41 protein-coding genes, 1 tRNA gene and 1 pseudogene are annotated in these 46,816 nt (G+C 61.2%); 32 read left to right on the top strand and 11 right to left on the bottom strand.

Annotation, left to right across the window (positions count from 1 at the left end):
* From GM658_RS26350 to GM658_RS26340, 3 genes are all read right to left on the bottom strand, one after another.
* The coding region (locus tag GM658_RS26350; protein ID WP_155457089.1) for a sensor histidine kinase at window positions 1–2,938 on the bottom strand (2,938 nt) is incomplete at its 3' end.
* An 85-nt stretch (window positions 2,939–3,023) separates the two neighbouring features.
* Window positions 3,024–3,458 (bottom strand): nuclear transport factor 2 family protein, encoded by a 435-nt coding sequence (locus GM658_RS26345; RefSeq protein WP_155457088.1) that lies wholly within the window; start codon window positions 3,456–3,458, stop codon window positions 3,024–3,026.
* 87 nt (window positions 3,459–3,545) lie between these two features.
* Window positions 3,546–4,394 (bottom strand): CAP domain-containing protein, encoded by an 849-nt coding sequence (locus GM658_RS26340; protein ID WP_155457087.1) that lies wholly within the window; start codon window positions 4,392–4,394, stop codon window positions 3,546–3,548.
* A gap of 49 nt (window positions 4,395–4,443) precedes the next feature.
* On the opposite strand from GM658_RS26340, the gene GM658_RS26335 reads away from it, so the two are divergent.
* Window positions 4,444–4,983: a DUF2058 domain-containing protein gene (locus tag GM658_RS26335; RefSeq protein WP_155457086.1), complete on the top strand. Its 540-nt coding sequence runs from the start codon at window positions 4,444–4,446 to the stop codon at window positions 4,981–4,983.
* On the opposite strand, the gene GM658_RS26330 is transcribed toward GM658_RS26335, so the two are convergent.
* The 3 genes from GM658_RS26330 to GM658_RS26320 form a co-directional block, all read right to left on the bottom strand.
* Entirely contained in the window at window positions 4,973–5,953 is a 981-nt protein-coding gene (locus tag GM658_RS26330; RefSeq protein ID WP_170298994.1) for a cyanophycinase, read from the bottom strand. The two genes, GM658_RS26335 and GM658_RS26330, sit on opposite strands and share 11 nt — an antisense overlap.
* Window positions 5,954–6,016: 63 nt before the next feature.
* Window positions 6,017–6,721 carry a glutathione S-transferase N-terminal domain-containing protein gene (locus GM658_RS26325; RefSeq protein ID WP_155457084.1) on the bottom strand — a complete coding sequence of 235 codons (705 nt, stop codon included), beginning with the start codon at window positions 6,719–6,721 and terminating at the stop codon, window positions 6,017–6,019.
* Between the two features lie 72 nt (window positions 6,722–6,793).
* The gene (locus tag GM658_RS26320; protein ID WP_155457083.1) at window positions 6,794–7,258 is read right to left on the bottom strand and encodes a hypothetical protein; all 465 of its coding nucleotides are present in this window, start codon (window positions 7,256–7,258) and stop codon (window positions 6,794–6,796) included.
* Between the two features lie 144 nt (window positions 7,259–7,402).
* Here GM658_RS26320 and GM658_RS26315 point away from each other — a divergent pair, with 144 nt between their 5' ends.
* From GM658_RS26315 to GM658_RS26290, 6 genes are all read left to right on the top strand, one after another.
* Entirely contained in the window at window positions 7,403–8,026 is a 624-nt protein-coding gene (locus GM658_RS26315; RefSeq protein WP_155457082.1) for an RNA polymerase sigma factor, read from the top strand.
* Window positions 8,027–8,050: 24 nt separating this feature from the next.
* Window positions 8,051–8,626: a ferritin-like domain-containing protein gene (locus tag GM658_RS26310; protein ID WP_155457081.1), complete on the top strand. Its 576-nt coding sequence runs from the start codon at window positions 8,051–8,053 to the stop codon at window positions 8,624–8,626.
* On the top strand, window positions 8,623–9,012 hold the full coding sequence (locus GM658_RS26305; RefSeq protein WP_155457080.1) for a c-type cytochrome: 390 nt from the start codon (window positions 8,623–8,625) through the stop codon (window positions 9,010–9,012). Before GM658_RS26310 ends, GM658_RS26305 begins: the two co-directional genes overlap by 4 nt.
* A gap of 129 nt (window positions 9,013–9,141) precedes the next feature.
* A complete protein-coding gene (locus tag GM658_RS26300; protein WP_155457079.1) occupies window positions 9,142–9,996 on the top strand; it encodes a PEP-CTERM sorting domain-containing protein in 855 nt (284 codons plus the stop codon).
* 6 nt (window positions 9,997–10,002) lie between these two features.
* Complete coding sequence (locus GM658_RS26295) at window positions 10,003–11,742, top strand: O-linked N-acetylglucosamine transferase family protein (protein ID WP_155457078.1); 1,740 nt, start codon at window positions 10,003–10,005, stop codon at window positions 11,740–11,742.
* On the top strand, window positions 11,739–12,239 hold the full coding sequence (locus tag GM658_RS26290; protein ID WP_170298993.1) for an aspartyl/asparaginyl beta-hydroxylase domain-containing protein: 501 nt from the start codon (window positions 11,739–11,741) through the stop codon (window positions 12,237–12,239). The genes GM658_RS26295 and GM658_RS26290 overlap by 4 nt, the downstream gene beginning before the upstream one ends.
* Here the strand turns inward: GM658_RS26290 and GM658_RS28950 are convergent.
* On the bottom strand, window positions 12,229–12,879 hold the full coding sequence (locus GM658_RS28950) for a GNAT family N-acetyltransferase (protein WP_170298992.1): 651 nt from the start codon (window positions 12,877–12,879) through the stop codon (window positions 12,229–12,231). The genes GM658_RS26290 and GM658_RS28950 overlap by 11 nt on opposite strands.
* A gap of 1 nt (window position 12,880) precedes the next feature.
* Between GM658_RS28950 and GM658_RS26280 the strand changes: the two genes are divergently transcribed.
* The 22 genes from GM658_RS26280 (at window position 12,881) to GM658_RS26175 (ending at window position 40,351) form a co-directional block, all read left to right on the top strand.
* Window positions 12,881–14,008, top strand: a complete 1,128-nt coding sequence (locus GM658_RS26280; protein WP_170298991.1) for an aminotransferase class III-fold pyridoxal phosphate-dependent enzyme — start codon at window positions 12,881–12,883, stop codon at window positions 14,006–14,008.
* Window positions 14,005–15,204, top strand: coding sequence for a diguanylate cyclase domain-containing protein (locus GM658_RS26275; protein ID WP_211841945.1), 1,200 nt, complete (start codon window positions 14,005–14,007; stop codon window positions 15,202–15,204). Before GM658_RS26280 ends, GM658_RS26275 begins: the two co-directional genes overlap by 4 nt.
* A 348-nt stretch (window positions 15,205–15,552) precedes the next feature.
* Entirely contained in the window at window positions 15,553–16,506 is a 954-nt protein-coding gene (locus GM658_RS26270; RefSeq protein ID WP_371865289.1) for a glycosyltransferase family 2 protein, read from the top strand.
* A gap of 9 nt (window positions 16,507–16,515) precedes the next feature.
* Window positions 16,516–17,523 carry a UDP-glucose 4-epimerase GalE gene (galE, locus tag GM658_RS26265; RefSeq protein WP_155457072.1) on the top strand — a complete coding sequence of 336 codons (1,008 nt, stop codon included), beginning with the start codon at window positions 16,516–16,518 and terminating at the stop codon, window positions 17,521–17,523.
* A gap of 225 nt (window positions 17,524–17,748) precedes the next feature.
* The gene (locus tag GM658_RS26260; RefSeq protein WP_155457071.1) at window positions 17,749–18,687 is read left to right on the top strand and encodes a glycosyltransferase family 2 protein; all 939 of its coding nucleotides are present in this window, start codon (window positions 17,749–17,751) and stop codon (window positions 18,685–18,687) included.
* 4 nt (window positions 18,688–18,691) lie between these two features.
* A complete protein-coding gene (rfbB, locus tag GM658_RS26255) occupies window positions 18,692–19,750 on the top strand; it encodes a dTDP-glucose 4,6-dehydratase (protein WP_155457070.1) in 1,059 nt (352 codons plus the stop codon).
* On the top strand, window positions 19,747–20,625 hold the full coding sequence (gene rfbD / locus GM658_RS26250; RefSeq protein WP_155457069.1) for a dTDP-4-dehydrorhamnose reductase: 879 nt from the start codon (window positions 19,747–19,749) through the stop codon (window positions 20,623–20,625). Before rfbB ends, rfbD begins: the two co-directional genes overlap by 4 nt.
* A gap of 11 nt (window positions 20,626–20,636) precedes the next feature.
* Complete coding sequence (gene rfbA / locus GM658_RS26245; protein ID WP_155457067.1) at window positions 20,637–21,518, top strand: glucose-1-phosphate thymidylyltransferase RfbA; 882 nt, start codon at window positions 20,637–20,639, stop codon at window positions 21,516–21,518.
* Window positions 21,518–22,066: a dTDP-4-dehydrorhamnose 3,5-epimerase gene (gene rfbC, locus GM658_RS26240; RefSeq protein ID WP_155457065.1), complete on the top strand. Its 549-nt coding sequence runs from the start codon at window positions 21,518–21,520 to the stop codon at window positions 22,064–22,066. Before rfbA ends, rfbC begins: the two co-directional genes overlap by 1 nt.
* The gene (locus tag GM658_RS26235) at window positions 22,066–22,884 is read left to right on the top strand and encodes an ABC transporter permease (RefSeq protein ID WP_155457063.1); all 819 of its coding nucleotides are present in this window, start codon (window positions 22,066–22,068) and stop codon (window positions 22,882–22,884) included. Before rfbC ends, GM658_RS26235 begins: the two co-directional genes overlap by 1 nt.
* Window positions 22,874–24,262 (top strand): ABC transporter ATP-binding protein, encoded by a 1,389-nt coding sequence (locus tag GM658_RS26230; RefSeq protein WP_155457061.1) that lies wholly within the window; start codon window positions 22,874–22,876, stop codon window positions 24,260–24,262. The genes GM658_RS26235 and GM658_RS26230 overlap by 11 nt, the downstream gene beginning before the upstream one ends.
* Window positions 24,252–29,429 (top strand): glycoside hydrolase family 99-like domain-containing protein, encoded by a 5,178-nt coding sequence (locus tag GM658_RS26225; RefSeq protein WP_155457059.1) that lies wholly within the window; start codon window positions 24,252–24,254, stop codon window positions 29,427–29,429. The genes GM658_RS26230 and GM658_RS26225 overlap by 11 nt, the downstream gene beginning before the upstream one ends.
* Entirely contained in the window at window positions 29,398–30,339 is a 942-nt protein-coding gene (locus GM658_RS26220) for an NAD-dependent epimerase/dehydratase family protein (RefSeq protein ID WP_170298989.1), read from the top strand. Before GM658_RS26225 ends, GM658_RS26220 begins: the two co-directional genes overlap by 32 nt.
* Before the next feature lie 101 nt (window positions 30,340–30,440).
* Window positions 30,441–32,345 (top strand): ArnT family glycosyltransferase, encoded by a 1,905-nt coding sequence (locus tag GM658_RS26215; RefSeq protein ID WP_155457056.1) that lies wholly within the window; start codon window positions 30,441–30,443, stop codon window positions 32,343–32,345.
* 42 nt (window positions 32,346–32,387) lie between these two features.
* Window positions 32,388–33,335 carry an NAD-dependent epimerase/dehydratase family protein gene (locus tag GM658_RS26210; protein ID WP_155457054.1) on the top strand — a complete coding sequence of 316 codons (948 nt, stop codon included), beginning with the start codon at window positions 32,388–32,390 and terminating at the stop codon, window positions 33,333–33,335.
* 54 nt (window positions 33,336–33,389) lie between these two features.
* A complete protein-coding gene (locus GM658_RS26205) occupies window positions 33,390–33,911 on the top strand; it encodes a hypothetical protein (protein ID WP_155457052.1) in 522 nt (173 codons plus the stop codon).
* A gap of 186 nt (window positions 33,912–34,097) precedes the next feature.
* Window positions 34,098–35,531: a UbiA family prenyltransferase gene (locus GM658_RS26200; protein ID WP_155457051.1), complete on the top strand. Its 1,434-nt coding sequence runs from the start codon at window positions 34,098–34,100 to the stop codon at window positions 35,529–35,531.
* Window positions 35,519–36,820, top strand: a complete 1,302-nt coding sequence (locus tag GM658_RS26195; RefSeq protein ID WP_155457049.1) for an FAD-binding oxidoreductase — start codon at window positions 35,519–35,521, stop codon at window positions 36,818–36,820. Before GM658_RS26200 ends, GM658_RS26195 begins: the two co-directional genes overlap by 13 nt.
* The gene (locus tag GM658_RS26190) at window positions 36,821–37,570 is read left to right on the top strand and encodes an SDR family NAD(P)-dependent oxidoreductase (protein WP_170298988.1); all 750 of its coding nucleotides are present in this window, start codon (window positions 36,821–36,823) and stop codon (window positions 37,568–37,570) included.
* Window positions 37,571–37,684: 114 nt separating this feature from the next.
* Window positions 37,685–38,983, top strand: coding sequence for an NAD(P)/FAD-dependent oxidoreductase (locus tag GM658_RS26185; RefSeq protein WP_155457047.1), 1,299 nt, complete (start codon window positions 37,685–37,687; stop codon window positions 38,981–38,983).
* Entirely contained in the window at window positions 38,973–39,362 is a 390-nt protein-coding gene (locus GM658_RS26180) for a GtrA family protein (RefSeq protein WP_155457045.1), read from the top strand. Before GM658_RS26185 ends, GM658_RS26180 begins: the two co-directional genes overlap by 11 nt.
* A gap of 8 nt (window positions 39,363–39,370) precedes the next feature.
* Window positions 39,371–40,351, top strand: a complete 981-nt coding sequence (locus GM658_RS26175) for a lysylphosphatidylglycerol synthase transmembrane domain-containing protein (RefSeq protein WP_211841943.1) — start codon at window positions 39,371–39,373, stop codon at window positions 40,349–40,351.
* Here the strand turns inward: GM658_RS26175 and cysN are convergent.
* Both cysN and cysD read right to left on the bottom strand, forming a co-directional pair.
* Window positions 40,348–42,261: a sulfate adenylyltransferase subunit CysN gene (gene cysN / locus GM658_RS26170; protein ID WP_155457042.1), complete on the bottom strand. Its 1,914-nt coding sequence runs from the start codon at window positions 42,259–42,261 to the stop codon at window positions 40,348–40,350. The genes GM658_RS26175 and cysN overlap by 4 nt on opposite strands.
* Window positions 42,261–43,157, bottom strand: a complete 897-nt coding sequence (gene cysD / locus GM658_RS29135) for a sulfate adenylyltransferase subunit CysD (RefSeq protein ID WP_211841946.1) — start codon at window positions 43,155–43,157, stop codon at window positions 42,261–42,263. Before cysD ends, cysN begins: the two co-directional genes overlap by 1 nt.
* Before the next feature lie 639 nt (window positions 43,158–43,796).
* Here cysD and cysQ point away from each other — a divergent pair.
* Both cysQ and GM658_RS26155 read left to right on the top strand, forming a co-directional pair.
* Window positions 43,797–44,591, top strand: coding sequence for a 3'(2'),5'-bisphosphate nucleotidase CysQ (gene cysQ / locus GM658_RS26160; protein ID WP_155457038.1), 795 nt, complete (start codon window positions 43,797–43,799; stop codon window positions 44,589–44,591).
* Window positions 44,592–44,593: 2 nt separating this feature from the next.
* Complete coding sequence (locus GM658_RS26155; RefSeq protein WP_155457037.1) at window positions 44,594–44,881, top strand: hypothetical protein; 288 nt, start codon at window positions 44,594–44,596, stop codon at window positions 44,879–44,881.
* 65 nt (window positions 44,882–44,946) lie between these two features.
* On the opposite strand, the gene GM658_RS26150 is transcribed toward GM658_RS26155, so the two are convergent.
* Complete coding sequence (locus GM658_RS26150) at window positions 44,947–45,900, bottom strand: phytanoyl-CoA dioxygenase family protein (protein WP_155457035.1); 954 nt, start codon at window positions 45,898–45,900, stop codon at window positions 44,947–44,949.
* Window positions 45,901–46,335: 435 nt separating this feature from the next.
* A tRNA-Phe gene (locus GM658_RS26145) sits at window positions 46,336–46,411 on the bottom strand.
* Between the two features lie 153 nt (window positions 46,412–46,564).
* On the opposite strand from GM658_RS26145, the pseudogene GM658_RS26140 reads away from it, so the two are divergent.
* Window positions 46,565–46,693: pseudogene (locus GM658_RS26140) on the top strand (helix-turn-helix domain-containing protein); the annotation flags it as partial.
* Window positions 46,694–46,816 lie beyond the last annotated feature (123 nt).

The raw sequence follows: 46,816 nt of genomic DNA, 5'->3' as shown, positions 1-46,816 counted from the left end.
GGCGCCGCTCGACGTAGGCCAGTTGCGCCGGCATCTGCAGGCGCACTACGGTGCCGCCGCCGGCTGGAGCGCCGAACGTGCAGGTGGCGCCGATGGCGGCCGCGCGCTCGCGCATGCCGACCAGGCCGAAGTGGCCGGGACGGGCCGGCAGGCCGGCCGCTGCTCCGGCTGCGCAGTCGGCCGGCAGCCCGCGGCCATTGTCGCTCACTTCCAGCTGGAAGGTGCGGGCGTCGTAGTCGAGCAGCAGGCGCACACACGAGGCCTCGGCGTGGCGCGCCGCGTTGAGCAGCGCTTCGCGCGCGATCGACTGCACTTCGCCATGCACGTGGGAGGGCATGGCGCGCGGGCTGTGCTGCAGTTCGAGCTGGAAGCGCCCCGGCAGCAGCACGGTGCCGTACTGGCGCAAGGCCTGCGCCAGTTCTTCCGGCGCCCCCGTGGCGCGCAGGTCCATGATGTAGTTGCGGCCCTCGACCATCAACTGGTCGGCCAGTTCCAGCGTCTGCTCCACCCTGGCCTTTTCCTCGCTGCCGGGCGCCATGCGGGCCGACTGGCGGTCAAAGAACATGATCAGGCCCTGCACGCTTTGCAGCAGGGTGTCGTGCAGGCCGCGCGCGATGCGGGCCCGCTCGGCCAGGCGCTCGTGCAGCAGGTCCTGCATGCGCGCCGTCAGCTGGCGCACCCGCAGCGCGTACAGCGCGGCCAGCGCCAGGCCGCCGGCCGCCGCCAGCAGGGCGATGAACCACGGCGTTTGGGTGAAGGTGGGCGGGATCTCCAGCTGCAGCTCGGCGCCGTCGCCGTTCCATACCCCGTCCTCGTTCGACGCCACCACGCGGAAGCGGTAGCGGCCCGGCTGCAGGTTGGTGTAGAAGGCTTCGCGCCGGCCCTGCACGTCCTGCCAGCCGCCGTCGACCCCTTCCAGCATGTAGCTGAAGCGCACCCGTTCCGGCATCGACAGGCTGAGTGCAGTAAAGGCGATCTCGACGTCCTTGCTGCCTTGCGGCAGGCGCACATGCGGCAGCGGAAGGTAGGATGCGCCGCCCGAACGCAAGGCGCGGATTTGCACCGACGGCGCCAGCAGGTTGCGCGCAATGCGCGCCGGGTCGATGCTGGCGATGTCGCTGGCGGTGGAAAACCACAGCTGGCCGTCGCTGCCCTGCACCAGCGATGGCAGCGGGCGGAATTGTTCGGCGCCGCCCGGCAGGCCATCCTGAGCGTCGAAACGTTCGAAGCGCAGCGGAGCGCCGTCGGCGCCGGTGCCGTCCAGCAGGCGCTGCACTTCCGGGCCGGCGATGCGCGTGATGCCTTCCGTGCCGTGTAGCCACAGTTCGCCTTGCGGCGTGCGTGCCATGCCGGATATCCCGCGCAGCACGGCATTCACGCCGTGGTAGCCGGTGCGGTCGAACCAGCCCAGGCCGAATTCGCCGCCGGCCCATACGCGCGGGCCGTCGACCAGCAGCGACAGCACGTTGCCAAGCCGCATGCCTTCCGTTTCGCCGAATACGCGCGCCTTGCCGTGATCGATGACGGCGACGCGGCTGCCGACGTAGGCGACCCAGATGCGGCCTTGCGCATCGGTGGACACGGCGGGCGCCATCGCCTGCGGCAAGCCGGGCACGCCGCCGTCCTTGGTCCAGCGCCCGCCCTCGGCGCTGAACAGGCCTTCGCGCGAGATGGAGAGCCACATGCGGCCGTCGCGGTCGAGCGTCATGGCTTGCACGTCGTGCTGGGCGTAGCGCGCCGGGTGCGGGTAGCGCGACACCTGCCCGGAAGGCGCGCGCCGCCAGCGTTCATTGCTGTCGCCGAACCACAACGCGCCGTCCGGCGCCCGGTAACCTGCCGACATCTGGTTTGCCTCGCGCCGCAGCGGCTCGCCCTGCGCGCTGTAGCTGAATGCCGCGCCGGCCAGGCTGCTGACGATCACGCGGCCGTCGCTGTCGGCCAGCAGCCCCGGATGGTCCAGCGGCTCGCTGGTGGACAGCAGGCGCAGACGGTTGCGGCGCAGCCGGTCCAGGCCGGCCGTGGTGCCGATCCAGATATTTCCTTCCCGGTCTTCGAACCAGGTTTGCGGCAGCGCGCCGCTGATGCCGTTTTCGCGCGTCAGCTTCTGGCCTGGCCCCGGCTGGACGCGCTCCAGCGCATTGCCGTTCAAGAGCCACATGGTGCCGCTGCGGTCGAAGTGGATGCCGTTGGCCGCCAACTCGGGCCGCGGCACGGCTTGTCCGGGTGGCGGCCCCGCCAGCACGCGGTAGCCGCGCTGGACGCCGTCCGTGGCCCAGATGGTGCCATCCGGGCCTTCCGCCATCGCCATCAGGTCCAGGTGGGGCCAGGCGCGACGGAAGCGCTGATCCGGCGTGTCGCGCCAGTAGATGCCGCCCTGCACCGAGACCCATTGTCGTCCGCTGCGGCTGAACAGGACCTGGCGCGCCGCGCCGGCCGGTAGCCCGCTGTCCGGGGTGATGGGCGTGAAGCGCGCGGCGCCCGGCGCCAGTTGCGCCAAGCCACCGCTGACGCAGGCCCAGATGCTGCCGTCCGGCCCCTCGGTCAGGCTCATGACGCCGGACGGCGGCAGCCCTTCGGCTTGGCCGAACTCGCGCACTTTGCCGCCTACCAGGGCCGTGATGCCGCCATAGCGGTGGCCGACCCACAGGCCGCCGTTGCGCGTGGCAAGCAAGCCCATGGTGCTGGCCGACTGCAGCCGATGTCCGGCCAGCGACTCGACCCGCTCGAAATGGGCGCCGTCAAAGCGCATCAGGCCGCCCGGCGAGGAAATCCATAGCCAGCCGTCCGGCGTCTGGGCGAACTTGACAACGTCGCTTGGCGCGCCTTGCAGGCGGGTCCAGGCGGTGTGGGTGTAATCTGCGAGCAGGCGGGAAGGCGCTGCTTGCGCGGCCACACCTGCTGCAAACAGGAGGGCAGCAATCAGCGTACGGGAAGACATCCCGTCAGTGTAAGTGATTTCCGGTTAAACCATCAGCGCGCCATGCAGAGCCCTTTTTCCGGGCCCGGCATGGACGGATGCTTATTTAGTGGTGCAGCGGTTTGCCGGCGGACTGGCCGGTGCCGGCGGCCTGATGCAGCGCATGTTCCAGCTTGCTGGTATCGAAATACGCGCGCAGCGATCCGACTTTACCGTCGCGCATCTTGAAGACGTGGACGAAGGGGTTGTCGTAGGCGATGCCGGTGCTGCGGGCCACCCAGCTGGAGTCGCCCGTCACCACCAGGGTATCGCCTTCCTGCACCATGGTTTTGGTTTCCAGATGCGTGCACTGCGTGATTTCGGCCAGCTTCATGAAGTATTCGGCAATCTCCTGCTTGCCGCGATAGCTGCCGCCTATGGGCAGGTAGTCCGATTCGGGATTGATCATTTCCGCATCGTCGTTGAAGCGTTCCAGCAGGCTTTTCAAGTCGCCTGCCGCAAACAGCTTATAGCCTTCGCTGATGAATTTCTTGGTGTCCATGGCATCCCCCAATCACCGGCACCTGCGGCGGCATGCCGCAGGGCTGCCGATCAGATAAGCCTAGTACCTGGGGGGCGGAAGTCAAGCTCAGCGCGGGGTGCCGAACACCTGGGTCCAGTAGGCAGTAGGGTGCCTGGCCTGGTGGATGGCGAGGCCCGCGCCCATCTCGGTGAAACGGGGATTCATCAGGTTATGGCAATGGCCGGGACTGTTGATCCAGCCGTTGACCGCTTCCTGGGCGCTGTTCTGTCCGCGCGAAATGTTTTCCGCGACGTTGCGCCAGCTGTAGCCTTGCGCTTCGACGCGCTGCGGCGCTTCCTGGCGGCGCCGGTCGACGTGGGAGAAGTAGGATTGCTGCGCCATGTCTTCGCTGTGCGCCAGCGCAGCGGCGGCCAGGCGCGCGTTCCAGGCCACGGGCGGCGCGGCGGCCATCCAGGTATCGCCGCATTGCCTGCCCACCGCACGGGCGGCATTGGTGGCGTCCAGCACTTCCTGTGCGGCGCTGGCGGCATCCGGCAGCAGCAGCACAGGATTCGGCGCCGGCGCCGCCAGCACGATGGTCCATTCATTGCCGGCCTTGTGCGCGCCGATGTCGCGGTAGCGCGTGCTGCCCAGCGTGGCGCAATAGGTTTCGCGCAGGGCGTCGAAGGCGGCGCGTGCTTCGCCCGGCCCCTCCACGCTCACCGCATCGGCGACTTCGGGATCGTAGCCAGCCTGGTCGAGCGCGGCCAGCAGGATGGTGCCGGGGCGCAGCGCAAGCTGCGACAGCAGGCGGTGCGGCGCCAGCACCGGCACGGCGGGGCGCTGCCGTCCCTGGCATGTGGCAGGCGCGGCGCGCCAGGCGTTGACCATGGCCGCCAGCTGCTCCGCATCGCTGGCGCGGGCGGGAAGGATGTGCGACGCACATGCGATGGCAAGAATGGCAAGCCTTTTCATGGGCCCACTATACGCGCTCTGGTAAACTGCGCGCAACAGAGGAGTGTATATGGTTTCGTTGCAAGAACAATTGATGAAGGCCGGCCTGGTCGACAAGAAGAAGGTCAACAAGGCGCTGCAGGACAAGTCCAAACAGCACAAGGAAGAGCTGCGCACCGGCACCAAGGCGGTTGACCAGTCGCGCGAAGCGGCGCAGGAGCAGCAGCGCAAGAACGCCGAACGCGCGCGCGAGCTGAACGCGCAGCGCGACGCCGCCGCCAGCCAGAAGGCGGTCATGGCCCAGGTGGTGCAGATGGTGCAGCAGCACCGCCAGCCAAAGGGCAATGGCGACGTGGCCTACAACTTTACCCTGGGCAGCAAGATCGACCGCATCTATGTTTCAGACAAAGTGCAGCAGCACCTGGTCAACGGCCGCCTGATGATCGTGGTACTGGACGGCGTGGCCGAACTGGTGCCGAAAGTGGTGGGCGAGAAGATCGCCGAGCGCGCGCCGGAAGTGGTGGTCGCGCTCAAGAAGCCCGCCGTCGAGCAGCCGGCGGAAGACGATCCTTACGCCGACTACAAGATCCCCGACGACTTTACTTGGTAACCAGCACGCCCTGCACGGCGGACACGGTGTAGTTGACCGTCGACCCGCCGTAGCCGGCCCAGTTGCCCAGGTCGAAAGTCCCGCCGCCGGACAGGCGCTGCGCTTGCAGGTTCTGGTAAGTCAGCGGCTGCTTGGGCAGGCACACCTGCGGCACGCCCACCGTTTGCAGGAAGGTCACCGAACCGGCGCCGATGCGCGATCCTTTGCCGTCCTCCACCAGCAGCGCCGTTTCCACGTCAACTCCGATGCCGCGCGCCATGGTTGCCCAGCCATCGTTGACGATGCGCGCCATGAAGGTCACCAGCCTGCCCAGCCGGTCGCGCGTGTCGAAGTGCGCATCGGTGATCACGCTGCCCATGGCCTGCATGGCGAGGTAGTCGCGTTCCAGCGTGATGCGCTTGTCGAAGGGATTGGCCAGCGCTTCACTGGAGGTGATGCTGCCATTCAGCGCGCTAAAGCCGAAGCGGCCCAGGAGCATCATGCCGGCGCTGGTGCCGCCGATCGGTGTCTTGCGGTTGGCCAGCTCCTGGATCGCAGCCTGCACCGGCGTGCCTTCCCAGAAGTTGATGTAGTCGGACTGGTCGCCGCCGGCGATGAACAATTCTTCCGCGTTGCGTATGCGCTCGATCACGAAAGGATCGTTGGCCGCGTCGCGGCTGGGGATCACCAGCGTTTCGACTGATTGCACGCCGCCCATGGCGAAGATATAGGGGTTGTAGGCATCGGTGCCGCGGCTGCGGATCACCACGAAGTTGCCGCCGCCGCCTTTCTGGATCATCCAGCTGAAGGCGGCGTCGACGTCCGGGCCGCCGCCCATGAGCACCATGGCGGACTTGGTGCGCGGCGCCACCACGACATTGGTGGGATCGCCCACCGCGTAATACTGGTAAGGCTTGCCTGCCTGGGCAGGCGCTGCCAGCGCGGCGGCCAGCAGCAGGAAGACAGCGAAGAATCGGTGAAGACGTACCATGGCGATGCTCCCGGGCTGAAGTGGATCCTGCCCGGCCATTGTACGCCCAACAACTAGCAGGATTTAAGCGCGCGCGGGAATTTTCAGGCCGCGCGCCACAGCCGGGCGGTCCAGGAAGGCGGCCAGCACGCGGCGCACGTTGGCGAACTTCTCGAAGCCCACCAGTTCACCGGCGCCATAGTATTCCACCAGATTGCGCACCCAGGGGAAGACCGCGATATCGGCGATGGTCATATTGCCGCCCATGATCCACTTGCGGCCTTCCAGGCGCTGCTCCAGCACCGCCAGCAGGCGCGCCGCTTCGGCGATGTAGCGGTCGCGCGGACGCTTGTCCTCGTATTCCCGGCCGGCAAATTTGTGGAAGAAGCCGACCTGGCCGAACATCGGGCCGATGCCGCCCATCTGGAACATCAGCCACTGGATGGTTTCGTAGCGCGCCGCCGGATCCTGCGGCAGCAGCTTGCCGGTTTTCTCGGCCAGGTAAAGCAGGATCGCACCCGATTCGAACAGCGGCAGCGGTTTTCCGCTCGGGCCGTCCGGGTCGATGATGGCCGGGATCTTGTTGTTCGGGTTCAGCGACAGGAATTCCGGCGACATCTGGTCGTTGGTCTCGAAGTCGACCAGGTGCGGCTCATAAGCGAGGCCGGTTTCTTCCAGCATGATCGATACCTTGACGCCGTTCGGCGTGGGCAGGGAATAAAGCTGCAGTCGTTCAGGGTGTTGGGCCGGCCATTTGGCGTTGATGGGGAAATCGGTGATGCCAGTCATGCGCAAACTCTCTCGGTTGGACAATGAACCGCGATTATGCGGCAATCCGGTTTTTCGCGCAGTGCACCCTGGTCATCCAGCCGCGCGGCGGGCGGCGCGGCAGGCTTCGAGCTGGGCGCGCAGCTCGCCGGCCTCGGCCAGGTAGTTGTCGCGCGCGGTGGCGGCGCCGACCAGCTCCATCTCGGCGGCCAGCTTGGCATCGGACAGCGTGGCAGCGATGGCGACGCTGCGCTCAAGCTGGCTGCGCAAGTCGGCGATCTGTGCGTCCTTGCCTTCGATCGCCAGCTGGTCTTTCGCCTTGCCGACCAGGGCATCGGCGGCGATGTTGCGCGCGTTGCGCAATTCGCCGTTCAGGCGCGTGATCTGGTCTTCGTTCTCTTCCAGCGTGGCCTGGGCGGCCGCGAGCTGGGCGCGCAATGTTTCGATTTCGGCATGCAAGGGCGTGCCGGTTTCGCGCGCCGCTTGCTGCACCCAGTCGCCCAGCGCTGCCGCCACCGCGGCGGGAATTTCAAATCTGGAAATATCTTGCTCTGCCATGTACGGCTCCGTTGAGTGAGGAGGGAAGCCAGTCACGATAGCGCACCGGATTGCCGCGTGGCAATGACCGCCTTGCCAACTCCGCGCATATTTTTTCGGTCTTTTTTCATTTTCCGGGAACGTGGAACAATCTTTGTGCATCCAATGTCAGGAAAACAGCCAAACACGGGGAAAGCAATGAACGACCTAGCCGCATTCGAACAGCTGATGCGCCGCCACAACCGGGCTTTGTACCGTACGGCGCGCAGCATCGTGAAGGACGATGCCGAAGCGGAGGACGTGTTGCAGGAGGCCTACATCCTGGCCTTCCGCGGCATGGAAAACTTCCGCGGCGAATCGAGCCTGTCGACCTGGTTGACCCGGATCGTCATCAACGAAGCCATCGCCCGTTCGCGCAAGAAGATCCGCATGGCCGACATCATCCAGCTTGACGGGGAGGCAGCAATGGACGAACACAATGAACAGCCGGAACAGGCGCTGTTGCGCCGCGAGGCGCGGCGCCTGATCGAGCAGAAGATCGACGGTTTGCCCGATGCCTTCCGCACGGTGTTCGTCCTGCGCGCGCTGGAAGAGATGTCAGTGGAGGAGACTGCCGCCTGCCTCGACATTCCCGAAGCGACCGTGCGCACGCGCTACTTCCGCGCCCGCGGCCTGCTGCGCGAAGCCTTGTCGCGCGAGCTCGATATCGCGCTGGAAGACGCCTTCGCCTTCGATGGCGCGCGCTGCGACCGCATCGTCGCCAACGTGCTGAAACGGCTGCACGACTGACCACCCACCAAAAGGAGAAACACCATGTCCTTCCTGATTTCCCTCGACGACGCGGCACCGGGCACGCGCCGTTCTTTCCTCTCCAAATCGGGCCTGCTGCTGTCCGGCGCCGCCGTGGCGCTGCTGGCGGGCGAAGATGCGCTGGCGGCGAAGACCGGCAAGGACGGCGAAGAAGACGTCCGCATCCTGAATACGGCGCTGGGCGCCGAACTGGAAGCCATCGCCGCCTACCAGCTGGGCGCGGAAAGCGGCCTGCTGAAAAAACCGGTGCTGGACCTGGCCGTGACCTTCCAGGGCCACCACAAGGAGCATGCCGACATCCTGGCCAAGACCATCGCCAAGCTGGGCGGCAAGGCCGTCGGCGCCAAGGAAAAATACGCTTTCCCGACCGAGAAGCTGAAGTCGCAGGCGGACGTGCTGCGCTTCGCAGCCGCGCTGGAGCAGGGCGCCGTCAGCGCCTACCTCGGCGCCGTACCGCTGTTTGGCAACCGCGACCTGGCCAAGGCCGCCGCCAGCATCCTGGGCGACGAGGCCATGCACTGGGCCGTGCTGCGCCAGGCCCTGGGCGAGGCGCCGGTGCCGTCGGCCTTCATGGTATGAAAAGCGCGCCCGTCCTCATGCTGCTGGCGCTGGCGGCAGGCTGCGCGCCAGCGCTGGCCGCGCCGCCCGGCGTGGTGGGCCGGGCGCAGGCCGGGCAGGCCGTGTATGAGCGCTGCCTGGCCTGCCATGCGCTGGAATATGACCGCACCGGGCCGCGCCATTGCGGCCTGTTCGGCCGCCGCGCCGGCAGCGTGCCGGGCTTTGCCTATTCTGCTGCGATGCGACGTTCGCGCATCGTGTGGGACCAAAAAACGCTCGACCTTTTCCTGGCCGACCCCATGAAGACGGTGCCCGGCACCAGCATGGGCTACGCCGGGGTCAAGGACCGCCAAGAGCGGGCCGACCTGATTGCCTTTCTGAAAATGAAGGGCCATCGCTGTCGCTGAAGTGTCGAAATTCTTTACATCTGGCGCGGGCGTAATTCACAGTTTCTTTTAGAATCATATGCTTGCGATCGCTGGAACAAATATTGCTTAAGAGACCCGCATTGTTCTTATAAACAATTTTAATTGATAATGAATAAACTTCTCTCCGCCGCCGTTGCTACCGCCCTGCTGTCGATGGCATCTACGTCCCAAGCCGCCCCGATCACCCTGACCGGCTCGATCGCCGACGGCAGCTGGATGGGGGCCGGCCAGCACGCCGGCATGTTCGACGGCAGTTCCATCCTGCCGCAGCATTTCAAAATCAACAGCGCATCGTTCACCTTCAACTTCTCGGACGACCAGGATTTGCTTAGCCGTGGCCAGGCGCAAACGACGGGCTTCTCCGCCGGCAACTATGTGCTCAGCAACAGCTATTACGATGGGTGGAATTACAGCTATACCTACGTCCGCAATAAGAACTACCAGCAGTCGGTGGCGCAAAGCGGCGAAACCGAAGGTGCGAGCCTGTCGCTGGCGGGCATCGGCGCAGGTAGCGGCGCGACTGCCCTGACCCAGTCCAGTGCGCAGAACACCACTCACGACGGGATGTCTTGGGAAGGCTATAGCAGCCAGCCGGGCTACTACCAATATTACAGCTGTGGCAACCGCTGTTCCGGCAGCTACTGGGTTTCGGGGTCTTATTCGAACTACTATGGCGACCAGTACACCCAGACCACCACCACCACCAAGGACTGGAATGGCAGTTTTTCCATTGCCGGGGAAATTTCCAATCAGGACATGCTGGACCAGCTGCTCTCAAGCCATAAGCTGGACTGGAACTTGCTGGTGAATGGTGACCTGAATTTGAGCAATGCGCGCCTGCAGCTCGATGTTGAAGAACTGGCGCCGCCTGCCAGCGTTCCAGAACCCTCGAGCATGCTGCTGACTGGGCTGGGCCTGCTTGGTCTGGCCGGCATGAAGCGCCGCAGCCGATCGCGGCCCTAAGCCTGGATGCCGGGTCAGCGCATCGAATTCCTCCACCCAGCGCGCCGCATTTCGGGCAAGGAGGAGTTCCACAGATACCTGTTTGAAGCAATGCTGGGGGGGCAATGGCGGCGCCAGGCCGTCGCCTTGCCGCCGGAAGACGAAGCAGCCTTGCTTGAATTGCTGGGCCGCTGGGTACGCGAAGCTGGCGTAAAGGATGAATTGGGAGTGCTGCGCCTGCTTGCCGTGCGCGGCGTGCTGCGCGACCTGGTCGGCGCGGCCGGTGCCCGGGTCAAACCTTTTTTGATGGATGTGCTCGCAATGCGCGAGGAGGATTTGCTTCACCCGCAGCAAATGCCGGGCTGGAAGCAATTGAAGCTGGCGGCCCTGGGAGATGCTTCGCTGCTGTCGGCGGAAGCGCTGGCCGAGTGGAGCGGGCACGATCCGATACATGCGCGGCTGGCCGCCATCGCCTGCCTCGACACCTGTCCGCTTGATGCCGGCGCGGCACGCGCGACGGCTGCCGCGGGCCGCTGGCTGATGTCGGTCGCGCCCGTGAAAATGCCGCTGCGCTATCTCGAGCAATGCCATGTATCTGCTTTCCACGTCAGCTACCTGGCCGACCCCGGGCGCCACGATTTCAAACGAGCCATCGTGCGCCACGCTGGCGCCCAGCTGCCTGCCGTGCCGCCAGCTTCTGCGCGTGCGCCGGTGGCCGGCAAGCCGCGCCTGACGATCGTCGGCGAGCTGCTGTTCCCGGGGCACGCCATGTTCCGCTGCTATGCGGGCCAGCTGGCGGGTTTGAAAGAGCATTTTCACGTGACCCTGCTTACAGACCAGCCGACGCGCTGCGCCGAGCATGCGCGCTTCAGCGACGAGCAACTGTATTTCCCGCCGCAGGAGCGGGACGTGGCGCGGCTGGCGCAGATGGTGGCCTCCACTGCACCTGACCTGCTGTTTTACCCGAGTATCGGCATGTGCTACTGGACTTTTGTCCTGTCCATGCTGCGCCTGGCGCCGCTCCAGCTGATGTCGGTGGGCCATCCTGCGCCTTCGTGCAGCGGGCAGATTGACGGCACCCTGGTTTTCCATGAACTGGCCACGGCGCCGATGCCGGAATACGGCAAGATGGCCTGCTTCGACGCGCAGGCGCTGCCGTCGCCGCCGCCCGGCGGCTGGCATGCACGGCCAAGACCGGCGGGTGAAGTCCGCACTGTCGCCGTCAACGCCGCCCGCATGAAGCTGACGCCCGATTTTCTTGACGTCGTGGCGCAGGTGCTGGCGTCGGCACCGCCTGCCACGCAATTGCACTTTTTCCCGAACGCCAGCGGCGCGGAGCTGCTGGCCCTGCGCCGCGAACTGCAAGGCCGCTTCCCGCAAGCCTGCGTCCATCCGACCATGGGCTACGCCGGCTATATGGACAAGCTGGCGCAAGCCGACGTGATCCTGCAAAGCTTCCCGTTTGGCGGCACCAATACAGCCATGGATGCGCTGGCGCTGGGTATTCCCCTGGTCTGCCTCGAGGGCGGCGACCTGGCGTCGAAAGTCGATCCTTTGCTGCTGGCCCGTGCCGGCTTGGGCGAGCTGTGCGCAAAGGACCGGGATACTTATCTTGCGCTGGCCAGCCAGCTGCTGAACTCCGAAGCCGAGCGCGCGCGCATCGGGACCCTGGCCAGGTCGGGCCTGGCGCAGCTCGCGGGACAGGACGCGCAAGGGCAGACGACGCTGGCCGCGGCCATCCTGCGCGCATGGCAGGAGCAGGCGTGAACCCCGCGCCCTTCCATGATCCGGCGCGATTCCCGTTTGTCGCCGAACTGGAGCGCCACTGGCAGGAGATCTACGCCGAATTCCTCGCCGTGCAGGACGCGCTGGGCGACTATGTCGAGGCGCAGCTGTATGACCACGGCTGGCAGGTATTCGGCCTGTGGAACCTGCCCCATCGCGAACCGCTCACGGAAGGCGTGCTGCGTTGCCCGCGCACTGCCGCCCTGGTCGAACACCTGCTGCCCGGGCATGGCGCGGTGGCGTTTTCGGTGCTGCAGCCGGGGGCCAGGATCAAGCCCCACCAGGGCAAGGCGGGCCCTTACCTGCGCTGCCACCTGGCGCTTGAAGTGCCGCCCGGCGATTGTGCAATCCGCGTCGCGGCTGAAACCAGGGGCTGGCAAGAAGGGCGCGCGCTGGTGCTCGACGATCGCCTCGAACACGAGGCATGGAACCTGGCTGCCGCGCGCCGCGTGGTTCTGCTGCTCGACTTTATTGCGTGAGCCTGATTTGCAGTCCACGCGTGCAGCGGCGATAAAAGGGCGTCGAAACCAGCGCATCGAGCCTGGTGCGGAAGCACTGCTCGCCCGGCTTGTCGGATCGTGCGGCCAGTTGCAGGCCGGCGCCGCCGTTCAGGCGCAAGGCATGGCCGTGCCGAGGATTGACGTAGCTGACCAGGGTATCGGCGCCGAACAACTGGGCAGCCAGCGCAATCAGGGCGCAGCCAAGCCGCGGCGGCAGCATGCTGCGCTGCCAGTGGCCGGCGACGATGACGCCGATTTCCAGCGTCCCCGCTGCGGCGGTCGGTTTGAGGATGCCGAAGCCGGCAACCCGGCCTGCTGCCCGGCCCAGCATGAGCAGCGGTGTCGCTCCGCTGGTGTGCAGCAGCGTGGCGTTGACCCAGTCGAGGTGGCGCGCCCGGTCGATGGCCTGGGCGCCCGGCATGAAGGGCAGCACGCTCGGATCGTTGCGGATCTCGAGCAGCGCATCGGCATCGGCGGCATCGAATTGCGTAAAGCAGACATCGCCGGCGGCAAAGCTGATACGGCCGCCGGCGCGGTGCCATGATTCCAGGCCGACTGGAAAATCTATAGCGAAGTTGGGACTGAGTATGAGTGGAACTGCGGCAACTGCATCAAGCAATTTGGACTCCTTCAGCATCGTCGATGCGCAGGGCGACGTGCTGCATACCGCCGATGGCCGAACCCTGATTGATTTGTTTACCGCGCATGGCACTGTGTGGCTGGGGCATCGCCATCCGGACGTGCGCGACGCGCTCCAGCGACAGCTCGACAAGGTATGGATCACCGGCGGCTACGCTACGCCCATGGTACAGGAAATGCGCGCGGCCATGAATGGCTTCCTGCCGGAAGGCTACCTCCTGGCCAGCCTGGCCTCGACCGGCATGGAAGCGAACGAACAGGCCTTGCGCATCGCGCGCACCCTGACGGCGCGGAACGGGGCCGTGGGGTTTGCCGGGGCCATGCACGGCAAATCCTTTTTCACCGCTGCCCTGGGCTGGGATAATGGCGATGGCCTGGCCATTCCGCAGGTGCACCGGGTACCCTGCGGCCGCGGCGTCGATGAGGCGCAGACGCTTGCCGAGGCTGGGGTGCGCCTGCGCCGCGGCGGGATCGCGGCAATTTTCGTGGAACCGGTCCATGCCACTTCCTTTGGCTGGGAGGGCGGGCCCGTCTTTTACCAGGCGCTAAGTGCTTTGGCCGCACAGCATGGAGCGTTGCTGGTGTACGACGAAGTGTTAACTGGTTTCCACCGGACCGGCCCCAGTTTCTGTTTCCTGCAGCACGGCGTGCGGCCGGACATTATTGTGTTCGGCAAGGCTTGCGGCAACGGTTTTCCGGTGGCCGGCGTGGCGGTACGGGACGGTATCGCGATTGCGCCGCGCATGCTGTTGGGCAGCACCTTCTCCAACAATGCCTTGGCAGCGGCAGCGGTCAAGGCGACCTTGTCCTGCCTGAGGGCGCTTGAGCCGGAGGCCCGGGTGCGGGCGATCGAAAGCACGGTGCAGCAGCAGCTGTTGCCGGCGCTGGCCGAAGGCCCCATTGTCCTGAGCGGCAAGGGCGCAATGTGGATTCTGACTTTCCCGACAGCTGAACAGGCGGCGGCCTGCGCCAGGGCTGTACTGGGGGCGGGGGTGTGTATTGGCTTTCATAACCGCCAGCTGCGGCTGCTGCCGCCTGTCACAATCGCGCCGGCGAACCTGCGGCTGGCATGCCAAAAGATAGCCGAGTGCTGTATGCTCGTCTCATGACTAGCGCACTGGAACGCCTGCCCGAGCTTTTGCTGGATGCCGTCTTCATGGTGGAAGAGGGCGGGCGTATTGCTTTTGTCAATCCTGCCTGCCGGGCAATTTTCGGCTATGCGCCGGAAGAAATGATCGGCCGCGTCATCCTCGACTTCATCCACCCGGACGACAAGGAGCGCACCATTGCCGAAATGGGCCATGTGCTGAATGGCCGCCCCGGCCTGGGCTTCGAGAACCGCTACCTGCGCAAGGATGGCAGCGTGGCCCACATCATGTGGACCGCGCGCTGGTCGCCGCAGGATCGCCTGCGCATCGGGGTGGCGCGCGATGTCAGTGAGCGCAAAATGGCGGAGCTGCGCCAGGCCGGCATGCTGTCCCTGGCGACGGCAGCCCACCGCGCCGAGGCGCTGCCGGAACTGTTTCGCGCCTTCGACGAGATCCTGCGCGACCTGCTGCCCTTGCGCGGCATGGTGGTTGTGCTGCAGCCGGGCGAGCGCGTTGCCTATGCCAGCGCGCACGAGGACGCAGCGCCGCACGAGGCGGCCGGCTGGCGCCACGTTACCCTGCCGGCCTCCGGCATCGCCTTCGGCGAGATGCGGCTGGACCTGCAGCGCCCGGGCGCCCTGTCGGCGCAGGAAATCGACTTGCTGGAATTTGCCGCCGGCCAGGCCGGCGCCGTGATCGAAAGGCTGGCGCTGCACGCTGACCTGTCGCACGCGGCGCGCTACGACGAGCTGACCGGCCTGCCCAACCGCCGTCTGTTCCAGGACCGCATCCTGTCGGCCATCGCGCGCTGCCGGCGCGGCCAGTCGCGTGGTGCCTTGCTGTTCATCGACCTGGACGATTTCAAGCAGGTCAACGATGAGCACGGCCATCTGGTGGGCGACCAACTGCTGCATGCGATAGCGCGCCGCATCACCTCCTGCGTGCGCGAGGCTGACACCGTGGCGCGCATCGGCGGCGACGAGTTCGTGGCCCTGCTGGAGAACGTGGCCGACCTGGCCCAGGCCGAGGCGGTGGCTGGCAAGATCCGGCAGGTGATCGCCACCCCGCTGGCGCTGTCCGGCCGCACCTTGCAGCCGCACGCCAGCATCGGCATCGCTCTGTATCCCGAACACGGCGAAGTGATCGACCAGCTGATGCGGCATGCCGACCAGGCCATGTACGCCGCCAAGGCCCTGCGGAAAGCCACGGCGGCCTGATACCGCATCCCTGACTCGACACCATGCACAATGCCGCGCCGGAAGGCACGGAAAGCCCGACTTCAGCGGCATGCGCACCGCCATGCAGGAAATGCCGCCGCAACTCATCGGCACGCTGCGCCCTGCGCGCTGCAGACGCTGAAGTGCTTGATTGCCGCTAGGCAAAAAAACGACCCTGGTTCCCAGGCTGGGTTATCATTGCTGACTTATGTGGCGGCGCAGCAAGTTTGTCATGTGACAATATGTCATTAATGTTCATTTGAATATGCTGCGGCGCGAATATTTTGTAGTAGATTGATAATTTGCAGGCTTGATATACTGCGCCGATTTAACTGTTTGGGAGGGTTGGTGGACCAACTAAATGCAAAAAATGTTGGTGGACCAGCCAAGGTCGCGATTCTGCTTGGAACCTACAACGGGCAGCAGTACCTCGCTGAACAACTTGACTCGTTCGCGATTCAGACGCACGACAACTGGGCGGTCTGGGCTTCGGACGACGGCTCAAGTGACGCCACCAGGACGATTCTTGAAGGCTACCAGTCCAAATGGCCCGCCGGGCGTCTGTCGCTCCTTTCCGGCCCAAAAGCGGGCTTTGAAGCCAATTTCCTGGCGCTGATTTGCAATAAAAATATCGAGGCTGATTATTATGCCTACTCGGACCAGGACGATATTTGGGAAGCGGAGAAACTGGAACGTGCGGTGCACTGGCTAAAAAGCGTTCCGTCCGATATGCCGGCATTATATTGCGGACGCACCAGGCTGGTGGATGGCGATAATAAGGAAATCGGTTTATCCCCATTATTCAGCAGGCCCCCATGTTTTGCCAACGCCTTAATCCAGAGCATTGCGGGCGGTAATACCATGGTGTTCAATCAAGCCGCGCGGGCTTTAATGCAGGTGGCAGGTCAGCAATGTTCGATTATTACCCACGACTGGTGGACATATATGGTGGTAACCGGTTGTGGCGGAAAGGTCTTTTATGACGAGGTACCGACCCTTCGCTATCGGCAGCATGGAGCGAATGTCATCGGTATGAATGATGGGTGGCGGGCGCGGTTCAAGCGCCTGGGAATGCAATGGCAGGGCCGCTTCCGGATTTGGAACAACGTCCATATCGAGGCTTTGGGCCGATTGGATAGCAGGCTGACAGCGGAAAACCGCGAAATACTCAGGCAGTTTGTCGCGGCGCGTAAGATGTCCTTACTGCCGCGCTTGTTCAATTTGAATCGCAGCGGCGTGCATCGCCAGACCCGGCTCGGCAATATCGGCCTGCTGGCGGCTGCCATCTTTAATAAAGTCTGAGCACATTACATGAAGATCCTGGTTACTGGCGGAGCAGGCTATATTGGTTCCCACACCTGTGTGGAACTGATTGAGGCCGGGCACGAGATCGTGGTGTTCGATAATTTCAGTAACAGCCACCCGGAAGCATTGGCGCGAATCGAGCGCATCACCGGCCGTCGGCCCACGCTGGTGGAGGGCGATATCCGTGACCAGGCTGCCGTTGCAGCGGCCTTGCGTCGCTACCAGTGCGAGGCGGTGGTGCACTTTGCCGGCCTGAAAGCAGTTGGCGAGTCGGTTGAACAGCCTCTGGCCTACTATGACTGCAATGTGATTGGCACCCATCGTTTGCTGATGGCGATGCGTGACTGCGGCGTGCGCACCCTCGTTTTCAGTTCTTCGGCGACCGTATATGGCGAACCGCAGCGCCTGCCCCTGACCGAGGATCATCCGCTTTCGGCAACCAATCCATATGGCCGCAGCAAGCTTTTCATTGAAGACATGCTGCGCGACGTTTATCGCGCCGACCCAAGCTGGCGCATTGCGATCCTGCGCTATTTCAACCCTGTAGGCGCGCATGAAAGCGGCCTGATCGGCGAAAATCCGCAGGGCGTGCCGAACAACCTGATGCCTTTTGTGGCGCAGGTGGCGGTTGGCAGGCGTGAATTCCTGAACGTTTGGGGCAACGATTACCCGACCAGCGACGGAACGGGCGTGCGCGACTATATACATGTGGTGGACCTGGCAGCGGGGCACCTGAAGGCCTTGCAGCGGCTCGACGCGCCGCAATGCACTGCAATCAATCTCGGCACCGGCAACGGTTACAGCGTTCTGGAGGTGGTCAAGGCTTTCGAAAGCGCCAGCGGGCAGGCAATTCCGTATCGCATCTCCCCAAGGCGCCCCGGCGATGTGGCGGTTTGCTATGCCAACCCGGACAGGGCCGAGCGCGACCTGGGCTGGAAGGCGGAGCGGGGCCTGGAGGTCATGTGCCGCGATCATTGGAATTGGCAGAAGCAAAATCCGAAGGGGTACGACTGAGATGGCCAGGTGGTTTACTTGAGGCGGGCGAAAGCCTAAATTGCAATGTGCATGCCAGTTTGGACTGGTTTGCCGGCACTTGTGTCAAGATGTTAGAATATTGGCCAAATTTTCAATGGCTTGCAGAATGTTCGTGCTGGGTTTTGGTGGTCGGTAGGTCCCATTCCAGCGAAAGAAATAAGTTTGGTGGGCTAATGTGCCTCCAAGCGAAGAGGTCTCTTTATTATGGATGTTAACGACGCTCTGCCAAAAGTGGCAATTTTGCTTTGTACGTATCATGGACAACATTATTTGTCAGAGCAACTGGACTCCATTGAAGGGCAAACGCACAGAAATTGGGAAGTGTGGGTATCCGATGATGGCTCGCACGACAATACGCACACGATCCTGGAGCGTTACCAGGAGAAGTGGGGGAATGGGCGTATTTCCATTAATTATGGCCCTGCGGAAGGATTCGTTTCGAATTTCCTTTCCTTGGCGTGCAGGAACGATATTCAGGCTGAATTTTATGCATTTTCGGATCAGGATGACATTTGGGAGGCTGATAAATTGCAGCGGGCGGTAGCATGGCTGCGCAGTGTTCCCGAGGGTGTTCCGGCGCTGTATTGTTCGCGCACCCGCCTGGTCGATGCAGGGAACCGCGACATGGGCCTGTCGCCTCTGTTTTCCAAGCCGCCCAGCTTTGCCAATGCTTTGATCCAGAGTATTGCCGGCGCCAACACCATGGTGTTCAACGACGCTGCGCGCCGCCTGCTGTGTAAGGCAGGGGAAAATGTGGAAGTGGTCTCGCATGACAGCTGGGCCTATATGGTGGTGACAGGCTGCGGAGGCGTGGTGAATTACGATGCCTATCCCTCGCTGCGTTATCGCCAGCATGACAATAATGCTGTCGGTACGAATTCGACCTGGGCCGCACGTCTGGTGCGCATTCGTATGTTGTGGCGGGGGCACTTGCGCACCTGGAATGACCGTCATTTGGTAGCATTGCAACATTTGCATCCCCACCTCACGCCGGAAAGCCGCCACACGCTGGATTTATTGGCCCAGGCCAGAAAGCGGTCGTTGGTGCCACGGCTGATTGGTTTGAAGAAATCCGGTATTTACCGCCAAACACTATTGGGCAATCTCGGCCTACTAGCGGCGGCAATTTTTAAGAAGATCTGACAATATGACTATTTTGGTAACCGGCGGCGCCGGCTTCATCGGTAGCAACTTCGTCCTCGACTGGCTGGCGCAATCTGACGAGAAAGTCGTTAATATCGACGCCCTGACCTACGCGGGCAACCTGGACAACCTGCGCAGCCTGGAAGGCAATGCGAACCATGTATTCGTACGCGCCGACATCGGCGACAAGCAGCGTGTTGCGGCCCTGCTGGCTGAACACCAGCCGCGTGCGATCCTGAATTTTGCTGCGGAAAGCCACGTTGACCGTTCGATTCTCGGCCCTGGCGAATTCATCCAGACTAACATCGTCGGCACCTTCAACCTGCTGGAAGCTGCGCGCGCCTACTGGGGCGCCCTGGAAGGCGAGGCCAAAGCCGCCTTCCGTTTCCTGCACGTGTCGACTGACGAAGTGTACGGGTCTCTGGAGCCGGATGCGCCGGCCTTCACCGAGCAGCACCGTTATGAACCGAACAGCCCTTACTCTGCCAGCAAGGCGGCCAGCGACCACCTGGTGCGCGCCTACCACCATACCTATGGCATGCCGGTGCTGACCACCAATTGCTCGAACAATTACGGTCCTTACCATTTCCCGGAAAAGCTGATTCCCCTGGTGATCCACAACGCGCTGTCGGGCAAGGCCTTGCCAATCTATGGCGACGGCCAGCAGATCCGCGACTGGCTGTACGTCAAGGACCATTGCAGCGCCATCCGCCGCGTGCTGGAAGCGGGCGTGCTGGGCGAAACTTATAATGTCGGCGGCTGGAACGAGAAGGCCAACCTCGATGTCGTGCACACCCTGTGCGCCATCCTCGACGAACTGCAGCCCCGCAGCGACGCGCAGTCGTACAAGACCCAGATCACCTTCGTCAAGGACCGTCCGGGCCACGACAAGCGCTACGCCATCGACGCGAGCAAGCTGGAACGTGAACTGGGCTGGAAGCCGGCCGAGACCTTCGAGACCGGCATCCGCAAGACCGTGCAGTGGTATCTGGCCAATGCGGACTGGGTGCAGAATGTCACCAGCGGCAATTATCGCAACTGGGTCGAGAAGCAATACGCATGAAGATCCTCCTGATCGGCAAGAATGGCCAGGTTGGCCAGGAGTTGCAGCGTACCCTGCTGCCCTTGGGAGAGCTGGTGGCGCTGGGCCGCGATGGGCTGGACCTGGGCGACCTGGCTGCGGTGAAGCAGGTGCTTGCGCAGCAAGGCGCCGACGTCATCGTCAATGCCTCGGCCTATACGGCGGTTGACCGCGCCGAGGCCGACGAGACCGGCGCGCTGGCGGTCAACGCCGCCGCCGTGGCCGCCATGGCCGAGTACGCCAGCGCCCATGGCGCCTTGCTGGTTCATTACTCGACCGATTACGTCTTTGACGGCGACAAGGATTCGCCGTATGTGGAAGACGACGCTACCGCGCCGCAAAGCGCCTATGGGCGCAGCAAGCGCGCCGGCGAAGAAGCCATCCTGGCCAGCGGCTGCCGGGCCCTGGTGTTCCGTACCAGCTGGGTGTTCTCTGCCCACGGCGGTAATTTCATCAAGACCATGCTGCGCCTGGCTGGTGAGCGCGACAGCCTGAACGTGGTTGCCGACCAGATTGGCGCGCCGACCTCGGCCGAGCTGATCGCCGATGTCACGGCGCTGGCGCTGGCGGCTTACCGCCGCGGTGCCTTGGCCGGCGGTATCTACCACCTGACTGCGTCGGGCGCCACCAGCTGGCACGGCCTGGCCAGCTATGCGATCGAACGCGCCAGGGCGCGCGGCGCGGCCATCAAGGTTGATCCGGCGCAGATCAAGCCGATCCCGACCGAAGCATACCCGCTGCCGGCCAAGCGGCCAAAGAATTCCCGGCTTGACACCAGCAAGCTGAGCGGCGCCCTCGACCTGCAGCTTCCAGACTGGAAGATCCACGTCGATCGCCTCATTGAACAACTTTCCTGAACGGACAAAGAATGAAACGCAAAGGCATCATCCTCGCCGGCGGCTCCGGCACACGCCTCCATCCTGCCACCCTGGCGATCAGCAAGCAGTTGCTGCCGGTGTTCGACAAGCCGATGATCTATTACCCGCTCAGCACCCTGATGCTGGCCGGTATCCGCGACATCCTGATCATCTCCACGCCGCAGGATACGCCACGCTTCCAGCAATTGCTGGGCAACGGCGAGCAATGGGGCCTTAAGTTGGAATACGCCGTGCAGGAATCGCCCGATGGCCTGGCCCAGGCTTTCATCATTGGCGAACGTTTCCTGGATGGCGCGCCGTCGGCACTGGTGTTGGGCGATAACATTTTCTACGGCCACGAATTTCAGGACTTGCTGGGCAATGCCATGGGCCGCACCGAGGGTGCCAGCGTGTTCGCCTACCACGTGCATGATCCTGAGCGTTACGGCGTGGCGGAATTCGACGAGCAGCGCCGCGTGCTGTCGCTGGAAGAAAAACCGTCCAAGCCGAAGTCGAATTATGCAGTGACCGGCTTGTACTTCTACGACAACCAGGTTGCGGAACTGGCCAAAAGCCTGAAGCCATCGCCGCGCGGTGAACTGGAAATCACCGACCTGAACCGCTTGTACCTTGAGCAGGGCAAGCTCAATGTCGAGATCATGGGGCGCGGCTATGCCTGGCTCGACACTGGTACCCATGAATCGCTGCTCGAAGCGGGCCAGTTCATCGCCACCCTGGAAAACCGCCAGGGCCTGAAGGTCGCCTGCCCAGAGGAGATTGCCTTCCGTCAGGAATGGATCGGCGTTGAACAGCTCGAAAAGCTTGCCCGTCCGCTGGCCAAGAATGGCTATGGCCAGTACTTGCTGCGCATCCTGGAAGAGAGGGTGTACTGATGAACGCGACCCGTTTGCGCATTCCTGATGTCGTTCTGTTCGAACCGAAAGTATTCGGCGACGAGCGCGGTTTTTTCCTGGAGAGCTTCAACCAGGCCCGCTTTGATGAAGCCGTTGGCCGCAGTGTTACCTTCGTCCAGGATAACCACTCGCGCTCGCTGAAAGGTGTGCTGCGCGGCCTGCACTACCAGATCCAGCAACCACAAGGCAAGCTGGTGCGTGTGGTGTCCGGCACCGTGTTCGACGTGGCAGTCGACTTGCGTAAGAGCTCGCCAACATTCGGCCAATGGGTCGGTGAAATCCTGAGCGCCGACAATAAGCGCCAGTTGTGGGTGCCGGAAGGCTTCGGCCATGGCTTTGTCGTACTCAGCGACAGCGCCGAATTCCTGTACAAAACGACCGACTATTACGCGCCGCAGTATGAGCGCAGCATTGCATGGAACGACCCCGAGTTGGCCATCGACTGGCAGCTCGACGGCGCCGCTCCAGTCTTGTCGGTCAAGGATGCGCAGGGCAAGGCCTTGCGCGAGGCCGAGGTATTCGACTGATGCAAGTGTTCTCAATCTCACCGCGCGTCATGCTGGGGAGCCTGTGGCAGCACCGTGCCCTGACGCGCGCCTTGGTCCAGCGCGAAGTGGTGGGGCGCTACCGCGGCTCCATTATGGGGCTGGTCTGGTCCTTCCTCAACCCGGTGCTGATGCTGTTGATCTACACCTTTGTGTTCAGCGTGGTGTTCAAGGCGCGCTGGAGTGCCGGCAGCGATTCCAAGACCGAGTTCGCGCTGGTGCTATTTTCCGGCTTGCTCGTGTTCAATTTCTTTGCCGAATGTTTTAACCGGGCGCCGGCCTTGGTCCTGCAGAACGTCAACTACGTCAAGAAGGTGGTGTTTCCCCTGGAAATACTACCTTGGGTGTCGCTCGGTGCGGCCCTGTTCCACGCGCTGATCAGCACCCTGGTCTGGTTGCTGGCGTACTGCCTGCTGAACGGCGTGCCGCACCCGACGGTGCTGCTGTTTCCGCTGGTGTTGCTACCGCTGATGCTGTTTACGCTGGGCGTCAGCTGGGCCCTGGCTTCGCTGGGTGTGTACCTGCGCGACGTGGCGCAGTTCATTGGCGTGCTGACCACGATACTGATGTTCCTTTCACCGATTTTTTACTCCGGCAGTACGCTGCCGGAGGAGTACCGGGGGCTATTGATGTTCAACCCGCTCACGCCGGCCGTCGAGCAGGCGCGTGAAGTGCTGTACTGGGGGCGCGTACCGGACCTGGTTGAGTGGGGCTATTATCTGCTGGGTTCGGCAGTGATGGCCTGGCTCGGTTTTGCCTGGTTCCAGAAGACCCGTAAAGGATTTGCCGATGTCCTCTGAAATCGCAATCCGTGTCCAGAACCTGAGCAAGTGCTTCCAGGTATATGCCCAGCCGCATGACCGGCTCAAGCAATCAATCCTGCCGCGCCTGCAGCGCGCGGTAGGAGCCAGTCCGAAGAAATACCATCGCGACTTCTGGGCTTTGAAGGATATCTCCTTTGACGTCAAAAAGGGCGAAACGGTCGGTATCATCGGGCGCAACGGCAGCGGCAAGTCGACTCTGCTGCAGCTCATCTGCGGCACCCTGAACCCGACTGGCGGCAGCATGGAAACCCATGGCCGCATCGCGGCCCTGCTGGAGCTGGGCTCCGGCTTCAATCCGGAATTTACCGGCCGCGAGAACGTCTACCTGAATGCAGCCGTGCTCGGCCTGAGTCGCCAGGAGACGGACGCGCGCTTTGCCGACATCGCGGCCTTTGCCGATATCGGTGACTTTATCGAGCAGCCGGTGAAGACCTATTCCAGCGGCATGATGGTGCGGCTGGCATTTGCCGTGGCCATCAATGTTGACCCGGAAATCCTGATCGTCGACGAAGCCTTGTCGGTTGGCGACGAGCTCTTCCAGCGCAAGTGCTTCTCGCGCATCGAAGCGATCCGCGCAAATGGCGCCACGATCCTGTTCGTTTCGCATTCGGGCTCCCAGATCGTCGAACTGTGCGACCGCGCCGTTTTGCTCGACAGTGGCGAGAAAATCGCCGAGGGCATGCCGAAGCAGATCGTCGGCCAATATCAGAAACTGCTGTATGCGCCGGCCGACAAGCGCAGCGCCCTGCGTGAACAGATTCGCTTAGGGGGGCTGCGGAGCAACGTGGGCGAGGCGGACGGCAGCACGTCCGTCGCGCCGGAAGACGTGGCGCAGGAAGATACCAGACTGAGCGAGTCTTATGACCCGAGCCTGGTGCCGAGCAGCACCATCGAGTATGAATCTCATGGTGCTTACATTGAAAATGCGCACATCGTCGACCAGCGTGGGCGGCAGGTCAATTCTCTGATCGCCGGCAAGCGTTATCGCTATCGGTATGAGGTGCGTTTCGACCGTAGCGCCAATAATGTGCGCTTCGGCATGCTGATCAAGACGGTGTCGGGGCTTGAACTGGGCGGCGCGCAGTCGGCCATTGCGCTCAAGGACTGCCTGGCCACAGTGGCCGCCGGGACCGTTTATCGTGTCGAGTTTGCCTTTGTCGCGGCCTTGAACACGGGTACCTATTTCCTGAACGCAGGAGTAATGGGCAGCACTCATGGGGATGATGGATACCTGCACCGGCTGATCGACGTGGCGATGTTCCGCGTGATGCCTGACAGTTCGAGATTGTTAACTGGAATTATGGACTTTTCCTGCGTGCCGGGGATTGAAGAGGTGGTTGTAAATGAAGCATAGTCAAAATCGTTTAGTGGTGGTGCTGGGCATGCATCGCAGTGGCACCAGCGCCATCACGCGCGGCCTTGGATTGCTGGGAGTAGGACTAGGTAGCAATTTGCATCCGGCTGGCTTCGATAATCCCAAGGGTTTTTGGGAAGACAGCGGCGTGCTGGAAATTAATGAAGAGCTGCTGACACTGCGGGCTTCGGCTTATGACCGCCTGGCTCTGGCACAGCAGTCCTTGCCCGCCAGCCCGGAACTGAGCCGCCTTAAGCTGAAAGCGGCACAACTTGTGCAGGAGCGCCTGGCTGCCGGCGCGGGCATCTGGGGCTTCAAGGACCCGCGTACCTGCCGCCTGCTTTCGTTCTGGCTGGAGATTTTCGCCGCCACCGAATGCCGTGTGAGCTTTGTCATTGCCCTGCGCAACCCGGCCAGCGTGGCTGCCTCGCTCGGCAGCAGGAATGAAACGCCAGCCGAGAAATCGTACTGGCTCTGGCTGCAGCATATGTTGCCGGCCGTGCTGCAAAGCCGCGGCATGGAAAGAATTGTAGTGGACTACGATGCGTTCATGGACGCGCCTTATGCGCAGCTGGCAAGGATTGCCAAGGCCATCGATTTGCCGCTGCCAGCGCCTGAAACGTCGGAGGTACGCGAATTTGAAAGCGAATTCCTGGAGGCTGGGCTGCGCCATACGCGTTTCTCGCTGCAGCAACTGAAGCTCGATAGTCGCGCTCCCGCTGCAGTTGGCGAGCTGTACGGCTTGCTCTCAGCGGTAGCGCGCGATGAAGCGGCGCTCGAGGATGAAGCAGGGCAAATGCAGCTGGCGGCCCTGGATCGCGGCTTGTGCGGGACCGCTGCACTGGTCGACTATGCCAATGCCCTGGAAGATGAGCGGGCCCGGCTCTGGCAGGATATAGCCGAGCGCGATAGCGGTTTGCAGGCCTTGCAGGCAACATTGGCCGGCCAGGCCGCGCAGCATGAAGAGCAGTTGGTGGCGCTGCACTTGAAAGTGGGCGAACGCGACCGCAAGGTCGAGGAACTGGGACTGGCGCTGACGCAGCAGGCCGGCCAGGTGGCTGCGCTCGAGCATGATAAGTCGGAACGCGACGCCCAAATCACCGCCCTGCATCTCAAAGTTGGCGAACGCGATAGCCAAATCGAACAAATGCATGTCGCGCTGCAAGAGCGCGATGCGCAAGCCAATGCCTTGCGGCAGACACTGTCTGCTGCCGAACAGTTATCTGCCGCCGCCCAGGCACAAGCTGGCGCCTTGCAGCAGAAACTGGCTGCCGCCGAGGAGGCATCTGCCGCCGCCCTGGCGCAAGCTGGCGCCTTGCAGCAGCAACTGGCTGCCGCCGAGGAGGCATCTGCCGCCGCCCTGGCGCAAGCTGGCGTCTTGCAGCAGCAATTGGCTGCCGCCGAAGAAGCATCGGCTGCCGCCCTGGCACATGCCAGCGCCGGGCAGCAGAAAATTGCCGAAGCCGATGCCGCGCACGCCGAAGCTTTGGCCCAGGCCATCGCCGACGGCAATGACCGGGTCAGCGCCTTGCAGCGGCAAATGGCCGAAGCGGAATCGGACGGCGCCAGCCTGATGGCGCTTGCGATTGCCGAACGCGACGCCCAGATTGCAGCGCTGCGCCAGCAGCTGGTGGAAGTCGATACCCAGACTGCCATTGCAACTGCGCAAAGCATGGCTGCGCGCGAGCAGCAGTTCCAGGACTGCCAGGTCAAGCTGAGCGAACACGAGGCACAAATCTTCGAGCTGCACCAGGCTGTCGGCGCACGCGATAGCGAGATCGCCGGCCTCAAGCATGAATTGCGCACCCAGCATGAGCAGATTGAGAACATCATGCAGAGCTCGTCCTGGCGCCTGACCAAGCCCTTGCGCGCTGCCCGCCGCAGCTTAACGCTCACCTCTTCGCCGATGTTGCGCGGGATGCTGTCGGATCGGGCGCGCCAGGCGTGGCGCCACTTGCCTATGTCGGTCAGCAACAAGCAAAAACTCAAGAGTGCCATTTTCCGCGGCGTGCCATTCCTGTTCCGCCACACGCTGGCATACCGTACCTGGGCCAATGGCCAGCGCGGCGATACGCGCGCGGCCAGCCCGGCATTGCTGGCGCAAGCGCGCCCCAATGTGCTCGAACCGGTGACCTATGTGCCCTTGTTGCAGGCCAAGCCTTTGCCGCAGCGGCAGGCCAAGTTGATCTGTTTCTATTTACCGCAGTTCCATGCCTTCCCGGAAAACGATGCCTGGTGGGGCAAAGGCTTTACGGAGTGGACCAACGTGGTGCCGGCGCAGCCGCATTTCGAGGGTCATTACCAGCCCCATGTGTCGGGCGAACTGGGCAACTACAACTTGCTCGATCCGGCAGTGCAGCGGCGCCAGGTGGAACTGGCCAAGCTGTATGGCATTGAAGGGTTCTGCTTCTACTTCTATTGGTTCGCAGGCCATCGCCTGATGGAACAGCCGATTCGCAACTTCATGGAAGACAGCGAGATCGACTTGCCGTTCTGCCTGTGCTGGGCCAATGAAAACTGGAGCCGCCGCTGGGATGGCCTGGACAGTGAGATTCTCATTGCGCAGGAACACAGCCCGGAAGACGACCTGGCGTTCATCGCCCACATGGCCGATTATCTGAAAAGCACGCGCTATATCCGCGTCGATGGCAAGCCGCTGCTGCTGGTGTACCGCCCGAGCCTGCTGCCTTCGGCCGCCGAGACCGCACAGCGCTGGCGCAACTGGTGCCGCGACAACGGCATCGGTGAAATCTACCTGGCCTACACCCAGTCGTTCGAAGTGGAAGACCCGGCCAAGTACGGCTTTGATGCCGCGATCGAATTCCCGCCAAACAATTCGGCCCCGCCGAACATTACTGATACCGTGGTCCCGCTGCGCGACGATTTCGCCGCCACGGTCTATGACTGGCGCGTGTTTGTCGAGCGTAGCGAGCAGTATAAACAGCCTAACTACAAGCTTTACCGCAGCGTGTGCCCGGCCTGGGACAACACCGCGCGGCGCAAGAACCGCGGCACTATCTTCCAGAACAGTTCGCCAAAGCTGTACCAGCGCTGGCTGGAAAATGCGATCAATTACACAGTCCAGCAGAGCCCGGATCCGGACCAGCGCCTGATCTTTGTCAATGCCTGGAACGAATGGGCCGAAGGCGCGCACCTGGAACCGGACCAGCGCTACGGCTATGCCTACCTGCAAGCCACGCGCGATGCGCTGTCGGCCACCAGCAACCAGCAGCTGGGCTCCTTGCTGCTGGTGACGCACGACTGCCATCCGCATGGCGCCCAGTTCCTGATCCTGGAAACGGCAAAGGAGCTGCGCGATTGTGGCTTCAAGGTTTACATCCTGGCTCTGGGCGGCGGCCGCCTGCTCGACGATTTCATTGCGGTGGGCGACACCCTGTGCGCGGAAGCGGCCGGCCCGGAGAAGACTGCCGCCTTCCTGCAGGCGGTCAGCTCCGCTGGCGCGACCAATGCCATCACCAGTACCGTGGTCAGTGGCAGCGTGGTACCGCAACTGAAGCAGCTTGGCTTCAAGGTACTCAGCCTGATTCATGAGCTGCCTGGCGTGATTCGCGATATGCAGCAGGAAAGCAACGCCGCCTTGATCGCCGCGCACGCCGACAAGGTGGTGTTCCCGGCCGACCTGGTGCACCAGAAGTTTACCGAGATCGCCGCAGTGGATGGCGCGCGCGCACTGGTGCGCCACCAGGGCGTGGTGCGCAAGAACCCGTATAAACAGCGGCGCGACGAGGCGCACCGCCTGGTCTGCGCCAAGCACCAGTTGCCGGTCGACACGGAGATTGTGCTCAGCATCGCCTATATGGACCGCCGCAAGGGCCCGGACCTGTTCGTTGAGATGGCGGCCGAGGTGCTGGCGCAGCGTCCGAATACCGCTTTCATCTGGATCGGCCACGCTGACCGCGACATGGAACGCCAGGTGCAGCAGCGCATTGCAGCTCTGGGCCTGCAGGACAAAGTGATACTGGCCGGCTTCGAACGTGATCCCTTGATGTATTATGCGGCGGCCTCGGTCTATGCGCTGACTTCGCGCGAAGATCCATTCCCGAACGTGGTGCTTGAATCGGCCGAGGCTGGCACGCCAGTGGTGGCGTTTAGCGGCACCACTGGCGCAAGCGACTTCATCGTAGCGCACCAGGGCTTGCTCGCCGAGCATCTTGATACGGCAGACTTTGCGCGCAAGGTGGTTCAACTGCTGGCCACGCCGGTCAGCGTAGCCGCGTCCGACGTTTCGCTGCGCCGTTATGCACTGGACCTGGTGCACCATTTGAACGGCATGCCGCGCGTATCCGTGGTGGTACCCAACTATAAATACGAGCGCTATATTGGCCAAAGGCTCGACAGTATCTATTCGCAAGCCTATCCGGTATATGAGGTGATCGTGCTGGATGACGCCTCGCCGGACGGCAGCGTGGCAGCCATTGAGGATTATCTGGCTGGCCACAGCCAGGAGGCGCGCCTGATTGTCAACGAAGCCAATTCGGGCTCGGTGTTCCGCCAATGGAAGAAGGGCGTGGACGCCTGCGCCGGCGACCTGGTATGGATTGCCGAGGCCGACGACTTGAGTGAACCTGGCTTCTTGCAGGAACTGGCCACTGCGTTCGCCGACCCACAGCTCATGCTGGCGTACTGCCAGTCGAAGCAGATGGATGCGGCGGGCAATATCCTGGCCGACAGCTACTTGGAATATACGCTGAGCACCTCCGACTGTTGCCTGACCGATTACTTCCGCGACGGCAAGGAAGAGATCGTCAAGTCGATGTGTATCAAGAATACCATTCCCAATGTGAGTGCAGTGCTGATGCGCCGCCACGCGCTGCAGCGGACGCTGGACGAGCTGGCGCAGCAGTTGTATGGGATGAAAGTGGCCGGCGACTGGCTGGTGTACCTTCACATCATGATGCAAGGCAAGGTCTGCCACAGCAAGAAGCCGCTCAACCTGCACCGCCGCCACAACAGCAGCGTTACCGGCGCACTGGCAGTGGCACGCCATATCGATGAAATCATTGCCATGCAACAGGAAGCGATGCGCCTTGTGCCGCCGTCACCTGCTGCAGTGGCCCAGGCGCAGGACTACCTCAACCAGGTCTGCGACCATTTCAAGGTGGCACGTCGGCGGGATGTCCATCGCGAGGGCGCCTATGCCGCATAACAAGGCCGTTATTCTCGGGGCTTCCGGCTTCATCGGCGTCAACCTGGCGCATGCCCTGGTGCGCCAGGGCCATCAGGTGGTGTGCTTTGCGCGCACAGCCTCGCCTGACTGGCCGCCCGAGGCCGAGCAGGTGATCGGCGAATTCGCCGACCTGCCGCCGCAGTTGCTGGCTCACCTGGCTCAAGCGGTGGTGTACCACCTGATCGCATCCGGCCGCCCGTCGCCGAACACGGCAGGCGCGGCGCAGGAGGCGATCGACGACATTGGCACCACTCTGCGCTATTTCGAGTACTGCCGCGAACGTGCCGTACGATGGGTCTTTGTGTCTTCCGGCGGCACTGTGTATGGACATACCAGCGAGGACATGCTTGCCGAGCTGGCACCCAACCACCCGATCTGCTCATACGGCGTGGTGAAACTGGCGATCGAGCAATACCTCGCCCTGTACCGCAGGCTGCATGGCACCGATTATGTCGTGGTGCGTCTGGCCAATCCTTATGGTGCCTGGCAGCGCCCGCTGACCGGGCAGGGTCTGGTAGCGACACTGCTGTACAAGGTCCTCAAAGGGGACTCCATTGAGGTCTGGGGAAATGGTGAGAACGTGCGCGATTACATCTATATCGATGATGCAGTCGATGGCCTGCTGGCTGCCGCATCGCACGGCGAAAGCGGCGAGACTTATAACCTTGGCACCGGCGTCGGTACGTCGATCAACCAGTTGATCGGGCTGATCAAGCAAACGCTGGGTGTCGACGTCGCAGTGCGCCATACTCCCGCCAGGGCTGTGGACGTGGAACGGAATGTATTGCAAGCAGAGAAGCTGGCAGCGGTATCCGGATGGCAGCCGCAGACAGGGCTGGTCGATGGCCTTTTGCGGACGGCCACATGGATCAAGAGCCATGTCCTGTAGCGGCGATGAATTGAAAGATTATTTCGTAAATATAAGTGAGAAAAATGTTGCGTGATAGACAGGGTAGTCTCCTTTCCGGCCGGCTTGCCGAGCGCGGAACAATGCTGCTGGCGTTCTTATGCTTGAGCTATGCGACTTATTTTGCAGTTCGGTACGCCGCACAAGCGCCGTTGGACTTGTTCAATTTCCGGCAGTCTCAGACTGCACTTAGCGCATTCTGGCTGGCTTCCAACGGATTTCATCTGGCCTATGAAACTCCGGTAGTCGGGATGCCATGGAGCGTTCCGTTCGAATTCCCGCTCTATCAATATTTGGTGGCGTTGTTGTCCCAGTTGACTGGTGCACCGCTTGATGTCGCCGGCCGTCTGCTGAGCTTTGTGTTCCTGGCTTTGTGTTTGCTTCCAGCGCGCGCGATCACGCGCCAACTCAAGCTTGGCGACGCAACCTGGTATGTGTTCGCTGCCCTCCTGTTCTCGAGCCCGATCTACCTGTATTGGGGCCGCACTTTTATGATCGAGACCACGAGCCTGTTCTTTGCGGTTGCTGCGATCAAGTATTTCCTGGAATTGCTTTCCGCGCCCGGCAACTTGCGCAGCGGTGCGCTGTTCTTCGTTTGCATGTCCTTGAGCATTTTGCAGAAGGCCACCACCGGTTTGCCCGTACTAGCCATCTTGGGGATCGTTTACCTGTTTGTCAGTTTGCATGCCCTGCTTGACCGTCGTGCGCAGGGGACGATTTCGTATTGGCGCTTTTGCGTGCCGCGGATCGTATTTGCTGCCGTTTATGTGATCGTGCCTCTCCTGATCGGTGCGCTGTGGACGGCCTATACCGACCACGTCAAGGAGTTGAGCCCGATGGGAAAGCTGCTCACTTCGAATGCATTGAAAGGCTGGAACTGGGGTACGCTCGCCCAGCGCACGTCCGCCGAGTTGTACACCAAGGTGCTATGGGGACGGGTTGCGTTGCAGAACCTCGGCGGCTTGTTGGGGCTGGCGGTGCTTGTGCTGGCCATGCTGTCGAAGGTGGAGAAAGTGGTCAAATATGCCCTGATATGTGCCTTGGCGATGGGACTGCTGCCATTCTTGCTGTTTACCAACCTGCATATCGTACATACGTATTACCAATCAGCAAACGTGCTCTTCTTGCTGTTTGCCCTGGCACTGGCCCTGACTAAACTGTGCAGCCGATATTTGCCGGAACTGCCCCTTGTTCCTGTCATTGCGTTGCTGCTGGTCGGGTCGAACTACTACTGGTTCTCACAGGAATACGCGCCAGCGGCAAGAACTGTTTTTGACGCAGAGAATTCCCGCGATTACGACTTAGGAGCGACGCTTAAGCGCGAAATGCCGAATGATAAGGCGTTCGTGGGATATGGGAATGATTGGAATTCCACCTGGGCCTATATGGCTGAGCGAAAGTCATTTACTGTTCCCACCTGGGCTCAGGATTATGCCAAGCTGGCGGCCAATCCAGAAAGTTTTATTCCCGCTGACAAGTTGGGCGGCGTCGTGCTGTGTAGTGAAGGCACGAATTACCCGACAGTGAACGAACTCAGCCGCTGGGTCTCCCAGCGCCCGGCGTGGAAAATGAGCATGGTGCACGGCTGTTTCGTGGCATTGAAGAATACCGTATCGATCCCACATGGCGCCAATGTACGCGCGGTGCAATGCGACGGCGGCTTCGATCGCGCAGACTATACCGTTAGCGGAGACCAGGCGATGTTCACCGTGGCCGGCTGGGCAAAATTCGCGGGCGAGGCTGCAGATTCAAGGCAAAACCTTTTGATATCGCTTAGCAAGGACGGTGGCGCACCGCAATATTTTGAGGCTATCCAGATCGCCCGAAATCCTGGCACGGTAACTAGCGCGGGGGCGAACCGCGGTTTTTCTACGATGTTGAGTCCGCCGCAGATGAGCGGAGTTTATCGCGTAGGCGTGGCCCGCGTCCTGGGCGATGTCGTGGAAGCATGTCAGTTGAGCCAGGATGTGCCCGTGAACGTCAAGTAAATCGAGCACAACAAGAAATGAATCGAATTGACAGGAACTTCAATGAACAAATTTGAGCAAAAGATTCTCTTGCCAGGCGGAGCTGGCCTGGTCGGCCAGAACCTGGTTGCGCGCCTGAAAGACCGCGGCTATAAAAATATCGTGGTGCTCGACAAGCACCGCAGCAATCTGGCAATCTTGCAGCTGACGCAACCGGACATTACGTGTGTGTACGCCGATTTGGCGCAAGCAGGCGAATGGCAGCGCCATTTCGAGGACGCTGACGTGGTGGTAATGCTGCAAGCGCAGATCGGCGGTATCGATTACAGTGACTTCCAGCGAAATAATATTGATTCCACCCGCCTTATCCTGGATCTGGTCAAGGCGAATCCCAGGCAGCCGTACCTGGTGCACATCAGTTCCTCGGTTGTGGTTTCAGTGGCCGACGACTTTTATACCCGCAGTAAGATCGAGCAGGAGCAACTGGTCCTGGCAAGTGGAATCCCTTGCCCCATCCTCCGCCCAACCTTGATGTTCGGGTGGTTCGACCGCAAGCATCTTGGCTGGCTCTCTCGTTTCATGAAGAAAGTACCGGTGTTTCCGATTCCCGGCCACGGTCGGTATATGCGTCAGCCCTTATATGCGGGCGATTTTTCGGACATCATTATCAGCTGCATAGAACGGCGCATTGCCGGGGGCATCTATAACATTTCTGGTCACGAGAAAATCGACTACATCGACATTATCCGCACGATCAAGCGCGCCACCGGCGCCCGGACGCCTATCGTCAAAATTCCGTACAGTTTGTTCTTTGCCCTGATCTGGATTTGGTCACTGTTCGATAAGACACCGCCGTTCACCACACAGCAATTGGCCGCTCTCAGTGCCAAGGACGAGTTCGAAGTGAGCGACTGGCCTGGCATGTTCGGTGTGCCCTATACGCCGTTTGCGAAGGCTATCGACCTGACGTTCAACGACTCCCGTTACAATGGCATTGTTCTGGATTTTTAATCAAGAGTTGTTCCCCCCGTGATTCCATTTATTTTCAATAGTAGAAAGCACCATATGCGATTGCTCACCACCACAGCTTTAGTCCTGCTCGTCTCCGCATGTTCCAACAAGGAAGAAAAGCCAGCCGCGGCCGCGGCTGCGCCAGTGCCTCCGTCTGCAAGCAAGCCTAGCGCGACGCGTCCCGCGGAGCTGCCGGCGACCCTTGCCGTTTCCACCGACTGCGCCCTGGAGCGTTTCAACGATGCTCCCCCAAGCGCCGACGACAACGCGGTGACGGATAAATCGAAGGTTTACCTGAATGGTTGGGCTGCCAATAGCAAGAGCGATCAGGCGCCTGGCGATGTCTATATCGAGATGACCGGTCCGGGGCATTATTTCGTCAAGGCTGAACGCGGAATCCAGCGGCCCGACATTGCAGAAGTTTACAAAAAGCCATTGTTGGTCAACGCCGGCTGGTCCGTGACGATGGACCTTTCCGGGGTCGCGCCTGGCGCCTATGACATCAAGATTCTTGAGGCGGCTGGCGCCGGCAGCACGGAATGCGTTCCGAGCAATAAAATTTCTATTCCAGGCTAACGCGCCTCACCGCTGCCTGCGCCTGATGCGCCGGCCACGTCACTTGGCATTGATGGCAGTTTGACATGTTTTCCCTCTGTCATTACACTGCCGGGTTGTCCTGCGGTGACGTGTGCCGCGCGCGAACCAATCATTAACTAACCGAAGTGGTATCAAAGCCTGCTTCTTCTGTGCTAACGAGTATTTATGGGCGCATTGCCACTGATCATTGATCTAGACGGAACATTGATTCACACCGACATGTTGCATGAATCAGCGCTGCGCGCTGTGCGCGACAATCCTGTGGAAGCGTTGCGTATTCCTTATTTACTAACTCATGGCAAGGCGGTGCTCAAGCGCCGCCTGGCTCAGGGCGGTAGTTTTGATGCGACCTCACTGCCGTATAACACGGCTTTTATCGAATGGCTAAAGCAACAGCGCAGCGCTGGCCGAAAATTGATCCTTTGCACGGCCTCCGACCGATTGATCGCCGATGCGATTGCCGATCACTTGGGAGTATTCGATGAGGTCATGGCCAGCGATGGGGTGGTAAATTTGGCTGGCGAGAACAAGGCAGCTGCTTTGGTGGATCGTTTCGGGCGTGCCGGCTATGACTATGCAGGCAATTCCCGTGCTGACCTGCCGGTGTGGCGCCATGCGCGCCGTGCCGTGATTGTCAATGCGCCAGCCAACTTGGCTCGGGCAGCCGCCGATTGCTGCGAGGTTGAGCGTTCGTTCGCCGCCCCCGACGCCGGCCTCAACGTGTGGCGCCGCGTTCTGCGAGTGCATCAATGGCTGAAGAACTTGCTGCTATTCGTACCACTGTTTGCCGCTCACCAGTTTGCCGATCCGGAGCACTGGGTCCCGTTGATGTTGGCCTTTGTCGCGTTCAGCCTGTGTGCTTCCTCGGTTTACATCGCCAATGACCTGCTCGACCTTGAGAGTGACCGGCAGCACCCGCGCAAGCGGAACCGGCCGTTCGCTAGCGGCGCGGTGCCGGCGTGGCAAGGCGTACTGTGTGTACCGCTGCTGCTGTTGGCCAGCGCAGGGGTGGCTTGGCATGTCGGTGGCAACTTCTTTGTTTGGCTGGCCGGATATTTTGCCTTGACCTGCGCGTACTCCTGGCTCCTCAAACGCCTGATGCTGGTTGATTGTCTGGCGCTAGCTGTACTGTACACATTGCGTATCATTGCCGGCGCTGCTGCCCTCAGCATGCCGTTGTCGTTCTGGCTTCTTGCTTTCTCGGTGTTCCTGTTCTTGTCGCTGGCTTATGTCAAGCGCTATGCGGAGCTGCAAGTCCAGGTTTTGCATGGCAATAAAAAAGCGCATGGCCGTGGCTACTACACTTCGGACGCGCCACTTATCCAGATCCTTGGAGTCTGCTCTGGGTACGCGGCCTTGGTGGTGTTGGCCCTTTACCTGAACAGCGAAGCAGTGCTGATGCTTTACCGTTCGCCGGAAATTGTCTGGGGCTCGGTTCCGGTAATGCTGTTCTGGGTCAGCTGGATGTGGATGAAGGCACATCGCGGTCATATGCACGACGATCCACTTGTGTTTGCAGTCAAGGATAAGGCCAGCCTGCTGGCCGGCGGCTGTTTTGCAGCCGTGTTGGCTGTGGGCGCCGTGGGATGGCCGTGGTAATGGTTTCCTCCTGGGGCCGGCTGGGGCAGTGGGAACATGATGTGCTGCCCTTGACAGAGCGCGGGCAGGTGCCGCGCCTGTTGCAAGCAAGCGCACCAGGACTGGCGCACGGCATGGGCCGCAGCTACGGCGACGTGTGCCTCAATCCTGGCGGAGTGCTCTGGCGCAGTACCGGACTGGATCGCTTTATCAGCTTTGACAGGGAAACCGGGCTGCTGCGTTGTGAATCGGGAGTTTTGTTGCGCGACATACAAAAGCTCGCCGTTCAGTCTGGCTGGATGTTGCCGGTCACGCCGGGGACCCAGCTCGTTACGGTGGGCGGTGCGATCGCCAACGACGTCCATGGAAAGAATCACCACTCGTTTGGCTCCTTTGGCGACCATGTGCGTCGGATCGAATTGTTGCGCACCGACGGCCAGCGCATCGAATGCGGTTCCGGGGAACAGGAAAACTGGTTCGCCGCAACTGTCGGAGGCCTGGGCCTGACGGGGATCATTTGTACTGCAGAGATTCAACTACGCCGGGTCGCCGGACCTTGGCTTGAAACGGAAACCCTGCCGTACGCTAGCCTCGACGAATTCTTCGTGCATGCTGACGCTTCGGAAGCTAATTGGGAGCACACCGTATCGTGGATCGACTGCCTGTCGAGACGCGGACGCGGCATTTTTCTGCGCGCGAATCATTGCGCTGCGCAAGGCCTCGAAATACCCGCCGCGCGTCCGAGCACGATGCCTTTTGTGCCACCGGTTTCCCTGGTCAATAGACTTTCGCTGGCGCCGTTCAATAGCGCGTATTTCAATCTGCAAAAGAGCCGGGCTGGCAAAAGGGTCGCGCATTATGAAGGCTATTTCTACCCCTTGGATAATTTGCTGGAATGGAATCGAATGTATGGCCCGAAGGGCTTTTACCAGTATCAGAGCGTGGTGCCGCGGGCAGTTGGGCGCGTCGCCGTGCTGGAAATGCTGAAAGCGATTGCCGACAGTGGCGAAGGGTCGTTCCTGGCCGTGCTGAAGACTTTCGGCGAACGGCAGGCGCCCGGCATGTTGAGCTTCGCGCAGCCTGGCGTGACGCTGGCGCTCGATTTCCCTAACCGCAATGAGCGTACGCTGCGTTTGTTCGAACGGCTTGACGCGATCGTCGCCGAGGCTGGCGGGCGGATCTACATGGCTAAAGATGCGCGCATGCCGCGCTCGCTGTTTGAGTCCGGTTATCCACGGCTCGCCGAATTTTTATCCTACCGCGACCCGGGCATCAGCTCCGCGATGTCGCGCCGCTTGATGGGGAACTAAGTGACAGAGAACAAGAAAAACATCGTGATTGTCGGTGCTACCTCGGCCATGGCCGAGCATTGCGCCCGGTTATGGGTGACAGGGCAGGCTGTCAATTTGACCCTGCTGGGGCGCAATAGGGAAAAGACCGAGGCCGTGGCAGCGGACCTGCGCGTTCGCAGCCCGCAATCGACGGTATGCGTGATGCAGGCAAGTTTCAGCGATCCTCAAGCGATTCGCGCCACGGTAGATGCCATTGTGAGCGGCGGCGCGCCGGATATCGTGCTGATCGCGCACGGCTCGTTACCGGACCAGCATGCGTGCCAGGAAGATTTGGTGTTGGCGGCCGAAGCAATGCAAATCAATGGTATTTCGCCGGTTTTGTTTGCGGAGGCATTCGCTCGGTATATGTTGCGCGCCGAAAAAGGAACGCTGACTATCATCGGCTCCGTCGCCGGCGAACGCGGCCGCAAGTCTAATTACGTCTATGGCGCCGCCAAGGGCATGGTGACGCGCTACGTCGAAGGCCTGCAGCACCGCTTGGCCGGCACAGGAGTCAAGATAGTCCTGGTTAAACCAGGCCCGACTGCCACGCCGATGACCTCCCATATGCCACAACGCGGCATGGCCAGCGTCGAATCGGTGGCGGCGCAAATTGTCACGGCGACGGCCAAGGGCCAGCCCGTGCTGTATACGCCGGGTAAATGGGCGCTGATCATGTTTGTTATTGCCAACTTGCCGCGAGCGATCTTCCACAAATTGAATATTTGAGAGGGCCATGCACTGGACGTCCAGTGTAGCAGCTTGCATAAGACGTGAATTTTTCTGACTGCCGTGGATAATTTCCGCGGCAAACCTGGCACTGAATTCTTGGAGTTTTAAGATATGCGACAACGCATTGCAGTACTGGGCGCCGGACCAATGGGCTTGGCGGTAGCCTATCAACTGGCGCGCGACGGTCACCATCCGGTGGTATTCGAAGCCGACGACCGGGTCGGCGGCATGGCGGCCGCCTTCGACTTTTCGGGCCTGTCGATTGAACGCTATTACCATTTCCACTGTATCTCCGACACCGGCTTCCTGAAGGTGCTGGAGGAGCTCGGCCTCTCCTCGAAAATGCACTGGACCGCCACCAAGATGGGCTACTGGTACCAGAACCGCCTCCAGCCATGGGGCAACCCGGTTGCGCTGCTGAAGTTCCGCGGATTGAGCATGGTGGCCAAATTCCGTTATGGCCTGCATGCTTTCCTGTCCACCAAGCGCAAGCGGGAGGACTGGCGCCCGCTCGACAACGTTGAAGCAACTGGCTGGATCCGCCGTTGGGTGGGCGAAGAAGCCTACGAAGTATTGTGGCGCCGGCTGTTCGACTACAAATTCTACGATTACAGCAGCAATCTGTCGGCGGCCTGGATCTGGAGCCGTATCCGCCGCATCGGTACTTCGCGCGCCAGCCTGTTCGAAGAAAAGCTCGGCTACCTGGATGGCGGCTCCGAGACCCTGCTCAATGCCATGCGTGACGATATCGTCAAGCATGGTGGCGAGGTGCGCCTCGGTACTCCGGTCACCAAGGTCGTGATGGAGCAAAACAAGGTGCGCGGCATCGAGACCGGCGGGCAGTTCGAAGCCTTCCACAAGGTGGTCAGCACGATCCCGCTGCCGTATGTGCCGCGCGTGATACCTGATTTGCCACCAGACGTGCTGGACAAGTTCAAGGCAGTCAAGAATATTGCCGTGGTATGCGTGATCGCCAAGCTGCGCAAGGCGGTGACGGAGAATTTCTGGCTCAATACCAACGATCCGGACATGGATATCCCTGGCCTGGTCGAATACTCTAACCTGCGGCCGCTGGACGAGTACATCACCTATGTGCCGTTCTACATGCCCGGCGAACATCCGAAATTCGCTGATGCCGACCAGGTGTTCCTGGACAAGGTGCGCAGCTACCTGAAGAAGATCAACCCAGCGCTGCGCGACGAAGACTTCCTCGACATGCGTGCCAGCCGCTACCGCTATGCCCAGCCGATCTGCGACCCTGGCTACCTCGACAAGCTGCCGCCTGCCGCTTTGCCGGTGCAGGGCCTGTGGGTAGCCGATACCTCGTACTATTATCCGGAAGACCGCGGCATTTCGGAGAGTATCGACTTCGGGCGCAATATGGCGAAGATGGCGGCCCATGCTGAATAAGGAATTTTTGCGCTTCCTGGTTGCCGGCGGAATTGCTGCAGGAGCCAATTTCGGCTCACGCTTTATCTTCAGTACCTTCCTGGACTACGCGCCTGCCGTTTTCTTTGCCTACCTGGTGGGGATGCTGGTCGCCTTTACCCTGATGCGCGGCCATGTATTCAAAGCACAAGGCGGGGCGATGGCGGCGCAGGTTGGCAAGTTCATTGGCGTCAACGTGCTGGCCGTTTTGCAGACGCTTGCCATCAGCCTGCTGCTGGCACGCTGGCTGCTGCCGTCGCTTGGCATCGTCGACCATGCCGAAGCTCTGGCCCACCTGACGGGTGTTCTGGTGCCGGTAGTGACCAGCTATTTCGGACATAAGTTCCTGACTTTCCGATGAACCGCAGCATGGATCGTATCCAGTCGGCGCTTGCCGACCCGCGCATGGTCAGGGCCGTGGTCCTGTTTGTCAGCGCCGGCGTACTGTTGTACCTGGCTGCGATCTTCAGTTTTGGCTGGAAAGAGACGGCGGGCGCGCTGGCTGCAATAGGCTTGGATACCCTGCTCATTGGCGCGGTACTTTCGTCGTCTTCTTTCCTCTGGCGCTTTGGCCGCTGGGAGAATAACTTGCGGCACTTCGGATACCGGGTGCCACGTTGGCGCCACCTGGCGATCTACCTGTCCGGCCTGGCGTTGACCGCAACGCCCGGCAAATCCGGGGAGACATTCCGCTCTGCCTTGCTGCTGCAGCACGGTGTGAGGGTGCCCCATAGCTTGGCGGCCTTCCTGGTCGATCGGGCCAGCGATGTCCTGGGCGTATGCCTGCTGGGCTTCCTGGCGGCCTGGATGTCGGGCCAGGCGCTGGCCTGGGCCTGGATCTCCGCCTATGCAGTCCTGCTGCTGGGCAGTTGCACTGCGGCCTGGCTACTGCTGCATCCGCGTGCCCTGACGGCGTGGAGCCGGATGACGCGCCGCCTGCGCTGGCGGCCGCTTGATGCTGGAAAGCTGGTGCTGGAAAGCTGGGCCCGCGTGTGGCAATTGCCGCGGGTTGCCGCGTTCTCGTCTCTTGCGCTGCTGGCGTATGGCAGCCAGGCCCTGGTTTTCGCCTGGTTCTGCTTTACGGCCGGAACCGGAGTGCCGGCAGCCGACTGTGTCTTGATCTTTGTGCAGGCCACCCTGTTTGGCGCCGCCAGCATGCTGCCGGGCGGGCTCGGCGCGATGGAGGCGGCCCTGGTGCTGCAGCTGAGCGAGCGAGGGACAAGCTACGGCGTTGCCGTGTCGCTGGCGATTGCAATTCGCCTGGTCACGCTCTGGCTGGGGATGGCGATCGGCGCCATATCCTTGCTTGCGTCCTCCCGCAAGGACATGGCGCTCCAGGCGACACGCTAGGCCAGGCCTTCCTTCATCAGGAGCGCGACGCATTCGTCGATGCTGTGCCTGCCGCTGTCGATGGTGAACTGCGGCGCCAGCGGTGCTTCATAAGGGCTGCCGATGCCCGACAGGTTCGGCAGCTGCCCTGCGCGCGCCTTCTTGTACAGCCCTTTGGGATCGCGCCCTTCGCAGACTTCCAGGGGGGCGTTCATATAGACCTCGACAAAGTTCTCCTCGCCGATCAGTTCGCGTGCCATTTCGCGTTCGCGCCGGAACGGCGAAATGAAGGCGGTGATCACGATCGTGCCGGCGTCCAGCATGAGCTTGGCCACTTCGGCAATACGCCGGATGTTTTCGACGCGGTCGGCATCGGTGAAGCCGAGGTCACGGTTCAAGCCCTGGCGCACATTGTCGCCATCCAGCAGGTAAGTGCGTTTTCCTTCGGCATGCAAGGCCACTTCCAGCGCGTTGGCGATGGTCGATTTGCCCGAACCGGAAAGGCCGGTGAGCCAGATTACCTTGCCGCGGTGCCCGTTCAGTTTTTCGCGTGCTTCACGGTTGATCGACAAGGCTTGTTTGTGCACATTCTGCGCACGGCGCAGGTTATGCCGCACCATGCCGATGGCCACGGTGGCGTTGCTGTAACGGTCAATCAGGATAAAGCTGCCGAGCGGTTTCGACTTCTCGTAATTCTCGAACACCAACGGTTTGCTGAGTGCCAGGGTGCAAACCGTGATGCTGTTTAGTCCAAGCTGTTTGCTGGCGTTATGCGCCAGGGTATTGACGTCGATTTCGTGCTTGATCTTGGTAATCGATGCCGCTGCGGTCTGCGTCGCAAGCTTGATGTGATAGCTGCGGCCGACCAGGCCCGGGTCGGTGTCGGTCCAGATCAACGTCGCTTCCAGCTGGTCGGTCATGTCGAGCGGTGCGTTCGCCAGCGACAGGATATCGCCACGCGAAGCGTCAATCTCGCTTGCCAGGCGCAGCGTCACGGCATCGCCACGCGCGGCGTTTGCCAGCGAACCATCCATGGTGACGATCTCGGCGATATGGCTGGTCTGGCCAGAGGCGGTGACGCGAATTTCGTCGCCGACACTGAACCTGCCCTGCGCAACGGTGCCGCTGAAGCCGCGGAATGAGGCGTCCGGACGGTTGACCCACTGTACTGGAAACACCGGGACGTCGCCAGCAGGCGGTTCTATCTTGACCGTTTCCAGGTAGCCAAGCAGGGTCGGCCCCGTATACCAAGGCATGTGCGGAGAGCGCTCGCTCAGGTTGTCGCCTTTGAGGGCGCTGAGCGGGATGGCGGTCACACTGGCGAAATTGAAGGTGGCGGTGAAGGCGGCGAATTCTTCGCTGATGCGGGTGAACACCGTATTGGAGTATGCCACCAGGTCCATCTTGTTAATGGCCAGCACAATACGGCGCACGCCCATCAGCGACGCAAGGTAGGCATGGCGCCGGGTCTGGGTCTGGATGCCATTGCGGGCATCGACCAACAGTACGGCAACATCGGCGGTGGAGGCCGCCGTGACCATGTTGCGCGTGTATTGCTGGTGGCCGGGGGTGTCGGCGATGATGAAGCGGCGCTGGCTAGTGCCGAAAAAACGATAGGCGATATCGATGGTGATGCCTTGCTCGCGTTCGGCCGCCAGGCCGTCCACCAGCAGCGCAAAATCGAGCTGGTCGCCTTGGGTGCCGTATTTTTTCGATTCCTTCTGCAAGGCATCGAATTGATCATCGAGTAATTGCTGCGACTCCCACAGCAGGCGCCCGATCAGCGTACTTTTTCCATCGTCGACATTGCCGCAGGTGATTACACGCAATAAATCCTGCCCATCTTGCTGGCGCTGAAGTGTCTCCAGCGTTGCCAGTGGAACAGGCGGGCGCTGGCTTGGGACTGCAGCCGTCTTTTTGGAGCGAGCCATCAAAAGTATCCTTCTTGTTTCTTCTTTTCCATGCTTGCCGCCGCATCGTTATCGATTGCGCGGCCTTGCCGCTCGGAGTTGCGGGCATGCACAAGTTCCATGATTATCTCCGGCAAGGAATTTGCTGTCGATTCGATTGCACCGGTGAGCGGATAGCAGCCCAGCGTGCGGAAGCGGACCATCTTTTTAAAAATGGTTTCGTCGGGCCCGATCGGCATGCGGGCGTCGTCAACCATCAGCCACATGCCATCGCGCCGCACCACGGGACGCTCCTTGGCAAAATACAAGGGGACGACGGCAATGCCTTCCTGGTGGATGTATTGCCAGATATCGAGTTCAGTCCAGTTCGACAGGGGAAATACGCGCACGCTTTCGCCCTTGTTCTTGCGGGTGTTATACAGATTCCACGGTTCCGGGCGCTGGTTTTTCGGATCCCAGCGGTGGCTGGCCGAGCGGAACGAGAAAATACGTTCCTTGGCGCGCGATTTTTCCTCATCGCGGCGGGCGCCACCGAACACCACGTCGAACTGATGCTGGTCGAGCGCCTGTTTCAGGCCGGCGGTCTTGGTAATGTCGGTATGCAGGCTTGAGCCGTGGTCAAACGGATTGATGTTCTTTTCGATCGCCTCCGGGTTGGTATGGACCAGGATTTCCATGCCGCTCTCGCGCACCATGGCGTCGCGGAAGTCGTACATCTCCTGGAATTTCCAGCGCGTGTCGACGTGCAGCAGCGGGAATGGCGGCAGGGAAGGGTAGAAGGCCTTGCGCGCCAGGTGCAGCATGACCGAGCTGTCCTTGCCCAGCGAGTAGAGCATGCATGGGTTGCCGCCAGCCGCGACCGCTTCGCGCAGAATCTCGATACTTTCCGCTTCGAGGCGCTTCAGGTGCGGCGACATGGCCAGGACAGGTCCGCGGCGCACATCCGGCGGGGCGGCATGGTAGCTGAGCATGCAGTACTGGATTTCTTTGGCCGATGGCAGGCCGCGGCAAATTCCGCTCAGCTGGCCATGCGGGAATAGAGCCAACGGCTTGCCGATATGCGATTGCAGCCTGGCCAGGCCTGCTGCCACCGCTTGCGGATCCGCTTCGTTCTGGCCCAGCGGCAACCAGTAGCGCGCGCCGCGCGCATCATTGAAGTGCAGGCACGCTTGCCCGCCGGGCAGGGGCGATAGCTGCGCGAAGACAGGCAGGATGCGCTTGCTGCGCATCTGGCCGATTTCCCATTGCAGGACTGCCGGCGTGGGCTGGCGGCCCAGCTCGTCGCGCAGCATTTCTGGCTCGAGCGCCGACGGAAGCAAATCCAGCTTATGCAGGAAGCGCTCGGCCGTGCGTTTGGTATCGGCGACGCCTAGTTCCTGCAGTTGCAGATAGGCGCTTTCGGTATCCCATGGGCGGGACGTGTCGAGGTTGAACAATGGGGTGGCAGAGGAGTTCATGCGGTCCTTGTTGTCGCAATTTGTATTTTGTGATTTTTAGATTTGCTATTTCAAGGTTTAATGATAGCATACTCACATAAAAATGAACGGAATCGCATAATGCGACAAGATATAAACAGTGAATTGATCGGCGCTGTAGTTGCTTTGGCGCAAAAAGCAGCTGAAGCCATTATGGACATCTATCAGGCCGAGGAGCTGAGCTGGACCGTCAAGTGCGACGCCAGCCCGGTTTGCCAGGCAGACTTGTTGGCGCATGAAATCCTGCTGGCCGGCCTGGCTAAGCTGACGCCAGGGCTCGCAGTCGTCTCGGAGGAGGGCAGCGACAGCGCGCCGGAACGCCCGATTGCGGGCCAGTTCTGGTTGATCGACCCGCTCGACGGAACAAAGGAATTCATATCGCGTAACGATGAATTTACGGTCAATGTGGCGCTGGTGGACGATGGCCGCCCGGTGTTTGGGGTCGTCGTTGCGCCAGCGTTGAGCCGGAAGTATTGGGGGGCAGCTGGAGTCGGCGCGTTCCGTGTCGACTCGGCCGGCACTGCAAGAATTCAGGTTGCCCAAGTGGCGGAGGGCGCGCCGCTGCGGGTGGTTGCCAGCAAGAGTCATTTGAACGAAGAAACTCAGGCCTTTATTGCCGGCCTCGGCGCTTGCGAGCTGGTTCAGGCTGGAAGTTCACTGAAGATTTGCAGGATCGCCGAAGGGGCGGCGGACATTTATCCACGCTTGGGGCCGACGTGCGAGTGGGATACCGCTGCTGCGCAGGCCATACTGGAGGCGGCAGGGGGCATCGTTTGTACCACGTCGGGGCAAGTGCTGCGTTACGGCAAACCCGACATCCTGAACCCATTTTTTATTGCTTCGGCGTCAGGTCACCATTTACCCAAGGAGAAATAACCATGGAACAGAAACAGATCCACATTCGTTTTAACAACCGCAACGACAACGACAACCCGTTGCCTTGGCGTGTGCTGACCAAGAGCGACGAAGTTGATGGCGTGCTTCAGTTCACGCAGGAGTTTGCCTCTGAGGTGCGCTTCTTTGCACCGGTGGTTACCTCGGAAGATCAGGTCGCTGCCGGCGTGTTCAAATGGCATATCCGCTCGCAAGGCTTCGTTTCCTGGGATGGTGACGTATGCTATGTGACGGAAAAGCCTCGTTCGGCTGAGCTGGCCGCGCGGGCCTGATGGAAAAACCCGCAGTACAACGAAATGCAATGCGGGTTTTCGATGAAACGACTTGTACTCGGGTCTTACTTAGAGCTAGGCAACTGGCTCCGGCTTGGGGACAGCCAGGGATAGTCATAGGCGTAGCCACCGTTGAGGGTCAAGCCCTCGCCCTTGGCACGACGATGTTCCTGCGGATAGGCTTCCAGCGAGGTGTAGTGCGTTACATACGACTTGCGGGTAAGCGCAGGGTTGTTAATCGCAGTACCTTCATGAATCAGGTTGCCGTGCCAGATCAGGACATCACCTTTCTTGGGCAGGAAGATTTCTGGGGCGATCGCCGCCTGACGGACTTTATCCTCAAGGAAGCGGGAGAGCTCAATCGGCTGCTGGGTACTGTCGTGCTCGAGTACGATGCTTCCCTGGCCCCAGTCAAAGAAACCGGAAACTTCCGGATGATGTGAGCCTGGGTAGTAGGCGAGCGGGCCTGCGTCAGGGTGAATGTCTTCCAGTGGAATCCAGCTTGCCGCCAAATGGCCCAGTTTAGTCTGGCAGCGTACATACGGGTAGTCCACATGCGCCGGCTGCTGGCTGCCGCGATAAAAAGTCAACGACTGCAAAGCGCAGGCGGGCGATCCAAATACGTGCCCGAGAAACTCGGTAACTGGCGCGCTCAGGCTCAACATGCCGGCTGCTCTCGAAATGGAGTGGATACTATTGAATTTCACGCCGTCCGAATCGAGTTCCTCGTCAGTGAAGGTTGCGATTTCCTTTTGCACGCCTTTGATTTCCGCGCTTAACTCGAAGTCGCGATGATGCTTGCGCAGATATTCCACGTCGTTCAGCAGTGCATCAATAAGCTTGTGCTCAATCAGGCCTTCAAAAATCACCACGCCACGAGTTTGCCAATCACGGAGCTTTTGCTCGAGGTCATAAGTGACTCGGTCGGAAACTTTTGCCAGATAGCTCCTGACGTCCGCGTTATCAAGATCGATCCAGGTACGGGTCGACATCCAGTCTTCTTTGGTAATTGCCTTCATTGCATTCACTCTCTGCGCACGGCTCTAAATAGGGTATTTCATGAGGTAGTTTGGCGATTCCACGCCGAAGTGGGTCCTATTGGTTCTCACGTCAATAACAACAGGATTCGACGATGTCATATTGTACAGGTGGCTTGCTCTCTGCTCAACAGGAGGGGGGGGCTTCCGACCGCCTCCAAAAGTGGCGCAGTGGCTGCCGATGCGGACGCTGGATTTATCCGAAACTGCCTGATGCGTAGCTGAATATGGTGCCGGGGTGTTGCAGTGGATGAGTGGCTTTGCCACTTAGGTAGTGGTTCCAGCTTGACTGCCTGCGCTTCGGGGCTGCCAGACTGTTCTGTGATCAGGATATTTATCAGCTCATCTTGGAGCCCGAACTACCCTGCGGTAAGTCAAAAGAATTACGCCCAACCTAAGCGGTTGGGCGTTGAAATTTGGTGGCCCGGGGCGGAATCGAACCACCGACACAAGGATTTTCAGTCCTCTGCTCTACCAACTGAGCTACCAGGCCAAGGCGCGTAATTATAGCAGGGAGTTTTTCTGCTTGCCAACCCCTTTTTGTTGAATTGCATCGAAAACTGACCCACCTTCCCCACATATTTGCAATTAAATCTGACCCACATCGGTAGCACAATCCCACCTGTCTTCATGGCAGGAGATCGGAGTGATCGACGTGGCTCTGTTAGGCATAATTCGACGCTGGCACCTTCGTGACCAGGTTCCCCTACGAGAGATAGCTAGGCGGCTCGGCATCTCACGTAATACAGTCCGGCGCTATCTACGGTCGGAAACTGAACCGGACCGGGATTTTGAGAGGCGCCTTGGTTTGAGTCATGCCGGGATGGCTTGACTCGATAGTTGACGATAATAGTTCATCTCGGCTTCGGCTGGTGGGATATGGCCGATGGGCTCCAGC

It is taken from the genome of Massilia eburnea (assembly GCF_009720745.1).
In the GTDB taxonomy this organism is placed as follows: domain Bacteria; phylum Pseudomonadota; class Gammaproteobacteria; order Burkholderiales; family Burkholderiaceae_D; genus Rugamonas; species Rugamonas eburnea.
The sequence above is the reverse complement of the archived record's forward strand: the minus strand, read 5'-3'. Positions and strand labels throughout refer to the sequence as shown.

Excerpts from the sequence above, each read along its gene's own strand:
- GM658_RS26230 (WP_155457061.1), top strand. The coding sequence starts at position 22,874 with ATGTCCTCTGAAATCGCAATCCGTGTCCAGAACCTGAGCAAGTGCTTC.
- GM658_RS26210 (WP_155457054.1), top strand. The coding sequence starts at position 32,388 with ATGAACAAATTTGAGCAAAAGATTCTCTTGCCAGGCGGAGCTGGCCTG.
- GM658_RS26310 (WP_155457081.1), top strand. The coding sequence starts at position 8,051 with ATGTCCTTCCTGATTTCCCTCGACGACGCGGCACCGGGCACGCGCCGT.
- GM658_RS26175 (WP_211841943.1), top strand. The coding sequence starts at position 39,371 with ATGGATCGTATCCAGTCGGCGCTTGCCGACCCGCGCATGGTCAGGGCC.
- GM658_RS26300 (WP_155457079.1), top strand. The coding sequence starts at position 9,142 with ATGAATAAACTTCTCTCCGCCGCCGTTGCTACCGCCCTGCTGTCGATG.
- GM658_RS26340 (WP_155457087.1), bottom strand. The coding sequence starts at position 4,394 with ATGAAAAGGCTTGCCATTCTTGCCATCGCATGTGCGTCGCACATCCTT.
- galE (WP_155457072.1), top strand. The coding sequence starts at position 16,516 with ATGAAGATCCTGGTTACTGGCGGAGCAGGCTATATTGGTTCCCACACC.
- rfbC (WP_155457065.1), top strand. The coding sequence starts at position 21,518 with ATGAACGCGACCCGTTTGCGCATTCCTGATGTCGTTCTGTTCGAACCG.
- GM658_RS26315 (WP_155457082.1), top strand. The coding sequence starts at position 7,403 with ATGTCAGGAAAACAGCCAAACACGGGGAAAGCAATGAACGACCTAGCC.
- GM658_RS26215 (WP_155457056.1), top strand. The coding sequence starts at position 30,441 with ATGCTGCTGGCGTTCTTATGCTTGAGCTATGCGACTTATTTTGCAGTT.
- GM658_RS26330 (WP_170298994.1), bottom strand. The coding sequence starts at position 5,953 with ATGGTACGTCTTCACCGATTCTTCGCTGTCTTCCTGCTGCTGGCCGCC.
- GM658_RS26335 (WP_155457086.1), top strand. The coding sequence starts at position 4,444 with ATGGTTTCGTTGCAAGAACAATTGATGAAGGCCGGCCTGGTCGACAAG.
- rfbA (WP_155457067.1), top strand. The coding sequence starts at position 20,637 with ATGAAACGCAAAGGCATCATCCTCGCCGGCGGCTCCGGCACACGCCTC.
- rfbD (WP_155457069.1), top strand. The coding sequence starts at position 19,747 with ATGAAGATCCTCCTGATCGGCAAGAATGGCCAGGTTGGCCAGGAGTTG.
- GM658_RS26305 (WP_155457080.1), top strand. The coding sequence starts at position 8,623 with ATGAAAAGCGCGCCCGTCCTCATGCTGCTGGCGCTGGCGGCAGGCTGC.
- GM658_RS26200 (WP_155457051.1), top strand. The coding sequence starts at position 34,098 with ATGGGCGCATTGCCACTGATCATTGATCTAGACGGAACATTGATTCAC.
- GM658_RS26295 (WP_155457078.1), top strand. The coding sequence starts at position 10,003 with ATGCCGGGTCAGCGCATCGAATTCCTCCACCCAGCGCGCCGCATTTCG.
- GM658_RS26345 (WP_155457088.1), bottom strand. The coding sequence starts at position 3,458 with ATGGACACCAAGAAATTCATCAGCGAAGGCTATAAGCTGTTTGCGGCA.
- cysD (WP_211841946.1), bottom strand. The coding sequence starts at position 43,157 with ATGTCGCCGCACCTGAAGCGCCTCGAAGCGGAAAGTATCGAGATTCTG.
- GM658_RS26185 (WP_155457047.1), top strand. The coding sequence starts at position 37,685 with ATGCGACAACGCATTGCAGTACTGGGCGCCGGACCAATGGGCTTGGCG.
- GM658_RS26320 (WP_155457083.1), bottom strand. The coding sequence starts at position 7,258 with ATGGCAGAGCAAGATATTTCCAGATTTGAAATTCCCGCCGCGGTGGCG.
- GM658_RS26205 (WP_155457052.1), top strand. The coding sequence starts at position 33,390 with ATGCGATTGCTCACCACCACAGCTTTAGTCCTGCTCGTCTCCGCATGT.
- GM658_RS26225 (WP_155457059.1), top strand. The coding sequence starts at position 24,252 with ATGAAGCATAGTCAAAATCGTTTAGTGGTGGTGCTGGGCATGCATCGC.
- cysN (WP_155457042.1), bottom strand. The coding sequence starts at position 42,261 with ATGGCTCGCTCCAAAAAGACGGCTGCAGTCCCAAGCCAGCGCCCGCCT.
- GM658_RS26155 (WP_155457037.1), top strand. The coding sequence starts at position 44,594 with ATGGAACAGAAACAGATCCACATTCGTTTTAACAACCGCAACGACAAC.
- GM658_RS26325 (WP_155457084.1), bottom strand. The coding sequence starts at position 6,721 with ATGACTGGCATCACCGATTTCCCCATCAACGCCAAATGGCCGGCCCAA.
- cysQ (WP_155457038.1), top strand. The coding sequence starts at position 43,797 with ATGCGACAAGATATAAACAGTGAATTGATCGGCGCTGTAGTTGCTTTG.
- GM658_RS26275 (WP_211841945.1), top strand. The coding sequence starts at position 14,005 with ATGACTAGCGCACTGGAACGCCTGCCCGAGCTTTTGCTGGATGCCGTC.
- GM658_RS26235 (WP_155457063.1), top strand. The coding sequence starts at position 22,066 with ATGCAAGTGTTCTCAATCTCACCGCGCGTCATGCTGGGGAGCCTGTGG.
- GM658_RS26180 (WP_155457045.1), top strand. The coding sequence starts at position 38,973 with ATGCTGAATAAGGAATTTTTGCGCTTCCTGGTTGCCGGCGGAATTGCT.
- GM658_RS26150 (WP_155457035.1), bottom strand. The coding sequence starts at position 45,900 with ATGAAGGCAATTACCAAAGAAGACTGGATGTCGACCCGTACCTGGATC.
- GM658_RS26195 (WP_155457049.1), top strand. The coding sequence starts at position 35,519 with ATGGCCGTGGTAATGGTTTCCTCCTGGGGCCGGCTGGGGCAGTGGGAA.
- GM658_RS26220 (WP_170298989.1), top strand. The coding sequence starts at position 29,398 with ATGTCCATCGCGAGGGCGCCTATGCCGCATAACAAGGCCGTTATTCTC.
- rfbB (WP_155457070.1), top strand. The coding sequence starts at position 18,692 with ATGACTATTTTGGTAACCGGCGGCGCCGGCTTCATCGGTAGCAACTTC.
- GM658_RS26260 (WP_155457071.1), top strand. The coding sequence starts at position 17,749 with ATGGATGTTAACGACGCTCTGCCAAAAGTGGCAATTTTGCTTTGTACG.